This window comes from Novosphingobium sp. CCH12-A3, assembly GCF_001556015.1.
In the GTDB taxonomy this organism is placed as follows: Bacteria; Pseudomonadota; Alphaproteobacteria; order Sphingomonadales; family Sphingomonadaceae; genus Novosphingobium; species Novosphingobium subterraneum.
On record NZ_LSIA01000206.1, the window covers coordinates 1 to 56,184 of the forward strand.

The window sequence follows — 56,184 nt, forward strand, 5'->3', positions numbered from 1 at the left end:
CAAATCCGCTAAAACCCACGCATTCCCAAAGGCTTCAGAGTTTTTCACGGGCGACGATCTGGGCGGCGCGATTGGCGTGGCACCTCTACACCCGCTGGCGCGGCCATGGGGAAGACCCGCGCTATGCCAGGATGCTGGGCAAGGCCAAGGCACAAGGCAATTTCACGTCGGCTGCGCTGAAGTTCGTCTTCGCCCCGCAGGCGCTGCTGCTGTTCGTTACCTGCCTGCCCGCACAACTCGGCGTGCTCGCCAGCGCAAGGCCTGCACCGCTGGGCGCGCTGGCCTTGGCCGGGGCCGTACTGTGGCTGGTCGGCATCGTGTTCGAGACGGTGGGCGATGCGCAACTGAACGCCTTCCGCGCCGATCCCGCCAACAAGGGCCGCGTGCTCCAGACCGGCCTGTGGCGCTATACCCGCCACCCCAACTACTTCGGCGACGCCTGCGTCTGGTGGGGCATCTGGCTCGCCGCCGCCGAGGCAGGCCTGTGGGTCGCGCTGGCGAGCTTGATCGGCCCGGTGTTCCTGACCTTCACCCTGACCAAGTGGTCAGGCAAGCCGCTGCTGGAAAAGGGCATGGAAGAGCGGCGGCCGGGGTATAGGGAATACGTCGAGCGGACTTCGGGGTTTGTGCCTTGGTGGCCGAAGCGGGGGTGAAATGAGCAAACCACGCTGGGTGAGCAAGCTTTTCGAGCGCAGACTGTTCTGGGTGGCGACCGGCGCGTTTGCTTCAGCCCTCACAATGCTTTCTGCGCAGGTGATCGACAGGTTCTATTTCAACCAACCGGAAGAGTTGGTGATACGAGGAGCAAACCTGAGTGATGAACTGAAAACTGAACTGATTGAGACAGTTGGAACGTGTTTGGGGCGTTTTGATCTCGATACTGGCCCGCATGACTACAGCGTGCATATTCCAACGAACCGCCTCGGGAAAAAGGACTATGAGTGTCTCCTGAGAAAGGGCACCGGGATCGGGGAATTCGTTAAGGCTGAAGAGTACTATCAAGTCGTTCCGGGTACCGTCTGGGAAGGATCGGGCTGGACCATTGAGAGGCCGCTCCCGTCACCCTGAACTTGTTTCAGGGTCCATCTTTCAGCACGAGCGGCGGCTTGATCGGCGAAATGGATCCTGAAACAAGTTCAGGATGACGGAAGACAGACGTCGGGCATCAATGAGGAACAGGCTATTCGACTGCCTCGCTCTTTCGCCACTCCCCAACCGTCGCCCCGGCGCAGGCCGGGGTCCATTCCGGTTAGGTCCGGCCTTGCTGACAGCGAGGTTTCGCAACGTTGACAGGTCATGGGCCCCGGCCTGCGCCGGGGTGACGGACGTTGGAGCGGGTACGGCGGTTACCTCACCACCCCAGCCCGCACCTCCTGCGGCACCGTGCGCACGGGCACGGCCTTGATCCAGCTTTCCAGCGCATCGATGTCGGTCGGGCCGGTGACCGTATCGGGCTTACCGACGAAGCCCGAAAAGCCATCGCCGCCCAGCCCGAGGAAGCCATTCACCGTCACGCGGTAGGTCTTCGCCATGTCCAGCGGCTTGCCGTCGAGCGTGATCGTCACGATGCGGTTCCCTGAAGGCCGCGCCGGGTCATAGCGGAACTCGAAACCCACGGACGGCGCCAGCGCTTGTTTCGGCCCGGTATCGTCCAGCCCCTCTTCCAGCACGGCCTTGATCTGCGCGCCGGTCATGCTCTCGGTCACCACGTTGTTGCCGAAGGGCTGGCACAGGTAGATGTCGCCGAAGGTCAGCGTTCCATCTGCTGCCGGGACCAGCGGGGCGCGGATGCCGAAGGGGTTCATGAAGGCGATCTCAGCGCCCTTGTCCCGCGTCGCACCGAGTTGCGCATCGGCGATGAGATTGCCCAGTGGACCGCCCGCGCCGCCTTCTGCGCCCTCGTTCTTGGGCGCTGCGCGATCAATCCTGCCGATCGGGCGCTGGGTGTATTCCTTCGAGGCCTCGACGTATTTCGCCACGTATTGCGCGATGTCGGCCCTCGGCTGGAACTGTGGGAACAGCGGCGTGTTGCCGAGCGGCCCCCGCGTCGAGGTGTAGGGCACCGACTGCACGATCACGTTTTCGGCCCGCTTCGAAACCACGCGCCCTGCCACCGGATCGATCTGCAGCGTGATGTCAGTGACGAGTTCGCCATAGACACCCGCGCTGGTCAGCAGGAACGGCTTGGCCGGATTGAGCTGCGCGTAATCACAGACGTAGGCCCAGTGCGTATGGCCCGAGACGACCACGTCCACGCGGCTATCCAGCCGGTCGAGGATCGGGCGGATGTCTCCGGCGAAATCATTGCAGCCTTGCGGGTTCGGATCGCCCTTGGTCCGCCCGCCTTCGTGGATCAGCACGACGATGGCGTCCGCCCCTTGCGCCTTCAGTTGCGGTACGGCGGCGTTGATCGTGTCAGCCTCATCCTCGAAGGTCAGGCCCTGGATGCCGGTCGGGTTCACCAGATTGGGGGTACCTTTCAGCGTCAGCCCGATCACGCCCACGGTCACCGCCTGGTTGCCCGAACCGAAGGTCTTGAGCCCGGTTGCCGGAAACAGCGTCGAGCCATCGGCGCGCTTCGTGCTGGCGGCGAGGTACTTGAAGGTTGCGCCGGTGAATTTCTCGAGTGCGCAAGGTTCCTTGGCGGTGAACTTTTCGCAACCTCCATTCTGCATGCGCTGCAGTTCCTGCTGGCCACGGTCGAATTCGTGATTGCCGACCGCGTTGAAGTCCACGCCGATGCGGTTCATCACGCCGATCGTGGGCTCGTCCAGATAGAGCGAGGAGGCCAGCTGCGAGGCCGAAATCATGTCTCCGGCCGAAACCGTCATTGACTGCGGATGCTTCGCCCGGATCGAATCGATTGCCGATGCCAGCCACGCCGCGCCGCCTGCGGGGACTGGCGTGATGCCACCCTTCCCATCGCTGACATTCACCGCCTGGCGCGGTGGTTCGAGGCTGCCGTGAAAGTCGTTGATCCCGACGATGCCGACCTCGACCGGCCCCGAGGCTCCGCCACCGGCCATCGGCGCTGCACAGGCGCCGAGAAGTCCGGACAGGGCAAAGGGCAGGACAAGACGAACGCGCTGATGCATCGGGAAAGCGACCTTATCGTAACGGGTGCAACCGGTTGAGGGCGACCTAGCCCATTGGTGTTGCGCTTTGAAGGCCGATTATGCGGGGCAGGCCGATCAGCCTTCGTATGCGCAACCATTGTCTCGGGCGCCATGCCTCCCTACAATGCGCAAGAGGCCCAAGACTGAGGACGCACAGGGAACCATGGCTCCATCCGCAGCAGAGCAAGACGCCATGCGCGCCCGGCTTGTCGAACTGGCGCAATCCATGGTCGAGGAGCGCGGCGGGGCCGGGCTCAACCTCTCGGAACTTGCCGCACGCGCCGGGATCAGCCAGGCCAACCTCTCGCGCTATTTCGAAAGCCGTGAAGAGCTGATGGAGGCGATTGCCGATCACTGGTTCAAGCCGATGGTCGACATCATGGAAGACGTTCTGGCGAGCGACCTGCCGCCGCGCCGCAAGATGTACGAATTCTTCGCCCGACGCTTTCTGGTGATGAAGAAGAAGTGGGAAGCCGACCCGGCAAAGCTCCAGACCTACATCGAGGTCGGGAACGAGAACTTCGAACAGATCCGCAGCTACATCGACCTTGCCGATCACTACCTCGGCGAAATCATTGGCGAGGGGATGAGCGACGGGCATTTTGCCGGGCTCGAAGTCGACGAGACGATCAGCCTCGTCAACCAGATGTGTGCCCCCTACTGCGCGCTGAATACCATGACCACGTTCATGGAACGCCTGAACGAGGACAAGCTGGCGCGCATCGTCGACGCGGTGTTCGACGGACTTTCCGCCCAGGATCGCGGTGCAAAGGCGCTCACGGGCCTGCGCGCGGCCTGAAACCCCGGGTCAGGCGTGACCGATTACCGGGCCGTTTGCCGGAGCCGTAGCTTGGATCAGGCCTCGCACCAACTGCTGCGCCGGCCCTTCCAAAGTTCGGCGAGGCCTTCGGCCTCGAGAATTGCGCCAAGGCTGCGCCCGTTTCGCGTGACGACCCGCAGCGCACGGCCATAGCGGTCAGTGCCGCGCCCCTGCACTTCCAGTTCGAACGGTCCGGCATTGAGTAATTCGACCAGCCGGTGTGTCGCCCGCATGCCGAGCCTGGCTTCCGCCACGCATGCAGGCTGGGAAGTTTCGGGCGTGTTGATGTCTGCGATCCGGATCTTGAGGCCGTTGAGCCAGAAGGTGTCGCCATCCACGACGCAGGTCACGCGCGGGCCCGGTGCGCACAATTCGAACCGGGCTTGCGCCGTGTCCGGCGGGGCCGCGCTGGCAAGGGCGTTATCGGCGGGCGACAGTGCGGCCAGCGACGTGAGGCCGAGAGCCGTGGCGAGGAGGACTGTGATCTTGTGCATGGACGGGTTCTGGAAGGTCCGGCTCCGTCCCGCGCCTCCGTATGCCTTCGCTCAGTGATGAGGCTAAGGGGAGGGACTCAGGGCTTCCAGCTCAGGTATTTCTCTCAGTGGTAACCACTGGATAACCGGCTCGTGCCATGGTCGTTCCTGTTCGGACCACGGCTCACCACGATATTTGCAAGCCGCTGGAAAGCGCTGTGGTGGGCAGGCTCGATCCTGCTTCTCACCTGGTCGCTGGTGCCTGCTGCCGAGGACCGCGACTCTTCCGGGAGCGCAAGGCCCGCACACGTTGATCCCTGGGCGAAGGACGCGAAATAGCGCCCGCTATTTGCCGCCAAACAGGAACGCCACGGCGGCCATGATGCAGGCGAACGCGGCGAAGTGCCGCCAGTGCAGCGGCTCCTTCAGAAACACGACCATGAACACCCCGAACACGATCAGCGCGATCGCCTCCTGCGTGATCTTGAGCTGACCGGCGCTCCATCCGCTCAATGCGCCGATGCGATTGGCCGGCACGGCCAGGCAATATTCCAGCAAGGCAATGCCCCAGCTGATCAGGATGACCAGAAGCACCGGTCGCTGGGCGACAGCTGCGGGGCCGCCCTGGATGTGCCAGTACCACGCAATCGTCATGAACAGGTTGGACAGGACAAGCAGGACGATCGTGGTCATTGGTCGGGACGATTCCGATGGGCAGGGGGCCGATGGGAAGGGCATGCGAAAGTTGTGCGAATCTTAACGGTTGAGCCCGCAATAATGCGTAGCCACACACCAGAGGTAGCCGATGTCCGATGCCAGATCGACTTATCGCTATGCCGTATTTCTGCTGGGCGGAAGCGTGCTGGTCGTGGGTGCGCTGATCGCCAGCGGTCTCAGCAGCAAGGCAAGCGCTCCCGCACAGGCAGACGTCGCCACTGCCGAGAATGCCGCAGCGCTTCAAAGACAGTCCGCTTTTGAAAAGTGGGCTGATGAAGGCGAGATGGCAGAGGGGAAAGGGCGACTGATCGGCGAGGTCGAACTGGACGGAAAGATGGTCGAACTTCGCCAGCTTCCTGACGGTGTCGAGCCTGGAGATCCAGATCACGACTTGCCCGCCGACGAGGTCGCGGCAGGGCGGGGTGAACCCGCGCCCTGATTTCGGCTTCAGGCTCCGCGCGGAGTCTCATCGTCTTCGGGCACGCCCTCGCCGTAGATCCCTGCCTCATCGTCGTCGTTGCGCTCGCCGCGATAGGCGCTCATGTCGATCCGGCCGGAGCTGACCATCTGCTTCATGTGGTCAACGAGGTCGGGCACGTCGGCGTCGTCACCACCAAGCCCCTGGCCGGTTACCTTCTCGCCCAGATCCTGCTCGCCCAGCACGCTGGTCGCCCGTGAAAGAGCCTCGTCGGCAACGGTCTGCGCCTGGGCGTCGCCGTCTTCCTGCTCGGTATTCACCGCTTCGGGCGCTGGCGTCTTGTCGTCGATCATGGGCGTATCTCCTTTGCCGAAGACTACGCCCTGATCGCCTGCCTGTTCCTCAGAGCGATCCGTTCCGATTGCATCGTACGGATCGCTCTGGATTCTTGTTTTGCCGCGTTTTCCGAGTCACCAGATGATTCCATCTGGTTCGAAAACGCTCTAGCGCGTGGGGACCGGCACTTCGCCGGAATAGTCGTAGAAGCCGCGCCCGCTCTTGCGGCCGAGCCAGCCTGCCTCGACGTACTTCTGCAGCAATGGCGCCGGGCGGTACTTCGGGTCGCCGGTCGAGGCGAGGTAGATCTTCATGATCTCGAGCAGCGTGTCGAGGCCAATGAAGTCCGCCAGCTCCAGCGGGCCCATCGGATGGTTGAGGCCAAGCTTGACGCCCTTGTCGATGTCGACGATCGAACCCGTGCCGCTGCCCAGCACGAAGGCCGCCTCGTTGATGAACGGCACGAATATGCGGTTGACGATGAAGCCCGGCTCGTCCTGCGAGAGCACGATTTCCTTGCCGATGTTCGCCACGTAATCACGCACCGCCTCGATTGTGGAAACCGAAGTGGCAAGGCCAGGGATGACCTCCACCAGCTTCATCAGCGGTACGGGATTGAAGAAGTGGATTCCGATGAAGCGCTCCGGATCCGGCGAGGATACTGCCATGCGCGTGATCGGGATCGACGAGGTGTTCGACGCCATGATTGCATGGGGAGCAAGGTGCTTTCCGGCGGATTCGAAGATCTTGTGCTTGATGTCCTCGCGCTCGGTCGCCGCTTCGATCACCAGGTCGGCTTCAGCGAGGGCGGCGTGATCAGAGAAGGTGTGCAGGTTGGCGACGGTCGTTGCAGCGAGGGCGGCATCGACCTTGCCCTTCTCGACCAGCTTGGAGAGGCCCTTGGCGATCTTGTCCCTGGCCTTGTCAGCCAGTTCGATCGACACGTCGCCGAGCAGGACCTTGAGCCCCGCCTGCGCCGATACCTGGGCGATGCCCGAACCCATCTGGCCCGCACCGATCACTGCAACCGTCTTGATCATGAGGATGTCCCGCTCTGAATGAAATGCGGGAATGGCGGTTAGCGAGCGGCGGGACGTTAGTCCACCTGATGCTAGCGCGAGGCGCGTTCAGGGTTGGCGCGAGGCGCCAGGAACCCACAGCGGGTCGCTGCCCGCATTCGTCGCCCGGGCCAGCACGAACAGATAGTCCGAAAGCCGATTGAGATAGGCGAGCGCCTGCGGGTTCACCGGCTCTGCATCGGCCAGTGCGACCGCGCTACGCTCTGCCCGGCGCACGGTAGCGCGGGCGACGTGAATCCGCGCCGCGGCCTCCGCTCCGCCTGGCAGGATGAAGCTGGTCAGCGGCGGCAAGCCTTCGTTCAGCGTATCGATCGCCGTCTCCAGCCACGCGACCTGGCTCTCGACCACGCGCAGGACCATCTCGGAAGGGGTGAAGTCATCACCGGGCGTGGCGAGATCCGCGCCCAGATCGAACAGGTCGTTCTGGATGCGTTGCAGGTTCCGCGCCGTGGTTTCCGACGCGACGACTGCGGCAAGGCCGATCAGGCTGTTGGCCTCGTCCACCTCGCCGATGGCCTGCATGCGGACATCGTGCTTGGCGCGGCGGGAACCGTCGACAAGGCCGGTGGTGCCGTCATCACCGGTGCGCGTGTAGATCTTGTTGAGCTTGACCATTGCTGTGGTGTGCGCGCCTCAGCGCGAGAAGGCGAGCAGGATGGCGACCGTAACCACGGCGAGTCCCTGAAACTTGATGCGATTGAACATCATCTTGTTCTGCAGCAACTGGTTTGCCGTCGCGCCCGAGGCGGGATCGCGGTTGAGATCTTCCTTGGTGCTGTTCAGGAAGGCGATGATCCCGCGCACGAGCGAGACGACCGTCAGCGCGACGAAGATGATGATCAGCGGGATCAGGACGTAGTTCATGGACACTGATCTATGGCGTCGGACAGCGAAATACCAGTGTCAAATAGGGTAGCGCGGACCTCGGCTGCGACCGCGCGCCCGTCCTCGCCCGCCCGCCGCCGGTCCGCCAGGGCCGGGGCGTCGCGGCGCTTCGCCAGCTTGCGCCCATCGGCCTCCACCAGCAAGGGATGATGATGCCACACCGGCACCGGCAGGCCGAGCAGATGCTGGAGCAGGCGGTGGATGTGGGTCGCACGGAAAAGGTCCATGCCTCGCGTCACGTGCGTCACGCCGTCGGTTGCATCGTCAAGCGTTGCGGCAAGGTGGTAGCTGGCCGGCGCATCCTTGCGCCACAGGATCACATCGCCGAAGATTTCAGGCGTGGCGATCTGAACGCCGTGGCGCTCGTCAGTCCACTCGAGTTCGCCCGCGAGCAGCGTCGCCTGCTCCATGTCCAGCCGCCATGCGACTTGCGGGCCGAGCGTAGGCCCGCGGCGCAGGCAGGTGCCGGGGTAGAGCGGACCGTCAGGCCCATGCGCCACGGCGGCGGCGGCAACCTCGGCGCGAGTGCAGGTGCACGGGTACAGAATGCCCATCGCGCGCAGTTCGTTGGCGGCGGTGCGATAATCTCCAACTCTCGAGGACTGGGGGGCAACTTCCCGGTAACTCAGCCGCAACCAGTCGAGGTCTTCGCGGAACTCTGCGGCAAGTTCGGGGCGCGAGCGGGCGCCGTCGATGTCCTCGATCCGCAAAAGGAACTCGCCTTGATCGCGAATGGCTCGGTCATGAGCGACGATTGCGGAAAACGCATGCCCGAGATGGAGCGGTCCGTTGGGACTGGGGGCAAAGCGGGTGACTGTCATGGCGCGAGCCTAGCGCGGTGCGACGGAGGCCGGAAGTCTGTCAGAAAGGGCGCTGGATAAACAAAACGGCTGCCCCGCCGGGGCAGCCGCTTTTGTCGTTTATCGCATTTCCCTGCCTGCTCAGGCGAGCGTGGCAGTCCACATCAGGCTGCTGAGGCCAGCAGCGAGGATGATCGGGAATGCAAAAGCCGTGATGGCGCGCATGGTGTTCCTCCTGTTGAGATCACCTTGCAGGACATCCTCCCAGTTCGTGTTCATCCGGCAGGGTGGGCTGGAAGCATCGGAACTGCGGCCCAAATACGCCGAATGACGTATGCTGCAAGTGCGAACAGGGCACTTGCAGTTGCATGTAACGCAACTGCCACATTTCGCCCGCCATCTGGACAGAAAAGCCCGCTGCCACTATCGGCCAGCCATGAGCATCCAGCCTTCAGAATCGATCCTGATCGTCGACTTCGGCAGCCAGGTAACGCAGCTTATCGCCCGCCGCGTGCGCGAAGCGGGGGTCTATTCCGAAATCGCACCGTTCACGCAGGCCGAGGCCGCGTTCCACCGGATGAAGCCCAAGGGCATCATCCTCTCGGGATCGCCGGCCAGCGTGCCCGCCGATGGATCCCCTCGCGCTCCGCAAGTGCTGTTCGACAGCGGCCTGCCGATCCTCGGCATCTGCTACGGCCAGCAGGTGATGAGCCATCAGCTTGGCGGCAAGGTCGAGCCGGGCGATTCGGGCGAGTTCGGCCGTGCGTTCCTGACGGTGACCGAACCCTGCGTCCTGTTCGACGGGCTGTGGAAGGAAGGCGAACGTCACCAGGTGTGGATGAGCCACGGCGACAAGGTGACCCAGTTCGCTCCGGGCTTCCGCATCGTCGCGGTATCCGATGGCGCGCCCTTCGCGGTCATCGCCAACGACGAGAAGAAGTACTACGGTACCCAGTTCCACCCCGAAGTGGTCCACACGCCCGACGGGGGCAAGCTGATCGCCAACTTCGTGCGCCACGTCTGCGGCTGCACCGGCGATTGGACCATGGCGGAGTTCCGCAAGACCAAGATCGCCGAAATCCGCGAGCAGGTGGGAAGCAGCCGCGTGATCTGCGGCCTTTCCGGCGGTGTCGATTCGGCGGTGGCCGCAGTCCTGATCCACGAAGCCATCGGCGACCAGCTGACCTGCGTCTTTGTTGACCATGGCCTGATGCGCATGGGCGAGGCCGAGCAGGTCGTGTCGCTCTTCCGCAACCACTACAACATCCCGCTGGTCCACAAGGACGTATCGGCGCTGTTCCTTGGCGGCCTTGCCGGCGTGACCGATCCGGAAGCCAAGCGCAAGTTCATCGGCAAGACCTTCATCGACGTGTTCGAGGCCGAGGCCAAGCAGGTCGGCGGCGCCGACTTCCTGGCGCAAGGCACGCTTTACCCCGACGTGATCGAATCGGTCTCTTTCACCGGCGGCCCTTCGGTGACGATCAAGAGCCACCACAATGTCGGCGGCCTGCCAGAACGCATGAACATGAAGCTGGTCGAGCCGCTTCGCGAACTGTTCAAGGACGAAGTGCGCGCGCTGGGACGCGAACTGGGCCTGCCCGAGATCTTCGTCGGCCGGCACCCCTTCCCGGGCCCGGGCCTCGCCATCCGCATTCCCGGCGAGGTCACGCGCGAACGCTGCGACATCCTGCGCAAGGCCGACGCGATCTACCTCGAGGAAATCCGCAACGCCGGGCTCTACGATGCGATCTGGCAGGCCTTCGCCGTGCTGCTCCCGGTCAAGACCGTGGGTGTCATGGGCGATTTCCGCACCTACGACAGCGTCTGCGCCCTGCGCGCGGTGACCAGCACCGATGGCATGACCGCCGACATCTACCCGTTCGATGCAGGCTTCCTGTCGCGCGTGGCGACCCGCATCGTCAACGAGGTCAAGGGCATCAACCGCGTCGTCTATGACTACACCAGCAAGCCGCCGGGCACGATCGAGTGGGAGTGAGCGTCCGCGCAGCCACTGCGGCGGACCGTGAAGCCACGGTCGCGCTGTGGGAGGTTGCGGGGCTTACACGGCCGTGGAACGACCCCGGCGCCGACTTTGACCTCGCCATGGCGACGCCGACATCGACGATACTGCTGGCCGAAACCGGGGCAGAATTAGGCGGCAGCGTGATGGTCGGCTTCGACGGTCATCGCGGCTGGGTCTATTACCTCGCCACCGCGCCAGACCGCCGCGGGCAAGGCATCGGCCGCGCGCTGATGGGCGCCGCAGAGGACTGGCTAAAGGCGCTTGGTAGCCCGAAGATCCAACTCATGGTGCGCGGCGATAACAGCGCCGCGCGCGGCTTCTATGACACCTTGGGTTACGAGCTGCAGGACGTCGTAGTTATCGACAGGCGCATCTAGCGGAGCCTTATCTGCCGGAAGCGCGCCCTCCCTGCGCTCCGCTGGAACACACTGTTGGCTATCAGCCAGACACGCACGATCCGCTTCGGCATTGCCCCGCCCAACGCCGCCGCATAGTCTTCAGCGACGCGCCGTCGTTCCCGATGCCAATGACCCAAGCCTTGCGACCCGCTGCGCAAGGTCCAGTGCGTTTCTCGTTCACACCACCAGCCGAGCGGGCATCGGAAGACGTGCCCTTCAGGCAGGCCCGCGCTCCACATATACGTGAGATCCCGCCCATTATCGAACTCCACGGCTATGCTCAGGTAATCGTGGGTGAATGCGAGGTCTTCCGGCAGGGACGAAGGAAGTTGCTCCACAAGCCATTCCCAGCTCAGTTCCGTTTGGTCCGTCAGGGCGATGCCGACTTCTCTCTGAAGAATACCCACGTCACCCTCGGTCGAGACCGTGATGTCATCCGGATCGCCCATGTAGATGCGCCCATCGCCGATGCGCCATAGGTACTCCCACCCTGCGGGCTGGCCCGTAGCCGTCGCCTTCTCGTTCGATGGGATGACCCGCAGTCCGACGCCGGGGGCCTGGCGCGGCCGCTTCCCGGGCAAAAGCCCGCCACTCGTGTCAGCGAACTCGGACAGTCCCTTTGTCAGGAACGACAGTTCGCCGGTGCTCCATGCGGCGTAGACCGCGTCGTGGGATATCAGCTTGCGCACGGGGCCGTCGCCGATCCGCATGTAAACCGTCGAGCGCGGTTCGACCACAAGCCCCAGCGGCTTGGAGAGCCATTGATGGCCGGTGGCGATCACCTGGAAATGTTCGCCCATGACAAAGCTGTAGCCACTTGGCGTCCATCGTTGTTCAGAGCCATCGAGCAGGATGGTGGCCGAAGGGTCGGGACCGCCCAGGGCCGATCTGCGGGCGGCGGAATTGCGGCGCTGCTGCCTCAAGAAGGCGAGAAAGGTCGCGCTTCTCGCCAGAAGTGATCGCTTGGTCTCGCCCATTGCTCCAATCCCCTCTTGCCTTGGCCGGAAGTGTGGACCTTTTTCCGAAGTGGACAATCCCTGCCTTAGAACAATACGCCCGACCTTCAGCACGCTGGCTGGGCCAGTTGGCCATACTTCTTTGATAGCTTGAGCCGGGAATGCCCCGTTTATCGGCTTACGCATCGGGGAATTGCGCGATAGAGCTTTGCTTATGATGCTTCCCCGGATTGCCAACCAGCGCGCCATCATTGACCGTCGGCAGCTTGCCGATGCCATCGCGGCGGCGTTCGCCGAGAACGGCGAGAAATCGCGGCAGGCCGTGGTGGAGCTGCTGCGTACCGCGCTGGAAGACGGCCGCGCCGAGATCGCCCGCAGGCTGGAAGCCAAGCCTTCCTCGGGCACGGAAAGCGCGCAGGCGCAGGCCTTTCTTGTCGATCAGCTGGTCCGCATCATCTACGACCATGTCGTCGGGCGCATCTATCGCGCGAGCAATCGCTCGATGGGCGAGCGTATCGCGGTGATCGCGGTTGGCGGCTACGGGCGCGGAGAAATGGCGCCGCATTCGGACGTCGACATCGCGTTCGTCACGCCGATCAAGCCGACATCGTGGTGCGAGCAGGTGATAGAGGCGCTGCTCTATTTCCTGTGGGACCTAGGCCTCAAGGTCGGCCATTCCAGCCGCTCGCTCGACGAGGTCGTGCGCATGGCCAAGAGTGACCTGACCATCCGCACCGCGCTGCTCGAAGGGCGCTATGTCTGGGGTGATCGTGACCTTTTCGACAGCGCGTCGGCCCGTTTCTGGGCGGAAGTCGTCAATGGCACCGAAAAGCAGTTCGTCGCCGAGAAACTGCAGGAGCGGAACGACCGGCACAAGCGGCTGGGCGACAGCCGCTATGTCGTCGAACCCAACGTGAAGGAGGGCAAGGGCGGCCTGCGCGACCTGCACACGCTCTACTGGATAGGCAAGTACATCCACAAGGTGCGCGACGCCTCGGAGCTGGTCGACGTCGGCCTGCTCACGGCAGAGGAATATCGCGCCTTCCGCCGTGCCGAGAACTTCTTCTGGGCGGTGCGATGCCATCTGCACACCATCACCAGGCGTGCGGAAGACCGGCTGACCTTCGACCTGCAGCGCGAAGTCGCCACCCGCATGAATTTCGCCGATCGCCCCGGCAAGAGCGCGGTCGAGCGGTTCATGCAGTACTTCTTCCTGCAGGCGAAACAGGTCGGCTCGTTGACCGGGGTGTTCCTGGCACAGCTCGACGGGCAGTTCGCCAAGGAAAAGCGCGGCTTCCTCGCCGCCTTGCGCAGCCGCCGTCGCAAGAAGGTGGGGCCGTTCGTGATCGAGGCGGGCAAGCTGGCCGCGCCATCCGACACGACCTTCCAGGAAGATCCGGTCAGGCTGCTGGAGCTGTTTTCCTGTGCTGCATCGGAACAGGTCGAGATCCATCCGGAAACCATGCGCATCGCCCGGCGGGATTCCGGCCTGATCGACGCCGCGCTGCGCAAGGATCCGCGCGCCAATGCGCTGTTCATGGAGACGCTGACCAGCCGCAACGATCCCGAGACGGTGCTGCGCTGGATGAACGAGGCGGGCGTGTTCGGCCGTTTCGTGCCCGACTTCGGCCGGGTCGTCGCGCAGATGCAGTTCGACATGTATCATCACTACACGGTCGACGAGCATACCATCCGCGCGATCGGCCTGCTGGCGCGCATCGAGAAGGGTGAGGTCAAGGACGATCACCCGCTGGCCAGCGAAGTGGTCAGCAAGGTCGCCTCGCGCCGCGTGCTCTATGTCGCAACGCTGCTGCACGACATCGCCAAGGGTCGTCAGGGTGACCATTCGGTGCTTGGCGCGGAAGTGGCGATGAAGCTGTGCCCACGTCTCGGCCTGTCGGCTGCCGAGACCGAAGCGGTGGCTTGGCTGGTGCGCTGGCACCTCTTGATGAGCGCAACGGCGTTCAAGCGCGATCTGGCCGATTACAAGACCATCGCCGATTTCGTGAACACGGTGCAGAGCCAGGAACGCCTGCGCCTGCTGCTGATCCTGACCGTGGTCGACATTCGCGCAGTGGGGCCGGGCGTGTGGAATTCGTGGAAGCGGCAGTTGCTGGGCGACCTGTTCGTATCGGCAGAGGAAATGCTGCGGCTGGGCCACAAGACCCATGGCCGTGCCGAACGCATCGCCGCCAAGAAGAAGGCCGTCGCCACGATCCTGCGCGAGCGCGATGCGCTGATCGGGACGGTCGGCAAGCAGCTTGGCGATGCATACTGGATTGCCGAGCCGGAAGACATCATCGCGCTCAACCTCCAGCAGATGGACACCGCGCTGGGTGAGCCGCTTTCGGTGGAGGCGCACTGGTATCCGGCACGCGGGGCCACGCTAGTCACGGTGCTGGCGGCGGACCACCCCGGCCTGTTCTACCGCATCGCCGGGGGCATCCACCTTGCCGGTGGCAACATCATCGATGCGCGCATCCACACCGCCCGGAACGGCACTGCGGTCGACAATTTCCTCGTGCAGGACCCCTTGGGCCGCCCGCTCAACGAAGCCAGCCAGATCGCGCGGCTGAAGAATGCGATTGCCGATGCTCTGGCCAACCGGGTGAAGCTGGTGCCACAACTGGCTGCACGTCCGCTGGCGCGGCCACGTGCGGATGCGTTTGACGTGCGCCCGATCGTGATCTTCGATAACAAGGCCTCGAACCGCTTCACCGTGATCGAGGTGGGCGCGCGGGATCGCCCGGCGCTGCTCAACCAGCTTGCCCGCGCGCTTTTTGAGGCGCGGCTGGTGGTCCATTCGGCACACATCGCCACCTATGGCGAACGCGCGGTCGACACGTTCTACGTTACCGACGTGCTGGGCGAGAAGATCGACAGCGAGAGCCGGATGAAGACCGTCGAGAAGCGACTGCTCGAAGCGGCCGAGGATCGCAAGGTCAAGGCGGCGGCGTGATTGCCTGAGGCGATGACCGCACTCGCAATCGACAAGCCGCGTCCCTATGTCATCAGGGATGAGTGAAGCCGAATATCTTTCCGGACGTCTGCTGCTGGCCATGCCGGGCATGGGCGATGCGCGATTCGATCATGCCGTGGTGGCGATGTGCGTGCATGACGAGCACGGGGCGCTGGGCATCGGCATCGGCCACGTGCGCGATGGGATCACCTTGCACGGGCTGCTGGAAGACGTTGGCATCGATCCCGGCGTCGCGCCCGATGTGCCCATTCTCAACGGCGGCCCGGTAGAGACGGCGCGCGGCTTCGTGCTGCATTCGAACGACTGGGGCGGCGAGGGCAGCGTCACGGTCAATTCGCTGTGCGACCTCTCGGCTTCGATGGATGTGCTGCGTGCGATTGCCGAAGGGCGCGGGCCGAGCCGCTATCTTGTGGCCTTGGGCTACGCCGGATGGGGTGCAGGGCAGCTCGAAGGCGAAATGCGGCGCCATGGCTGGTACGCGGCGCAAGGGCGCCCGGAGATCCTGTTCGAGACGCCGACCGGGCGGCGCTGGCAGCAGGCGTGGAAGCGCGAGGGCATCGATCCTTCGCACCTCGTGGCGCAGACCGGCAGCGCCTGAACTCCGGCCAAACAAAAGAGCCGCCCCATCGCTGGAGCGGCTCTTCCGATTCTTGCTTCTGACTGCGATCAGCGCACGCGCACGGGCACGTATTGCGCTGGCGCGCCACGGCGTTGGATGCGCAGGAGAACGGCTTCGCGGCCTTCTGCCTTGGCCTGGCGGACGATACGTTCGAGGTCCGCAATCGAGGCGACGTTGACGTAGTTTGCCGAAAGCACGATGTCGCCGCGCTGCAGGCCCTTGGCTCCGGCATCGGATGACGCATCGACGGCTGTGATGACCACGCCCTTTGCGTCCTCTCCCGCGCCCAACTGGCGGGCGATCTGCGGCGTGAGCGGAATTGCCGCCACGCCAAGTGAGCTCTGCAGGACGCTTCCGCTCTGCTGCTGCTGCTTGCCGCCGAAGCCGCCATCTTCCTGCGCGTCGGGGTCGAAGCTCTGCTGGGCGAGTTCTTCCTCGGTCGGGCGCTTGCCGACCACGGTCTGGATGGTCAGGCGCTGCCCATTGCGGAGCAGTTCGATCGGGATACGCTTGCCGGGGGTGGTGTTGGCGACAATGAACGACAGGGTCTGGTCAGGCGTAACGTCCTTCCCATCGACCTTCACCACCACGTCACCGGCCTGCATGCCAGCCTTGGCAGCAGCTTGGCCTGGCTCTACCGCCTGAATGAACTCGCCACGGTTCTTCGGCAGACCGAGCGAGGCGGCAAGGTCTTCCGAAAGGGGCTGGATACGCACGCCGAGATAGCCGCGATCGATTGCCTGGCCTGCGCGCAGCTTGTCGACGATGGGCGCGGCGATCTCTGCCGGAATGGCAAAGCCGATGCCGACCGAGCCGCCGGTGGGCGAGAAAATAGCGTTGTTGATGCCGATGACGTTGCCGGCCATGTCGAACATCGGGCCACCCGAGTTGCCCCGGTTGATCGAGGCATCGGTCTGCAGATAGCGGTCATAGGCCGAGCCGGAACCGGTGTTGCGATAGACCGCCGAGATGATGCCCTGCGTGACCGTGCCGCCGAGGCCGAAGGGGTTGCCGATGGCGATCACCCAGTCACCCACGCGCGCCTTTCGCGAATCGCCGAACTTGACGAAGGGAAAGGGCGTCGGCCGGCTGATCTTGAGCACGGCGAGGTCCGATGCGGCATCCTTGCCGATCAGCTTGGCCGGGTATTCAGTACCGTCGGGAGTGGTCACGGTGATCGATTCGACTTCGCCCTGCCCATCTGCGGTTATGACGTGGTTGTTGGTCACCACGTAGCCATCGGCCGAAATGATGAAGCCCGAGCCCAGCGACCGGGCTTCGCGCGTCTGCGGGCCACCCTGACCGCCACCGAACAGGTCGCCAAAGGGCGTTCCGGCAAACGGGTTGTTGTTCTGCACCTTCACGCGCTGGCGGGTGGAGATGTTCACCACCGCCGGCTGGAGCTGCTGCGTGAGGTCGGCAAAGCTCGACGGCGCGCCAGCGCGGGGAACGACGCTGCGCATTTCCGACTGGTCGTTCTGCGCGACCTGCGCGCCTGCCGGGAAGCCTGTCACCAGGGTCAGTGCGCTGCCTGCGAGCAGCAGCGCCGAAGTCACACCATAAGCGTATCGCACGTGGCCTGGTCCTCTTTGTCTATCATGCGCCGGGGGCGGCGCGGCTGACTTGTGCCAAAGTCGATTCACCCCCCTTGCGATGAACGGACTTTGAATGACGATGTTCCGTACCGTTCAGCTTGGGGATTACTTGCCCTTGAACTGCTTGAGGTACTCGTTGTCGGGCGAAAGCACGATCGAGGTGCTTGATCCCTTCTGCGCAAAGGTTGCGTCGTAGCTCTGCATCGCGCGGTAGAAATCGTAGAACGCCGGGTCCTTGTTGAAGGCATCGGCATAGGTCTTGGCCGCGGTCGCTTCGGCCGTGGCGCGGATGATCTGCGCCTGCTTCTGGCCTTGCGCGCGGATCGTGGCGGCTTCCTGCTGGCGCGCGGTGGCCATCCGGGTGAACGCGGATTCGAGCGGGGTGCCTTCGGGAAGGTCGGCCCGCTTGATGCGCACGTCGATCACCTGTGCGCCATACTCGCGCGCCTCGCGGTCGAGCCCCTCGCGGATCTGCTCCATCGCGCGGCCACGGTCGGCAGTGAGCAGCGAGCCGAACGTGCGCTTGCCCAGTTCCTGACGCAAGGCGGAGTTCAGGATCGGCTGGAGCTGTTCGGCGACGCGTTCGGTCGTCCCGGCGGTCTGTACCATGCGCACCGGATCGATGATGCGGAAGCGGGCAAACGCGTCCACTTCGAGGCGGCGCTGGTCGGCCGAGAGCACCTGCTGGCGCTCCATGTCGAGATCAAGGATCCGCTTGTCGACATTGACCACCTTTTCCATGAACGGAATCCGCAGAACGATACCCGCGCCGGTCTGGCCGAAATCGGTCTTGGGTTCGAACCTGTTGACCACGCGGTTGGGCTGGCCGAGGCGGATGATCACCGCCTGGGTTTTCTCATCGACCACGGTGAGGCAGCTGGCGGCCGCCAGCAGGGCAACGCCTGCGGCGATGACGACGGCCTTGCGTTCGGCCCAAAAGGTCTGGATCGCGCTCATCTTACTGACCCCCTTCCTGCGGCTTCTGGCTGCGCTTCATTTCGGGTAGCGGCAGGTAGGCTTGGGTATTGGGCGTCTCGACGATCACCTTGTCGGTCTGGCTCAGCACACGCTCCATTGTTTCGTAGTACATGCGGCGGCGGGTGACTTCGGGGGCGAGCTTGTATTGCTCGTAGACCTTGTCGAATGCGGTTGCCTCACCGCCGGCGCGGGCGGTGAGCTGTTGCGCCCAGGCTTGCGCCCGGTTGATCTCGCTCTGCGCGTCCTGCTGGGCGGCGAGCACTTCCTTGAAGGCATCGACGACCTTGGCCGGCGGATCGGTCTTCTTGATGTCGACACCCTGGATGACGACCCCCGAGCGATAGGCATCGAGCACGCGCTGCATGCGCTCGCGCACGTTGAGTTCGATCTGCGCGCGGCCGGATCCCATCACGTCGTTGAGGTTAACCTCAGCGATGGACTGGCGCATCGCAGCCTCGGCCACTTCGCGCACGGTCTGGTCAGGGTCGGCCAGCTGGAACATGTAGAGCTTCAGGTCCTTGATGTTCCAGCGGACGAGATAGGTGAGGTCAACCAGGTTCTGGTCGGCGGTGAGCATCAGCTTCTCGCCATCGCCCTCGGGGATCGATTCGCGGCGGATCGAGGTCACGTCCTCGACCTTGACCGACTGGATCGGCCAGGGAAGCGTGACCGCAGTGCCGGAATCCAGCGTGCGCGAATAGGAACCGAAAGTGGTGACCACGCCCTTTTCCTGCGGGGCGATCAGGTGGATCATCGAGGTGCCGAGGAATGCCAGCACGATGAGGCCGACCACGACCGGAGCCCACGACTTGCCATCGGGGCGCTGCGGCAGGCGCGGGATGTTGGGGCCACGGCCGCCGCCACCGCCATTGCCGCCACCCTTGCGGTTGCGGAAGATGTCTTCGATGTTCGGGCCACGCCGTCCGCTGTCTTTCTGGCCATCGCCGGATTGCGGCGGGAGCCAGGGATTGCGCGGGCCTTCGGCACCCGGCGCCGCTGGCGGTGGTGTGGTTTCAGGAGCTTCACCGGAGGACCCGGCGCCCGATGTCGGCGCGTCGTTGCCGCCGCCCGAACCCCAGGGGCTTTTCTTGCCTGTCATGAAAAGGCCCGTCTCCCGGCCAAAGCGCGCGATCATTCCGCCCAAGTCTGTCATGCCTTAGGTTATAGGAACCCTTGATGCGAAAAACAGTGTCCATTCCCGAAAATTCATCTGCTAGGGCCGAACGGACAGCTCCGGGATGGAGCGGAACACGGGAAATGGCGTGAGCATCGACGAACAGGCACTGCGCAATGCGCTCGGGGAAGTGGCAGGGGACCGCCTGCAGACGGTGAAAGTGGCGGGCGACACTGCGACTGTCATGCTTGAAGTCGGCGGGCTGGAGCGGCTCGATCGCGACAAGCTGGAAATGGCGGTGCGCGATGCGGCGCGCAAGGCAGGCGTTGGCGATTTGCGCCTTGGCATGACGGCAGAGCGCAAGTCGCGCGTGATCATCGCCGTGGGATCGGGCAAGGGCGGGGTCGGCAAGTCCACCCTTTCGGCCAACCTTGCCGTGGCCATGCACCGGCTCGGGCGCAAGGTCGGTCTGGTCGATGCCGACATCTATGGCCCGTCGCAGCCGCGCCTGCTGCTGACCGAAGGCCGCAAGCCAGAGGCCGAGGACAACAAGATCCATCCGATCCCTTCGCCCTATGGCGTGCCGATGCTGTCGATGGGGCATCTGGTGCAGCCGGGGCAAGCAATCGCGTGGCGCGGGCCGATGGCGGGCAATGCGCTGGGCCAGCTGATCGACGCGCACTGGGGCGATACCGAAATCATCGTCGTCGACCTGCCGCCCGGCACCGGCGACGTGCAGCTGACCATGCTTTCGAAGCACAAGCCGGCGGGCGCAGTGATCGTCTCGACCCCGCAGGATCTGGCGCTGATGGATGCGACCCGCGCGATCGGCCTGTTCGAGCAGGGCAAGGTGCCGATCATCGGCATGGTCGAGAACATGGCGGGCTACATCTGCCCCCATTGCGGCGAAGAGAGCGATCCGTTCGGCGTGGGCGGAGCAGAAGCGGCAGCAAAGACGATGGGCCTGCCGTTCCTCGGCCGTGTCCCGCTCGACATGGCGATCCGGCGCGAGAGCGATGCAGGCAATCCCCCTGCCGCAGGTGACAGCCCGCAGGCCGAGGCATTCCTGTCGATCGCGCGCTCGGTCCTCGCCTGGCTCGACGGGAAGCGCTGAGCTTCATGCGCCTGACGCGGCGAGGGATGCTGGTGGGAGCAGGAGTGGGCGGCGCCCTGCTCATCGCCTTCCCGCTGATCCCGCGCCGCCATCCCGTGCCGCTGCAGGCGGGCAAGGGCGAGCATGTCGTCGATGCTTTCCTGAAGGTTGGCAGGGTCAAGGGTGGAAAGGACTGCGTGCTGACCGTAGCCGTGCCATTTTGCGAAATGGGGCAGGGCATCACCACGCTGGTCGCGCAGATCGTGGCGGACGAGGCCGGAGCCGACTGGCGCAAGGTGGCGGTGGAAGCCGCGCCGATCAGCCCCGCCTATGCCGATCCGGTCCTTTCGGCAAAGTGGGCACCGTTGTGGATGCCCGCCTTTGCCTCGCTGGGACAGGACGCCGACGGGATGCTGGCGCGTCTCCATGCCGAGCGCGGGCCTTTGATGATCACGGCCGACGGTACGGCGCTGGCGGCTTTCGAAACGCCCTTGCGCGAGGCTGGTGCGGCGCTGCGGGCGATGATGGCACAGGCGGCGGCAGACAAGTGGGGCGTCGGCTGGGAGGAGTGCGAGACGAAAGGCAGCTTCGTTTCGCATCAGAACAAGCGCCTGTCGTTTGCCGAACTGCTTGATGCAGCAGTGGACTACAATCCCCCGGACGTGCCCGTGCTGCGCGCCGAACCCCCGCGCGAGAAGCCCGGGCAGTTTCCTGAAGGATCGCCGCCCAGCCATCCGCGGCTCGACCTGCCTGCCAAGGTCGATGGCAGCTTCACCTTCGCGGGGGACGTTCGCCTGCCCGGGATGGTTTACGCGGCGATCGCGCATGGACCGCAAGGGGCGAGCGTGCTGTCGAGCTATGACAAGCAGGCGGCGGCGGCAGTTCGCGGCCTTGTCGGCGTGGTCCATGCCAAGCGCTGGCTGGCAGCGGTCGCAACCGACTGGTTCAGTGCCGACAAGGCAGTGCGGGCGATGGAGCCGCGCTTCAAGGCTGACGGCCCGATTGCCGATGCCGAAAAGGTGCTGGTCGCGCTCGACAAGGCGCTGACCAAGGGGGAGCCGCAGCGGCTCCTTGCAGATGGTGATCCGGACGCGTTGCTGGCCAAGCCTTCACTGACCGCGCGCTACGATGTCGAACCGGCGTTCCACGCGCCGCTGGAGACCGCCAGCGCCACGGCGCGGATGCGGCATGGGTCGCTTGAGCTGTGGATCGCGACGCAGGCCCCGGAACGGGCAAGACGTGCGGCGGCCCGGGCGGCAGGGCTCTCGCGCCGGGACGTGATCGTCTATCCGATGCACGCCGGCGGCAGTTTCGATGCGCGGCTCGACGTACGCATCGCCGCAGAAGTGGCGGCGATCTGCAAGGTCATCGGCAAGCCGGTGCAGCTGACGTACTCGCGCTGGCAGGAAGCGTTGGCGGGCATCCCGCGCACGCCGGTTTCAGCGCAGCTCGATGGGGCGTTGAGTCCGGACAAGACGCGGGTGCTGGGCTGGCGGGCGCGGCTTGCGGTGCCAGCGACAGCAGTTGAATCCGGCGCGCGTCTGCTTGATGGCTGGGGGGTGGGCCAAGCGCTCGAGCTGCAGGATCGGGTTGATCCGATGGCCTGCGAAGGCGCGATGCCACTCTATCGCATTCCGGAAAAGGCGGTGGAGCAGGTGCCGCTGGCGCTGCGGCAGCCGACGGCGCGCTTTCGCGGGCAGGCGCACGGCTATACCGCGTTCTTCACCGAGAGCTTCGTTGACGAGCTGGCCCATGCCGCAGGCAAGGAACCGCTGTCGTTCCGGGTCGGCATGCTCGAGGGTGAGCCGCGGCTGGTGGCCTGCCTGCAGGGGGCGGGGCGGCTGGCGCAGTGGGGCGGCGGGATCGAGGCTTCGGGACAGGGCATTGCCTGTCACCAGATGGAACTGGCCACGGGCGGCGGGGCCGTGCGAAAGGGACTGATCGCGGTCGTCGCCACGGCGCGCAGCGAGGCGGGCGTGGTGCGGGGCCAGCAGATCGAGGGCGGGCTGATGTTCGGCTTGGCCCACGCGGTCGGCGGGGCGAGCGGCTATGCCAAGGGGCGGCCTCTGGCAGGCAGACTCTCGCAATTGGGGCTACCCCTGCTTGCCGATTGCCCCAAGGTTGATATTGCCTTTGCCGACAGCAACGAAGACCCGTTCGACCCCGGCGAGCTGGGCATGGTCGCGGTGGCTCCTGCCATTGCCAATGCCCTGTTCTCCGCAACGGGCGTGCGCTTCCGCCGCCTGCCCCTGATTTCCGAAGGCCTTTGAGCCTCTTCCCAAGGATTGCAATGGAACGTCCGGCCGATCACCCCAATGTGCTGACCGGCAAGGTCGGCGTGCTTGTCGTCAACCTCGGCACGCCCGACGCGCCCGATGTCGATTCGGTCAAGCGCTACCTCAAGGAGTTCCTGTCCGATCCGCGCGTGGTGGAGATCCCCAGGCTGATCTGGCAGCCGATCCTGCGCGGCATCATCCTCAACACGCGGCCAAAGAAGTCGGCACACGCCTATTCGCAGGTGTGGAGCGAGGACGGATCGCCGCTGGCTGCGATCACCAAGGCGCAGGCCCGCGCATTGCAGGAGCGGCTGGGCGATGCGGCGATCGTGCGCCATGCGATGCGCTATCAATCGCCGTCGATGGCCAAGGAGCTCGATGCGCTGGTGGCAGCAGGGTGCGAGCGCATTCTGGTGGCCCCGCTCTATCCGCACTATTCGGGCGCGACGACGGCATCTGCGCTCGACGCCCTGGCCGACTGGATCAAGCTGCGTCGTCGCGTGCCTGCGCTGCGCACGCTGCCGCCCTATCACGATGATCCGGCCTATATCGGTGCGCTTCATGCCGACATGACGCGGCAGATGGCTGCGCTGGACTTTGCGCCGGAACTGCTGCTGCTGAGCTATCACGGCATGCCGGAGCGGACGCTCTACCTTGGCGATCCCTACCACTGCCACTGCCAGAAGACTTCGCGCCTGCTGGCCGAGCGGTTCGCGCAGAGCCATCCTGGCTTGCGGCTGGTCACGACGTTCCAATCACGCTTCGGGCGGGCCAAGTGGCTCGAGCCTGCGACCGATGCCGTGCTGGCGGTTGAGGCCGAGAAGGGAACGAAGCGCGTTGTGATCGCGGCGCCGGGCTTTTCGGCGGACTGTCTGGAGACACTGGAAGAGCTGGCGATTCGCGGCAAGGAAGACTTCGAGGCGGCGGGCGGTACGCACTTCGCCGCGCTCGAGTGCCTCAACGCCGGGCCAGTCGGAATGGATATGCTGGAGACGATGGCACGGCGCGAACTGGCGGGCTGGATCGAATAAGGCTCTTGGCCGCTGCTGACAGGCGTGTTAATTGACCGGTTAAACCAGAACACCGGGAGACACCATGGCCAGCATCGCACCCGAGGCTGCTGCTAACCTGCATACAGAACGCGCCAATCCGCACTGGGTGCGGCTGGGCGGTGATCACAAGCTTGACCACATTCCCGGCGAGGACGGCTGGCCCGTGCTCGGCACCACGCTGATGCAGCTGGCCGATCCGCTGGGCTTCCAGAAGCGCATGGTCGAAACATATGGCCCGGTGTTCCGAACGCGCAGCTTCGGGCGGCGCGGGGTCAACCTGATCGGGGCCGATGCCAACGAACTGGTGCTGTTCGATCGCGACAAGCTGTTTTCGAACGAGCAGGGCTGGGGGCCGGTGCTGAACCTGCTGTTCCCGCGCGGGCTGATGCTTATGGATTTCGAGGCACACCGGGTTGACCGGCGGGCCTTGTCGATCGCGTTCAAGCCCGAGCCGATGCGGGCCTATTGCGGGGTACTGAATACCGGGATTGCCTCGGCGATGGAGCAGTGGGCCAAGAACACTGGGAATGGCTCGATGCGCTTCTACGACGCGATCAAGGCGCTCACGCTGGACACGGCGGCATCGAGCTTCCTCGGCCTGCCGCTGGGGCCTGAGGCAGACCGGCTGAACAAGGCCTTCGTCGACATGGTGCAGGCCTCGGTCGGCGTGGTGCGCAAGCCGCTGCCCTTCACCAAGATGGGCAAGGGCGTGGCCGGGCGACGGCTGATGGTCGACTACTTCGGGCGGCTGGTGCGCGAGCGTCGGGCCAATCCGGGGCAGGACATGTTCAGCCAGTTCGCGCTCGCGACCCGAGACGACGGCTCGTTGCTGCCGGAGGACGTGGTGGTCGATCACATGATCTTCCTGATGATGGCGGCGCACGACACGATCACCTCTTCAGCAACGGTGCTGTTCTGGCAGCTGGCCAAGAACCCCCGGTGGCAGGACCGCCTGCGGGCCGAGGCGCGCGCGGTGACGGGAGGGGACGGCCTGCCCTTGGCCTACGAGGACCTTGGGCGGATGGAACTGACCGAGATGGCCTTCAAGGAAGCGCTGCGCTTCATGCCGCCGGTGCCGAACATGCCGCGCCGGGCGCTGCGGGACTTCCGCTTTGGCGGCTATGACATTCCGGCCGGGACCCCGATCGGGATCAGTCCGGCAGCGGTTCATGCCGATCCGGCTCACTGGGAATCGCCCGAGATCTTCGATCCCATGCGCTTTACCGCGGACAAGGTGGCGGCGCGGCACAAGTATGCCTGGGTGCCGTTCGGCGGCGGCGCGCACATGTGCCTGGGGCTGCATTTCGCCTATATGCAGGTCAAGCTTCTGGCCAATCACATCCTCACGCGATTCGAGGTGCGGATGGCCGCCGGTGCCGAGCCGCTGTGGCAGGCCTGGCCGATCCCGAAGCCGCGTGACGGCCTGAGGGTGGAGATGCGCCGAATCTGTTGACGATTCGGGTGTCCACAGTTATGGGGCGCGCTTTCCGGCGGGACATCCCGCCACTGGATGAGATTCACGCGGTCGCTCCTGGCGCCCGCCAAGGCACGAGAAACAGGAAGACCATGGCCAACACGCCGCAAGCCCGCAAGCGTATCCGTCGCAATGAACGTCGCGCCGAAATCAACGGCAACCGCCTTTCGCGCATCCGCACCTTCGTGAAGAAGGTCGAGACTGCACTGGCTGGCGGCGACAAGACGGCTGCTGCTGCGGCGCTGAAGGAAGCCCAGCCCGAGCTGGCGCGTGGCGTTGCCCGTGGCGTGCTCCACAAGAACACCGTCGCGCGCAAGATGTCGCGCCTGTCGAAGCGCGTCGCCGCGCTCTGACTTTGGCAGGATGATTCGCTGCTCGAAGCGGCGGACATTCTTCCAGAACGGCACAAATAAAGAACATGGTCGGCGATGATTTCGCCGGCCATTTTCATTTGTGTGCCTACTGATCCGCAGTCTTCCGCATTGTTACATTGTGCAGTCGCAACAAGTCACGGAATCTACGCGATTCGCATGACCGTGCATGACTGCATAAGTAAAAAGCCTTAGTTTTCAGCTATTTGATGCATCTCTGCGGGTTAGGGCGAGTCAAGGGCATTTATTTCAGTTTTTTTGCTCCCTGCCCGCTTGCGCGAAGGGGGCGAACCCCAATAGACAATGCGGACCGGGGGCGGGAATCACTGCCACTTGGTGTCACTTGAAATTTCATCGAACAGGGTCTGCTGCGCCTTGTGCGGCAGAGCAGGGGCATTTTGTGTCTGCGTGCCGGGGAAGCGCGCGGGCCAATTCAGTCGAGGCAGCGAAGCGTGAAAGTAGACGATTTCGCAGGGGGAAGCGCGGTCAGCGCCATGGCGACCACCGCCAAGGGCGAAGGCGAGCGTAGCATGACGGGCAAGAAGGGACGTGACAGCACAATGATCGAGGACCAGGAAGCGCTGGATCTGGCAGCAGACTGGGCCGACATCAGCCAGGGTCTGAAGAAGGACCTTGGGCCGCAACTCCACGCGCAGTGGATCAAGCCGATCCAGCTCGGTTCGTTCTGCAAGGAAACCGGCACGCTCGACCTGTTCCTGCCGACCGAATTCTCGGCGAACTGGGTGGCCGATCGGTTCGCCGATCGCCTCAGCCTTGCCTGGAAGATCGCACGCTCTGAAGTGCGCCAGGTGCGCATCACCGTCCACCCGCGCCGCCGCTCGATGCCGGAGCTGCGTGTCGGTGGCGAAGCGCCGATCGCGCCGCGCGCTCCGGTTCACGCTGCTCCGGCGATGCTCGATTCAGCGCTGTCCGGTCTCGACCCTTCGCTGACTTTCGCCGAGTTCGTCTCCGGCTCCGCCAACGTGCTGGCGGTCAACGCGGCGCAGCGCATGGCCGCGGTCGAGACCCCGCAGTTCTCGCCGCTCTACCTCAAGGGCTCGACCGGACAGGGCAAGACCCACCTGCTCCACGCCATCGGCCACGCCTTTGCCGCCAACAAGCCGGGCGCGCGCATCTTCTACTGCTCGGCAGAGCGGTTCATGATCGAATTCGTCCAGGCCATGCGCTCGAACGAGATGATCGAGTTCAAGGCCCGTCTGCGCGGCTTCGACATGCTGCTGGTGGACGACATCCAGTTCATCATCGGTAAGGCTAGCACGCAGGAGGAATTCCTCCACACGATCGATGCGCTGATGAGCGCAGGCAAGCGCCTCGTCGTCGCCGCTGACCGTGCGCCCCAGGCGCTGGACGGCGTCGAGCAGCGCCTGCTCTCGCGCCTGTCCATGGGTCTGGTGGCGGACATCCAGCCGGCCGACATCGAACTGCGCCGCAAGATTCTCGAGCATCGCCTGGGCCGGTTCGGCAACACGCAAGTGCCGGCGGACGTGATCGAGTTCCTCGCTCGCACCATCAACCGCAACGTGCGCGAGCTTGTCGGTGGCCTCAACAAGCTGATCGCCTATGCCCAGCTCACCGGCCAGCCGGTGTCGCTGCAGCTCGCTGAAGAGCAGCTGACCGACATCCTCTCGGCCAACCGCCGCCGCATCACCATTGACGAGATCCAGCGCACGGTCTGCCAGTTCTACCGCGTCGACCGCACGGAAATGGCCTCGAAGCGTCGTGCCCGTGCCGTGGTGCGTCCGCGCCAGGTTGCGATGTACCTAGCCAAGGTGCTGACGCCCCGCTCCTACCCGGAAATCGGCCGCAAGTTCGGCGGACGCGATCACTCGACCGTGATCCACGCTGTGCGCCTGATCGAGGAACTGCGCACCCGCGACGCCGACATGGACGGCGACGTGCGCACGCTGCTGCGGCAGCTGGAGGACTAAGAGAAAGGGAAATGCGAGGCTGATGACCCTCGCATTTCCCCTTCTTCTTCCCTAATTGCGTCGCATGACGCCAGACCGCTTAGACCGCTTCGCCCGCCATATCGTCCTGCCCGAAGTGGGTGCGATGGGGCAGGCGAAACTGGCGCAGAGCCATGCCGTGCTGATCGGCATGGGCGGCATTGGCTCGCCTGCGCTGCAGTACCTCGCGGGAGCAGGAGTTGGCCGCTTGACGCTGGTGGATGACGACGTGGTCGAGGCGAGCAACCTGCAGCGGCAGACCATCTATACCGAAGCCGACATCGGCAAGGCCAAGGCCGAGGCGGCAGCAGCGTGGGTCAACGCCTTCGATCCAGCGCTGGAGGTTTCGGTCCATGTCCTGCGCATCAATCGCGACAACGCTGTAAGCCTGATCGCCGGGGCGGATGTGGTGCTCGACGGCTGCGACAACTTCGCCACGCGGCTTGCCGTTTCGGACGCCTGCGTCAAGGCGGGTGTGCCGCTGACCAGTGCTGCGCTCGGGCGGTTCCAGGGGCAGGTGGCGAACTTTGCTGGTCATCGAGAGGACCATGCCTGCTACCGCTGTTTCGTTGGCGATGCCTTCGATGCCGAGGATTGCGATAGCTGCGCCGATCTTGGCGTGCTGGGCGCGATGGTCGGCATGGTCGGCGCGTTTGGCGCGATGGCGGCGATGCGGGTGCTGCTCGAGGGCGTATCGGCGCTCGGCGATCCCCAGTGGGGGCAACTGCACGTCATGGACGGCCTGAAGCCCTCGCTGCGCACGATGCGCATTGCGCGGGACCCCGAGTGCAAAGGCTGCGGCGTGCCCGCCTGAACGCCTCCTGAGGGCAAAGAAAAGGGCGCGAGGACCGAAGTCCCCGCGCCCTTTCTGTCTGGCTTGAAGCCGCGTCTTACGAAGCGAGCTTGCGCAGCACGTAGTGCAGGATGCCACCGTTCATGAAGTACTCGACTTCGTTGGCGGTATCGATGCGGCACAGCGCCGTGAAGGTCAGCTTGGTGCCGTCCTTGCGCGTGACTTCGACTTCCACATCCTGGCGCGGCTGCAGGTTGGCAACGCCCTTGATGGTGAAGGTATCGTCGCCCGAGAGCGCCAGCGAGGTGCGGTTCTGGCCTTCCTTGAACTGCAGCGGGAGCACACCCATGCCGACGAGGTTCGAGCGGTGGATACGCTCGAAGCTCTCGACGATGACGGCGCGGACGCCGAGCAGGTTGGTGCCCTTGGCCGCCCAGTCGCGGCTGGAGCCAGTGCCGTATTCCTTGCCGGCGATGACCACGGTCGGCACGCCATCGGCCTTGTGCTTCATGGCCACGTCGTAGACCGAGCCGACCTCGTCGCCGTAGCGCGAGAAGCCGCCTTCGACGCCGGGGACCATCTCGTTCTTGATGCGGATGTTGGCGAAAGTGCCGCGCATCATGACTTCGTGGTGGCCACGGCGCGCGCCGTAGGAGTTGAAGTCCGCCTTCGAGACCTGATGCTCCATCAGCCACTGGCCGGCGGGGCTGTCAGCCTTGATCGAACCGGCCGGCGAGATGTGGTCGGTGGTGATCGAATCGCCAAGGATCAGCAGCGGCTTGGCCTCGATGATGTCGCTGACCGGAGCCGGCGTCATCGACATGCCTTCGAAGTACGGCGGATTGGCGACATAGGTCGACCCGGCGCGCCACGAGTAGGTTTCCGAGCCGGTGACGTTGATCGCCTGCCAGTGCGCATCGCCCTTGTAGACGTCGGCATAGCGGGCCTGGAACATGGCGCGGTCCATGCAGCCGGCCATGGTGGTGGCGACTTCGCTGTTCGAGGGCCAGATGTCCTTGAGATAGACATCAACGCCGTCCTTGCTCTTGCCGATCGGGGTGGTGGTGAAGTCTTCGACCACGGTGCCCTTGAGCGCATAGGCAACAACCAGCGGCGGCGAGGCGAGGAAGTTGGCGCGCACGTCGGGGCTGACGCGGCCTTCGAAGTTGCGGTTGCCAGAGATCACGGCAGCGGCAACCAGGCCGTTGTCGTTGATCGCCTTGCTGATCGGTTCGGCGAGCGGACCCGAGTTGCCGATGCAGGTGGTGCAGCCATAGCCGACGAGGTTGAAGCCAACCGCGTCGAGGTGTTCCTGCAGGCCAGCCTTGTTGAGGTAGTCGGTGACCACCTGCGAGCCGGGTGCCAGCGAGGTCTTGACCCAGGGCTTCGGCTTGAGGCCGAGTTCGTTGGCCTTCTTGGCGACGAGACCGGCAGCCACCAGCACGCCCGGGTTCGAGGTGTTGGTGCACGAGGTGATCGCGGCGATGGTCACGTCACCGTCGCCGATGTCGAAGTCCTTGCCTTCGACGGGGACGCGGGCCGGGGTCTTCTTGTAGGTGTTGGCCATGTCGGCATTGAACACGTCGTCGACTTCGGGAAGCGACACGCGGTCCTGCGGACGCTTGGGGCCGGCGAGCGAGGGCACGACGGTGCCGAGGTCGAGTTCGAGGGTCGAGGAGAAGATTGGCTCGACGGCAGGATCGATCCAGAAGCCCTGCTCCTTGGCATAGGCTTCGACGAGCGCGATCTGCGCTTCCTCGCGGCCGGTCAGGCGCATGTAGTCGAGCGTCTTGTCGTCAATGCCGAAGAAGCCGCAGGTGGCGCCGTATTCCGGAGCCATGTTCGCGAGCGTCGCGCGATCAGCCAGCGACAGGGCGGCAAGGCCGGGGCCGTAGTATTCGACGAAACGGCCGACCACGCCATGCTTGCGCAGCATGTTGGTGCAGGTCAGTACGAGGTCGGTCGCGGTGACGCCTTCCTTGAGCTCGCCGGTGAACTTGAAGCCCACGACTTCGGGGATGAGCATCGAGACCGGCTGGCCGAGCATCGCGGCTTCTGCCTCGATACCGCCCACGCCCCAGCCGAGCACGCCGAGGCCGTTGACCATGGTGGTGTGGCTGTCGGTGCCGACGCAGGTATCAGGGTAGGCAACCGTGACGCCGTTCTGGTCGGTCGAGGTCCACACGGTCTGGGCGATGTTCTCGAGGTTGACCTGATGGCAGATCCCGGTGCCGGGAGGCACGGCGTAGAAGTTGTTAAGGCTCTTCGAACCCCACTTGAGGAAATCGTAGCGCTCCATGTTGCGCTGGTATTCAATTTCCATGTTCTCTTCGAAGGCCTTGGGGTGGCCGAATTCGTCCACCATGACCGAGTGGTCGATGACGAGGTTGACCGGCACCAGCGGGTTGATCTTGCTGGTGTCACCGCCGAGCGTGGCGATGGCATCGCGCATCGCGGCAAGGTCGACCACGCAGGGCACGCCGGTAAAGTCCTGCAGCAGCACGCGCGCCGGGCGGTACTGGATCTCGCTGTTCGATTCGGTTGGGCTCTTCTGCCAGTCGACGATTGCCTTCACGTCGTCGGTGGAGACGGTAAAGCCGCCATCCTCGAAGCGGAGAAGGTTTTCGAGAAGGACCTTCATCGAGAAGGGCAGGCGCGAAACGTCGCCGAACTTCTCCGAAGCCTTCTTGAGCGAATAATAGGCATAGTCCTTGCCGCCCACGTTCATCGTGCTGCGGGTGCCGAGCGTATCCTGTCCGACCTGGGTCATGGCTGTGCGTCTTCCCTCCTGTCGCGGCCGTTGCTGTACGGTGCCACGCGGGGAATCGCTCTTGGACCAAAGGCCCGTGGCGGCGCGGCGAGTTACGGCCTGAAAGCGAGAGGGCGATGCGCGCAAAGCGCGGGCACGTCAAGGGCGAGAGGGGCGCAAATCTCGCATGTGCAGCGCGATTTATTCTGGAGGAACACTTATTGATTTGCAATTGCAAGAACGGCCTGCATTGCGCCCGCTTCAGGTGTGCGCGATCGCCTCGGCCGGGGCCTTTTTGGTGGCATAGAGGCACCCTGCGACAATCAGAGTGACCCCGGCGAGCATAGGCACTGTCACCGGTTCCGAGAACGCAATCCATCCGACAATCGCAGCCCAGATGAACGCCGTATATTCCAGGGGCACCAGAAACTGCGCTTCTGCTCGGCCATAGGCCCAGCTCAAAAGCATGATCGATGCGGCCGACAGGATCGCCGACCCGACGATCAGCCACCAGACCTCACCAGTGGGAAATGGCGCGAACCACCATGCTCCCATACCCAGAAAGCCGAATTGGACGAGAGCCTGGAAGAAGGCCACTTCCTCGGGCTTGGCGAGAAGCGCCTGTTGACGCTGCAGGACCAGATTCCATGCGTAGAGCACCGCGGACACCAGTGTGGCGATAAGGCCCTTCATGGCTTCGGCGTCCGAGGGGCCATCGAACTTGCCCCCAGCAATGACGACCACCCCTGCAAGCGCCAGAAGCGAGCCGCCGATGGCTGCGGGCCTTACCTTCTCTCCCAGCATGATTGCTGCGAGATAGAGCGCGATAAGCGGAGCGATGAAGGACAGCGCAATGCCCTCTGCCAGTGGAAGCCGCACGATACCATAGAAGAACAGCGTGGCCATGACAGAGGCAACCGACCCGCGCAGGAGGTGTACCTTGAGTACGGTCCAGGCAGGCCAGCCCTGCCCACGCCAGAGCCACAGCGGAAACGTCAGCAACGATCCGGCAAGGCCTCGCCAGCACATCGCAGCATAGGCGCCGATTGCCAGTGAAGCGGCCTTCATCACCCCGTCCATCACCGAGAACAACGCAAGCCCGAGCATCGTGGCAAGGACAGGGAGCAGTAGCGGGCGATGAGCGTTCATCGCTCAGGCCATAGGCAAACTGGTTGCGATTTGAAACGATCATCTCGCCGCCGGGCGCGATTCAGGCTCCAGACAGGCGCGATACTTGATAGTCCCCCGCTTGATAGTCCAGTGGCCTTGGGGCAGGACATTGGCGGTGGTGCGGCCGCCCGCGACGGCGCAATTGAACAGGGAAGTGCGGAACGTGAAGCTTGCGAAATTCGGTATCGGGACCTCGGGCAAGTTTGGCGTGGCCCTTGTGGCGCTGACGTTCGCGGCACAGCCGCTTGTTGCCCAGACGGCGCCAGCATCCGGTCCGATCGACCTGACCAAGCAAGCCAAGCCGCCAGTGGTCGCGCCAACCGTCGCAGCTCCGGTCGTAACCGCGGCCCCGTCGGCGCCCGTCGCTGCGCCGCATTGGACACAAGCGGATGCTCAGGCCCTACTGGCAGCAATAAAGGGGATCGGAGCAGAAGGGCTGTTCCCCAAAGACTACCAGCCGGAAGCGTTGTCTGCGGCAATCGTCAAGGGCGAAGGTCCGGAGCTCGATGAAACGGCGACGAAGCTCTTCACATGGCTGGCCGAGGACCTGCGCGATGGCCGCACGCCGATGACGGCGCGCGTGCAGTGGTTCGCGGTTGATCCCGACCAGGACCTCAATCCAACCTCGTTGATCCTCGCCGAAGCGCTCGACAAGCATGACGTCAAGGGGGCGCTGATGGCCCTCCTGCCGACGGTGCCGGATTACGCTGCGCTGAAGGCGGCTTTGCCCAAGGCGCAGACCCAGAAGCAGGCGGCGCTGATTCGGGCGAACATGGACCGCTGGCGCTGGCTCGCCCGCGATCTCGGTTCGCAGTACCTGCTGACCAATGTGCCCGAGCAGATGCTGCGCCTGACGGTCAAGAACAAGATCATCAGCACCTATAAGGTCATCGTCGGCAAGCCCGGCAAGACTGCGACGCCCCAGCTTGCCGAGACGGTCGAAGGCGTCATCTTCAACCCGACTTGGACCGTGCCGCAGTCGATCGTCGTCGGCGAAGGGCTGGGAGCACGTCTGGTGAACAATCCCAGGCAGGCCGAGCGCGAAGGCTACAAGGTGACCAAGGCGGCTGATGGCACGATCTATGTCGTCCAGCAGCCCGGAGACAACAATTCGCTGGGCCGCATGAAGCTCGATATGCCCAACGAGCATGCGATCTTCCTGCATGATACGCCGAACCGGAACCTGTTCAATCTGACAGCGCGCGCGCTGAGCCACGGCTGCGTGCGCGTCGAACGGGCGACGGAGCTGGCCATGACGATGGCGATCCTCGGCGCGAGCATGACGCCGGACGATGCGGTCGCCGCCCATACTTCGAAGGTCTACACCAAGGTGCCGATGACCAAGACCTTCCCGGTCTATCTCACCTATTTCACCGTCGCGCGCGACGTGAACGGCATGCTGCGGTCATTCCCCGACATCTATAACCGAGACGCGCCGGTGCTGGCGAGCTTTGCCCAGCCGCGCCAGCAGCATACCACGCAGCGCAAGAGCAACGAGGAAGTGATCAAGCTCGACAATCCGCTGTAATTCGACGGTGGCGAGGACAAGGCTCAGCGTCTGCCAGCGCAAGCGGCGGTTCGGTGGCGCGGATGAAGCGGCCGCTGCTGCGCAGGCAAGCGAGCTTGTCCTGCATCCCTACCATTGCGACCGGTGTTTTGGCTGGCACTTGACGAGCAGGACGAAGGGGCGGCGCGTCCCTCGTCCCCGATCCGGTATTCAGCCCAGGCCCAACCTGTCGGCGTAGAGCAGGCGCCCGCCGGAAAGGTGCCACAAGGCTTCGTTGAAGTCCGCCTCGCTCATGGCAAAGCAGCCGTCAGAGCGGCCCAGCTTGCCCCACTTCTCGAGCATTGCGGGATTGGCGTACCACGCGGAATGCAGCACGATTGCGCGGTCAAGCACGTTGGAGTTGTCCGGTTCCAGGCCGCCCAGGCGAATCGAGGTTCCGTACTTGCCCTTGTACCACTCCCAGGTGACGTAGGCGCCACGCGAGGTGGCAAGGCTGCCGACTTCGTTGGAAAAGGTCTTCAGGAAGCCATCGTGCTCAGGGTCGGAACCGCGGCCGTGCGCGACGAGGAAAGACCTGACCTCGCCGCGTTCCAGATTGGCAAAGTGGAAGCGGGGCAAGGACGAGGGCATCGCAAAGTCCGCAATGCCGACGATATCGGTCCGCCACAGCGACGCGCGGTGCTTCTCCACTTGCTCGGCGGCAATGCGCAGGACTTCGCGGTGCTGCTGGTTGGGATAGTAAGTTGCTGCCGCCACGCGCGGCGGGAACACGGCAGCGACGGCGCTTGCCGCAGCGCCTGCCAGTACCGTTCGCCTGTCGACTTTGTCTGTCATGTCCGGTCCCGTAACACGCTTTCGCCTTATCAAGCGTGAACGGCGAGCATTCTATGCATTTGCGACCGGATTTCCAGCATCTGAGCCAGGATGTGCCGCGAACTGGCTTCCCAACTGGCTCAGGGCGTCGCCGTCCACGCGCATGACCGTCCATTCGTCCATGAACCTGGCGCCGAGCGACTTGTAGAAACCGATCGCCGGTTCGTTCCAGTCGAGCACCGACCATTCCAGACGCGCGCAGTCCCGCTCGACGGCCAAGGCGGCCAGATGCGAGAGCAGCGCCTTGCCGAGGCCGGAGCCGCGAGCCTCAGGTTGCACGAACAGGTCTTCGAGGTAGATCCCCGGCTTGCCTTCGAACGTCGAGAAATTGTGGAAGAACAAGGCAAACCCTTGCGGCTCGCCATCCAGCTCTCCGATGACGACTTCGGCATAAGGGCGCGGGCCGAAGAGCTTGGCTGCCAGCACCGCCTCGTCGAAGCGGACTTCGTGCGCCAGCTTTTCATACTCGGCGAGAGCGCGGATGAGTTCGGCGATCAGGGGTGTATCGGCATGGGTCGCCGCGCGGATGGAGATGGTCATGAACGACGACTAGCGATTCGCCAGGAACCTTGCCAGCCCCGCAGAATTGCGAAAGGCATGAACACCATGATCCGCGCCGCGCTTGCCTCGGTACCAGTGCTTCTGGCGCTTGCCGGCTGTTCGCCCGACGGTGGGAGGCCGACGGCTTCGCTACCCGCTCCCGCATCGCAAGCTTCAACGCCGCCAGTTCCGACGCCTTCGGCAGCCGTTACGCGGATCCTTGATCGGGTTGCGGCGGATCAGTTGCTGCGTAATTCCGGCGTGACCTTGCAATGGATCAACTGGAATACGCGCGGCACTGCCAATGCGCGGGACGATGCCGGGGTGATAAGGCTCACGGCAAGTCAGGCTTCGTCGAATGGCCCCGGCCGCCTGTGGCTCGATGGCCGTGTGACGGAGATCGGCGCAGATTACTTCGTCTTTTCAGGCACGATCCGCATTACAGACACGCCCGATGCGGGCCGCAGATGCGAGGCGACCCGTGAAGACTGGCGCTTTGCCGTGACGCAGAATCGCCCATATTGGCGCTTGCGCACCTTCGAATGGTGTGATGAACTCACCGACTACATAGACATCTACAAACCCGCCGCAGGGCGCTGACGGGTCATTCAGCCGCTTCGGTGACGTTCCCCGCGTCGGTCGTCGCCGCTTCGATCTCGGCGGCTTTCTTCTCTACCAGCGATACAATGTGGTCCAGCATCTCTTCGGACTGGATAGTGTGGTCGGTCACGCCCGAGAGGTAGACCATGTGCTTGCCGTTGCCGCCGCCGGTGAGGCCGATATCGGTCTCGCGCGCTTCGCCGGGGCCGTTCACGACGCAGCCGAGCACTGACAGCGAGATCGGCGTCTTGATGTGGGAAAGGCGGCTCTCCAGCGCCTCTACCGTGCGGATCACATCAAAGCCCTGACGCGCACAGGATGGGCACGAGACCACGCGGACACCGCGTGTGCGCAGGCCGAGGCTCTTGAGGATCTCGAAGCCGACGCGGACTTCCTCTTCCGGTTCCGCCGAAAGCGATACGCGCAAGGTATCTCCAATTCCCGCCCAGAGCAGGTTGCCAATGCCGATCGAGGACTTGACCGTGCCGCCGATCAACCCGCCAGCCTCGGTAATGCCAAGGTGCAGCGGGCAATCGACCGCTTCGGCAAGTCCCATGTAGGCAGCGACCGCGAGGAATACGTCAGAGGCCTTCACCGCCACTTTGTATTCGTGAAAATCGTGGTCCTGCAGCAGCTTGATATGATCGAGCGCGCTTTCGACGAGAGCCTCGGGGCAGGGCTCGCCGTACTTCTCCAGCAGGTCCTTCTCGAGGCTGCCGGCGTTGACGCCGATACGGATCGCGCAGCCATTGGCCTTGGCGGCCCGGACCACTTCCGCCACGCGATCGTTGCTGCCGATGTTGCCGGGATTGATGCGCAGGCAGGCAGCGCCAGCATCGGCAGCTTCAAGCGCGCGCTTGTAGTGAAAGTGGATATCCGCAACGATCGGGACGCGGGCGGCTTTGGTGATCTGGCGCAGCGCCGTGGTGCTTTCGACGTCCGGGCACGAGACGCGGATGATGTCGGCACCGGCATCCTCGCAGCGGCGGATCTGGTTGATCGTGGCCACGGCATCGGACGTCAGGGTGTTGGTCATCGTTTGCACGGTGATCGGAGCGTCCCCGCCAACGGGAACACTGCCGACCATGATCTGGCGGCTCTTGCGACGCGCGATATCGCGCCAGGGACGGATCGAGGACATGGGCCCTCTATAGGGATTAAGGAGCCGGTCCGGAAGGCGTCTAAACCGGCCCGGCAAACATGAATTCGGGATCGCAGTGGTCACCCACCCAGAATTCGATGTCGGCCACCTTGTCGAGGCCATAGCGCCGGTAGAAGCGCTGCGCATCGGGATTGTGAGCATAGACCGAAAGCTGCATCTCGTCCGCGCCCCAGGCCCGCGCTTCGGCCAGGGCCCAGTCCATCAGCCGCGCACCGTGGCCACGCCCGATCAGGTCAGGGTCGGTGTAAAGCTGCTTGAGTTCCATCGGCGAGCTTGCTGGTGTCTTCTGCGGAAGCGAACTCTTGCGGACGATCTTGCAGAAGCTGGTCAGAACGCCCTCTTCCTCGATCACCGCAATCTTCATCTCGGGATCTGCCAGCTGCGACGAAACCGTCGCTTCCGAATGTGATTCCTCAAGGAAGCGTGAGAGGTTTTCGGGGCTGTAAAGGTTGCCGAACTTGGCAATGAAGGCGCGGCGGCCGAGATCGGCAAGGGCGGGCGCATCTGCGGTCTTGGCAAGGCGGAGCGTCATGCTCCGCCTTTAGCGCCATGGCGCTGCCAATTCCAACCCGGTCAGCCGGTCTTTTCAGCCTTCACCTTCGTGTAGGGCACGAACTTGCCGAGACCGATCGAGCCGCGCCAGAAGCCTGCGTTGCGATCAACCATTCGCACGATATCGACACTGCACAGCTGCGAGTTCCACGGCGTGGTGACCATGATGTCGTTGTCGTCAAGCGAGCTGGCGCCCGAGTCCGGCCGGTTGACCCAGATCGTTGTGCCAGTGTCGTAGATGATCGCGGTCTTGTCATAGACCCGCGTGTTCACCACGCGTGGCAGGTAGATGCAGTCCTTCGGCTCACCCGCCACGCGCCCTTCGAGCGCCTTGGCGAGTTCCTGCTCGGAAGTAAGACGCGGCTTTGCGTCGGCGGCGGCCCCGGCAAGGAGCAGCGATCCGGCAGCCACTGCCGCAGCGAGCTTGCTGACGGTGTTCTTCATGACTGGCAGTTCCTTTCGACTCGATCCCATGCGGATAGCGCGAAACGGCTTAACCCGCGCTGACCACATAACGCCGCAGCGCCAGCAATCCTTCCATCAGGCCGTGCCGCCGACGGTGAGGCCTTCGACCAGCAAGGTTGGCTGCCCAACGCCTGCCGGAACGCTCTGCCCGCCCTTGCCGCAGACGCCCACGCCCTCATCCAGCGCGAGATCGTTGCCGATGCCGATGACCTTGGTGAGGCAGGTCGGCCCGTCGCCGATCAACGTCGCACCCTTGATCGGCGCGCCAAGCTTTCCGTTCTCGATGCGGTAGGCTTCGGTGCATGAGAACACGAACTTGCCGCTGGTGATGTCGACCTGTCCGCCGCCAAAGGACTTGGCGAAGATGCCATTCTTCACGCGGGAGAGCAGTTCGGCCGGATCGTCCTTGCCGCCGCGCATGAAAGTGTTGGTCATGCGCGGCATCGGCGCGTGAGCGAAGCTTTCGCGGCGACCGTTGCCGGTAGGGGCCACGCCCATCAGGCGGGCGTTGAGCCGGTCCTGGATGTAGCCCTTGAGAATGCCGTCCTCGATCAGGATGTTCTCCTGAGTCGGCGTGCCTTCGTCGTCAATCGAAAGCGAGCCGCGACGGCCCTGGCCATTGACGCCGAGCAGAGTGCCATCGTCGATCACGGTAACGCCGGGCGCAGCGACGCGTTCGCCGATCCGACCGGAGAAGGCACTGGTGCCCTTGCGGTTGAAATCGCCTTCGAGACCATGGCCGACCGCTTCGTGCAGCAGCACGCCGGGCCAGCCGGGGCCGAGCAGCACGGTCATTTCACCAGCCGGCGCGGCCACCGACTCGAGATTTACCAGCGCCTGGTTCAGCGCTTTGTCGATCGCGCGATTCCACGTGTCGGCCGAGAACAGATCGTCGTAAAGGCGACGGCCGCCGATGCCGAACGAACCCGTTTCACGGCGGCCGTTCTGTTCCGCGACGATCGAGACGTTCAGGCGGACCAGCGGGCGGACGTCATGGGCGACGAATCCATCGGCGCGGACGATCTCCACCACCGACCACGAACCCGAAAGCGAAGCCGAAACCTGCGCCACGCGAGGATCGCGAGCCCGGGCCGCCGCATTGATGGCTTCCAGCAGCTTGACCTTTGCCTCGAACGGAACGGCATCGAGCGGGGAGGCTTCGGTGTAGAGGTGGCGGTTGTTGTTGCGGGGCGGCGGGGCAGGTTGGCCCTTCGCCGGATCGAGCAGATTCAGCGTCTCGCCGGCACGGGCAATGGCAGCCGCCGAAATTTCGTTGGCGTGGGCGAAACCGGTCATCTCGCCGGAGACGCCGCGCAAGCCGAAGCCGGCATCGCGCGAATAGTCTGCCGTCTTCAGGCGACCGTCATCGAAACCGAAGCTCTCACTGGCGATGAACTGGAGATAGAGTTCGCCGTCGTCGCAGGATTTCAGCGCATTCGCGGTGAGGTTTTGCGCCTCTTCAGGCGACAGAAGGCCAGAGCGATAGAGCAGCGAGCGGGTGTCAAGATCGGTCATGCTGACCGATATAGGCGCTCAAGACACAAAGGCCATAGAGCGAAGCTGCTTAAGCGGCTTGGGCGTTATCCGCTGGGCCACCCTTGAGGACGAAGCGCTTGTCGCAATAGCCGCACTCGACATAGCCCTTCTCGTCGATCTCAAGCCAGACGCGCGGATGGCCAAGGGCAACGCCGCCGCGAATGTCGGACGCGCCGTCGCACTTTACGCGATGATGGTCGGTGTAAACGGTTTCGGGTGCCTGAATCATGGGCTGCGGCTAGCAAATCGGCGGGCTTCAGACAATTGCGTTTTCGCTGGCGCTGGTGCAGGCAGCGGCCATGGCAAGCACCAATGAAACTCCCCCCGCAATCCGCATTCGCGATCTGGTGAAACGCTATGCGCCGACGGGCAAGGCGCCCGGCAAGCTGGCGCTGGACGGGGTCAGCTTCGACGTGCCGCAAGGCCAGATTTTCGGACTCCTCGGGCCGAACGGCGCCGGCAAGTCAACCTTGATCAATACATTGGCCGGGTTGGTAATGAAGACGTCGGGCAGCGTCGAGATCTGGGGGCATGACATCGATCACGATGTGCGCAATGCCAAGGCCTCGATCGGGATCGTGCCTCAGGAAATCGTATTCGATCCCTTCTTCACGCCGGCCGAAGTGCTCGACAACCAGGCCGGACTCTACGGCGTGCCCAAGACGATGCGGCGCACCATGGAACTTCTCCGCGCGGTCCACCTGGCCGACAAGGCGGACGCATATGCGCGATCGCTGTCTGGCGGTATGAAGCGGCGCCTGCTTATCGCCAAGGCGATGGTCCACGCGCCGCCCGTGCTGGTGCTCGACGAGCCGACCGCCGGCGTCGACGTCGAACTGCGTCGCCAACTGTGGGAGCTGGTCGGCGAACTCAATCGCGATGGTGTGACCGTAGTGCTGACGACTCACTACCTCGAGGAGGCCGAAGAGCTTTGCGATCGCATCGCGATCATCAATCATGGCAAGCTGATCGCCAACAAGCCGACGCGCGAACTTGTCGACATGGCACGGGAAAAGATTGTCGTGCTCACGCTGGATCGTGATCTCGATGCTGCGCCGCAGCATCCTGCATTCCTCAAAAGTCATGTATCTGGCGAGCGTCAGGTCGAGATCAATTACGACAAGGATCGCACGACCGCCGGCGAAGTCATGTCCCTTGTGCAGGGGCAGGGTTATGCGATCGTCGATGTTTCGACTCGGGAAGCGGATCTGGAGGACGTGTTCGTCAGCTTGACCAGCATGCCGAAAGAAACAGCCTGACGCGCTGTCCGGGCCGGCTAGGTAGATTCGATATCCTTCACGGCGCGCCAACCTCCGCGCTCCAGCCGGCGGATCGGCGCATTGCAGTGCCGGCACGTGCCAACGAACGTCCGGCCGTCCCATTCCACGCCTGAGCGTTTGGGACGATGGCGATTGAGCATGCAAAGGAGCTTGGTCTCAAGCATAAGCGATCAATCTGCGCGAGGGCTCTACGCAAGAACACCTATCATGCTGCACTTGCGAAGCAAGTGACCAAGGTGGTTAACGACATTAAAAGCTGGTGACACGTTTCAGGCGCAAGCCTTTGCGCGCTTTCGCATCATGACATGAGCCGTTACGGCAAGGCCAAGGCAAGGATTGGGAGTTAACCGCTTGATCGGCAATGCAGCAGCAAACGACGGCGCGCCAGACCAGACCATTCACGACGTGCTGGTGGTCGGTTCAGGTGCCGCGGGATTGACGGCCGCCCTGGTTCTTGCCGAGACTTGCCGCGTGCTGGTGCTGGCGAAGGGATCGCTGGACGGCGGGTCCACGAACTGGGCGCAGGGCGGCATCGCAGCGGTTCTCGATGAAGGCGACACGTTCGAGGACCACATTCGCGACACGATGATCGCTGGAGCCGGTCTCAATCGTCGCGAGACGGTCGAGTTCGTCGTCGAGAATGCACCAGCAGCGATCCGGCGCCTTGTTGAACTCGGCGTGCCTTTCAACGCGGCACAAGGCGCCTTGCACCTGACACGCGAGGGCGGCCATTCGCACCGTCGTATCGTCCATGTCGACGACGCGACTGGTGCCGCCGTGCAGAAGGCATTGCTCGATGCTGCGCGGGCGCATTCGAATATCACGCTCCTGCCTGGGCGGACCTGCATCGACCTGATAACCGGTCGCCACGAAGCGGCCCGTTACTCGGGCTCCGGCAGGGTCTGGGGCGTCTATGCGCTCGATGAGGCCAGCGGGAAGGTCGAGGCGCATACGGCCAGTGCAACGATCCTGGCAACCGGCGGCGCAGGGCGCGTCTACCAGTTCAGCACGGCTCCGCGCGGGGCGACCGGCGATGGCATCGCCATGGCGTGGCGGGCTGGGGCGCGTGTTTCCAACATGGAAATGATGCAGTTCCATCCCACCTGTCTCTATAACCTCGAGGTCAAGAACTTCCTCATTACCGAAGCTGTGCGTGGCGAGGGTGGTCGCCTGGTGAACCCGCGGACGGGCAAGCGCTTCATGGAGTTCTATGACGCCGAGCGGCTCGAACTTGCGCCCCGCGATGTCGTGGCCCGCGCGATCGACGCCGAAATCAAGAAGTTCGGTCTCGATTATGTCCATCTCGATATCAGCCACATGCCGGCTGATTTCGTCCGCGAACACTTCCCCAACATCTACGAAAAGCTGATGGGACTGGGCATCGACATGACCACCAGTCCCATTCCGGTCGTGCCGGCCCAGCATTACACCTGCGGCGGCATTCTCATCGATCTTGACGGGCGGACGGATCTGCCCGGCCTCTACGCTGCGGGCGAGTGCACCGAAAGCGGCTTGCATGGGGCCAATCGCCTGGCGTCGAACTCGCTGCTGGAATGCTTCGTGTTCGGCGATGCCGCCGCGCGCGATATCCTGCGCCGGCGCGACAGCTTCGACGCACCTCCCGAAGTGCGCGCGTGGGACGAAAGCCGCGTGACCGATTCTGACGAAGAAGTCGTGATCAAGCAGAACTGGACCGAAATCCGCCGGTTCATGTGGAACTATGTCGGCATCGTGCGCACCAACAAGCGGCTTGAACGCGCGGCCCATCGCATCCAGATGCTCAGCGGTGAGGTCAACGACTATTACGGGCACTTCCGCGTGACCACAGACCTTATCGAGTTGCGCAACCTGTTGCAGAGCGCCGAACTTATCGTCCGCTCGGCTAGGGCGAGGCACGAAAGCCGGGGCCTGCATTACACGCTGGATTATCCCCAGACAGACGCCGTTGCGCGCGATACCGTGCTCGTGCCTTAGAAACCGCTCTAGGCGGCTTCGGCTTCGACGAACTCAGGATAAAACACCGGTTCGCGCAGCGACCAGCCGTGCGCCGTTGCGGCAGCCTCGCTGATCGATTGCAGCAGCGCGCGACGGCGGTCGGGACGGATGACCGGCAGGGCTGCCGCTCCGCAGAAGGCCCCGGGAAGCCAGGGGCGGGCCGCGGCGCCAAGAAGTCGCTCGTACAGGAAGCGATAGGCTGAGAAGCCGGTGATCCTGTTCTGCGCCAGGTCAAAAGTCGTCAACCGTACCAGCGGGCCCATGAACGGCTCGAGTGCGTCGATCCCGTCAACATGTGGGAGCATCTGGCGCAGCAGCGGCAATTCGCGATAGAGATCCGCCTGTTCCTGGATCGAGGCGGTTTCATCAGTACTGCGGCCCCATCGGCGAACGGTTTCGTTACGGCCGCGGGCAACATCGAGACTGCGGCGGATATAGCGCTGCTCAGCAGCAGTGAAACTGGCGAACTCTCTCATCTCGGCAATGGTGATGCCACTTGCGCCCAAGCTCGCCATGAAGACCTGCCCTCCAGCCGTGGCGGAGTCGCGCTCGACCCGCCCGGCTCTTATTGCATGTCATGGTTAATACGGAGTGATCTTCAGGCACGGACGGGCCCGCACATCAAGATGCGCTAGCCCGCAACGCCTCAGGAAAATGCCTTGTACGCGCCGTAGAGGCTGGTCAGGGTGAGGACGGTGCCGACCATGATCAGCATCGTCTTGGCCGGAATGTGCTTGGCCGCCCAAGCGCCGAACGGCGCCGCTGCAAGCCCCCCGATCAGGAACCCGAGCGTTGCACCGGCAACATCGGCCACGCCGAGGTGCCAGATGAACGCCGCAGATACCGTCAGCGTCAGGAAGAACTCGACGGTATTCACCGTGCCGATCACCTTGCGCGGATCGGCACCCTGGATCAGCAGGTTGGACGTGACGACAGGCCCCCACCCGCCACCGCCTGCGGCATCAAGGAAGCCACCGACGAGCCCGAGCGGCGCGACCCACCCGGCCTCCTTGATCTTGGGCGGATACAGAATCCCCCGCACCAGCAGGTAGATGCCGATCGCCGAAAGATAGAGCAGCACCCACGGCTTCACCAGCGATGCGTCGATCGACGACAGGACGTAGGCACCGAGTATGCCGCCGGCCATCCCGGGCAGCAGCAGGCGGAAGAACAGCTTCTTGTCGACATTGCCGTGCAGGAGATGGCTGATGCCCGAAGTAGCAGTGGTGAAGCATTCGACGATGTGCACCCGCTGCGACGCCAGGGCGGGGGGAATGCCCAGCACGCCAACCATCAGGGTATTCGAGATCACACCGAATGCCATGCCGAGCGCGCCATCGACCATCTGCGCGGCGAAGCCGACGGCGATGAACGGCAGCAACGCGGCAAAATCGATGCCTGCGAGAAAGTCCATGTGATTCGGTCCCCCATCTGCCGTTGTCGGCCGGGACGAACCGCTACTCCGGATTAATCTCTACCAAAATGCAAGAAATTATACTCTACCGTAAAGGGAGAGTTTTTTGCGACGAAGCGTTAACCGCGTCTGCGGTAGCGGAAATACCACACCTCATGGCCATATACCGTCCGCGCCTTGTGCTCATAGCGCGTTTCAGGCCAGCCGCCGGGGCGGATCTGGAAATCCTTCGCTTCGCTCGCCAGCCATTCGAACTGGTGCTTGTGGCGGCGCATGACCATCAAGGCGTGGCGCAGATAGATCGCGTGGTCCGTGCCGAATCGGAATTCCCCGCCGGGCTTGAGCTTTGCCGCGAACATATCGACGGGTCCGTCGTTCATCATGCGCCGCTTGGCATGGCGTGCCTTTGGCCAAGGGTCGGGGTGCAGAAGATAGAGAAATGAAAGCGAGCCGTCCGGAATGCGCCGGAGCACTTCCAACGCATCGCCATGATGAATACGCACGTTGGGGATGGGCGGATGCGCGCCCCCTTTGCCTTCGAGAACGCCGCCCGAGACATGCGTAAGCGCTTGGGCCACGCCATTCAGGAACGGCTCCGCACCGATGAAGCCGTGATCGGGCAGCATGTCGGCGCGGAACGCCATGTGTTCGCCCCCACCGAAGCCGATCTCGAAGTGGAGTGGGCGAGGCTCGCCAAACAGGGCCTCGGCAGTGATCGGACCTTCTGCAGGCATCGAGATCTGCGGCAGCAGTTCATCGACCAGCGCCTGCTGGCCCTGCCGCAAGGGCTTGCCCTTGGCACGGCCATAGAGGCGGTTGATCGTCGTCGGATCGCCGGGTTTGTAGGCTGTCATGGCGGCGGCGTTTGGCAGGGCGGCCCGCAAGGGTCAATATCATCAGCCTCCCGCGTCCGAGTACAAGAAAATTGGATGGACGGTGCGCGCCTGCTGTGGTGATCAAAGAGCCATGTCTGCAACCGATCATGGCTGCCCCGCGATCGCCGAACTTACCGACAAGGAGTTGGAAGTCCTTCGCCTGCTCACCGCTGGGCACACGATAAAGTCGATCGCCACCGTACTCGACCGTAGCGAGGCCTCGATCAACGAGCGCTTGCGCGATGCCAGGCGCAAGACCGGGATCGGTAGCAGTCGCGAACTGGCGCGCCTGGTGGCGGTACAGGAAAACTGTCCCAGAAAAACTGATCTATCTCCGCCCGGCTTCCGGGAAGACGCCGATGAACAGCCCGCACTCGCGGTGCGTCTCTGGCCGAAAGGAAAGATCGCCATGATTACTCTGATACCCCTCGCTGCCGGTCTCATGCTGGTTTCCACTGGCTCGCAACAGGTTGCGCAGGCACCGGCTGCACATTCGGCCGGTGCAATTGCCTCGCCGCTAATCGGCAAGTGGTCGCTCGACACAGCGCGTCTTCCGGCCGACGAGCGGCCTCGCAGCGTCATGATCGCGTTCAGGGTTTCGCCCGATCGGCAGTGGACGACGCAGGTCGAAATCGTCACGCCCGACGGCAGCCGGATGACCGCAGGCTCAACAGCGAAACTCGATGGCGTGGCCGTACCGATCTCCGGCAACATTCCGATCTACGATGCCGCATCGCTGCGTCAGCCGGCACCTAACACGCTGGTGATGACACTCGGCAAGGAGGGCAGGCAGGTCGCAACGCGGGTCTACACCGTTGCCAAGGACGGCAAGTCGATGACCGAGACGATTGTCTGGGCCGACAAGAGCATGCCGGAGATGGAAACGACGTACTTCACCCGGGTCGGGTGACGGGCATTCGCTTGGCCGTCAGTCGCGTCTGAGCGCCCCCGGCTTGTGCGCCGCGCGCTTGCCCTCTTCGGTCTCGACCAGAAACTCGGGGTTGTCCTTTGACGCGGCGACCTTGTGGCCCTTGATCGTGGTTGGCTTCTCCAGTTCGCGCACCACCTTGCCATGGGCTTCGCCGCCATGGCTTTTCCACGAAACCTTGTCGCCTGCTTTCAATCCCTTGGCCATGTCCTGCTCATCCTCGTTGCATGTCGCATAAGGCAGCGGGCGAGGCGCGCGGCGGTTCCACTCCATGCCCGCAAGTGCATGGCCCGAATGCCAAACGGCCCGCCGTTTCCGGCGGGCCGTCTCAGGGATGGCTATGGCAAACACGCGGTCAGGCCGCTTCGATCGCGCTCATGTCATCAGGATCGCGCAGCACGTAGCCACGGCCCCAGACGGTTTCGATGTAATTCTCGCCACCGCAGGCATGTGCCAGCTTCTTGCGGAGCTTGCAGATGAACACGTCGATGATCTTGAGTTCCGGTTCGTCCATGCCGCCATAAAGGTGGTTGAGGAACATTTCCTTGGTCAGCGTGGTGCCCTTGCGCAGCGAAAGCAGCTCGAGCATTGCGTATTCCTTGCCGGTCAGATGCACGCGGGCACCATCGACCTCGACCGTCTTGGCATCGAGGTTGACCGAAAGCTTGCCGGTGCGGATGACCGACTGCGAATGGCCCTTGGAGCGACGCACCACCGCATGGATGCGGGCGATCAGCTCTTCGCGGTGGAAGGGCTTGGTCACGTAATCGTCGGCACCGAAGCCGAACGAGCGGACCTTGCTGTCCATTTCCGAAATGCCCGAAAGGATCAGGACCGGCGTCTGCACCTTGGCGACGCGGAGCTTCTTGAGCACGTCGTAGCCGTGCATGTCAGGCAGGTTGAGGTCGAGCAGGATGATGTCGTAATCATACAGCTTGCCGAGATCGAGGCCTTCTTCGCCAAGGTCGGTAGAGTAGACATTGAAGCCCTCGGTCGTGAGCATGAGCTCGATCGCCTTGGCCGTTGTAGGTTCGTCCTCGATCAGCAGTACGCGCATTGAACCGCCCCTCTATTGCCATGTCCCTGAGGCAATTAACCCGCCTTCAATTCGGGTTGCCCGCCATTAACCATAGGAGGAATGAACATGAAAGGTTAATTTGTTGTAAAGCGACGAAGCGGTTTCGCGCGGGTTAACGCCCAAGTCTCGGAAAAGTGATTCAATTCGGCGCAGCAGTGATTCGATTTGGCACGGAAGGCCTTGATTCCTGGGTGTCCCGAAACGAATCACCGGCGCCGGACCTGAGGCCGCAAGGTTAATGCCGAACGCGCGCCTTTGCCCAATGGCCGGGTTCGCAGGGCCGAATCAGGCCCCGGCTACACCAAGGCTCGAAGCAGCCTCACGCAGTTTGCGTGAGCTAGCACTGTCGTTGCGGAAGGCGGCAAGCCCCCTCTGCAAGGCCTCTGCCGCCTTGCGCGGTTCGCCCAGCTGCATGCGGCTGCGCAGCAGCATGATCCAGCGGTCGACATCGCCGGGATTGGCCTGAAGTTTCGCCTCCAGTCCGTCCACCATGCCGCGAATCATGGCTTCCTGCTGACCCTTGGGCATCCCCTGGGCAGCATTCATCTGCTCGCTGGTGGGGCCGGGAATTCCTGCCGCAGCCTTGTGCGGGCCATCGGTAATCACGCCATTGGCAGGGGCCGCAAACTTTGCTTCGGCAAGGCGCTTCTCGACATCGATCTTGTACTTCTCGCCGACATTGCGAATTACCTCGCGAATGTCTTCGGCGTACGGGGCGTCAGCGGGCGTATCCTCAAGCAGGGCAAACCAGGCGTTGATGGCCTGCCTATGCCGACCGGCCAGGTCCATTGCCACCGCCTGGAAATAGCGCGCACGGGCATCCTTCGGGTCAAGCTTGATCGCCTTGTCGAACGCTGCCTTTGCGTCACGGGGCATCCGCCCCTCTTCCTTGCTGGCAAGCACGAGTGCCTCGCCCAGGAACGACCATGTTTCGGCATGATCTGGGTCGAGCTTCGTCGCCTTCTTCAGCGCGGTGGCAGCTTCGGCGTAGCGTTCGGTCTGGAAATAGGACCAGCCCAGCATCCGCCAGCCCTCGGCATCGTCCGGTTTCTCCGCCAGCTTTGCCTCGAGCTTGGCGATCACGTCATCCACCGAAGGCTGCTGGCTGGGGGCGGCGGGCGGTGGCACGGGCCGCGAAGCATGGCAACACTGCCAGCGCCCAGCGCGATCAGTCCTGCGGCAATCAGGGCATAGCGGCCGACGTGCGACGTCCCTTGCGCCGGATCACGCGGTGCAGGCTCCCGCGGGTCGCTGGCGGGCTGGGGATCGGTCATCGCTCACTCCTGTCGGGCACCATCCTCGGCGTCCGTGTTATGTGGCGCATATCGTGCCGGTAGGGTCGCTTGCAAGCGTCACCGGCGCACAACCCGCCTCCCACGTCCGGATGCGCAAATTGCGGGTGGCAATGCGCGGCGCATCGGCTAATGTCATGCCACAGGGGTCGCAAATCGGTTTTTTGAACAGGCAGGTGCGGGAACAGCGCCGTCGGTTCGCGATGCGGGGGACGCATACCGGTGGGCGAGGTTTTCAAGGTTGCGATCATCGGCTCGGGCCCGGCGGGCATGAGTGCTGCCGGCCGTGCGGCGCAGCTCGGCATGAGCCACGTGCTGCTTGAAAAGACCGATCACCTTTCGGACACGATCTACAAGTACCAGAAAGGCAAGCACGTGATGGCCACGCCATCGCAGCTTGTCCTGCGATCGGATCAGGAGTTCGACGCGGGCAAGAAGGAAGACATCCTCGACAAGTGGAACCGCCGCACCGCCGAGCTCGGCGTGAACGTGAAGTACAATGCCGAGGTGAAATCCATCAAGGGAACCGGCGCCCCGATTCCCGGCTCGGTACAGAAGATTGTCACGAGAGCGCGCGACGGGTCGACCACCACGACCGAGCTCCAGCGCTTCGCACCCCCCTATGCCATCGAGCTGACCAACGGCGAGACGGTCATGGCCGAAACCGTGGTCCTTGCCATCGGCACGCAGGGCAACCCGAACCTCATGCGCTGCCCCGGCGGCGATCTGCCGCATGTGACCTACCAGCTGGACGATCCCTACGCCGTGCTCGACCAGCATATCGTTGTGGTCGGTACCGGTGACGCCGGGATCGAGAACGCGCGTGGCCTCGTCGAGGATCCGGCACAGGGCAACGTCGTCACGGTGCTCAACCGCAGTCCGAAATCGACCAACGTCCGCGAGAGCTTCGCCACCGCCAAGGAGCCCAATGCCAAGGCTCTGGTCGAGGATGACGCGGCAGGCAAGCTGACGATCCGCTACGAGACCGAGACCAAGTCGATCGAGCCCGGCTGGATCACCCTGTCGACCCGCGACGGCGAGGAGCGCATCCGCTGCGACCGCATCATCGCGCGTATCGGTTCGGCGCCACCGCGCGCTTTCGTGGAAGGCTGCGGCATCGAGTTCGCCAGTGCCGACCGCCTCGCCTTCCCGACGCTGTCACCACAGTTCGAATCGACGGCGCCCGGCATTTTCGTGATCGGCGCGCTGGCGGGCTATCCGCTGATCAAGCACTGCATGAACCAGGGCTACGATGTCGTCGAGTTCATCAACGGCAATACCGAACTGAAACCGGCGGACGAGCCACTGCTCGAAGCCAAGTTTGCAGGCTTGCCGGGTAACCGTTCGGTCAATGACTGGCTCGAGTTCCTGCGGACGAATGTCACGATCCTCGATGGCATGACCACGTTGCAGCTGCGCGAATTCATGCTCGATTCGGCCGCGCGCGCCTACGCCAAGGGCGAGACGATCTTCGAGAAGAACGATCCCGGGTCCTCCCTCTTCGCGATTGCCTCGGGCTCGGTTCACGTGCGGCTTGACCCCAACGATCCTTCAAAGGTCGTGCCGATTCCCGCCGGCACGATCTTCGGCGAAGTCGGCCTGATTTCCGGGCGCAAGCGTGGCGCCACGATTGTGGCGGCGGAAGACACCATCTGCGTTGAGATCAGCCGCAACGCCGCGCTCAAGCTGCAAAGCCAGGTGCCGACAGCCAAGCGCGCGATAGAGCGCATCTCGACCGAACGTCAGATCCTCCAGATGTTCGGTTCCGGGCTGACGAGCGCCGACATTGCGGAAGTGGTCGAGACCTCGAAGATCCTGCAGGTGCGCGCCGGTGACGCGATCATCCGGGAAGGCGAGGAAGACAAGGACATCTTTGTCATCCGTGTCGGCTCAATGGTCGTGGAAAAGGAAGTTGGCGGCAAGCCGGTGTTCCTGTCCTACCTGCCGGCCGGTTCCTACGTAGGCGAAATGGCGCTGATCGATGGCGGGCGGCGCACGGCAACGGTGCGCGCTGCAATCAAGAGCGAGGTCATCAGAATCGATGGCGAGGCCTTCAGCCGCGTCCTTGCCGCCAAGCCCGCCCTGCTCGAACGCGCGCGCAAGGACATGGAAGTGCGCCGCGCCACGAATGCCTTCATCGAATCCAAGAAGGACAGCTTCTCGGGCGTGGTCGACCTCTATTCCGAACAGGCCAAGTTCCTCGTCAGTCAGGGGTTGGGCGAAGCGACCGACGTCCTGCTGATCGATGAACGGCTCTGCGTCGGCTGTGACAACTGCGAAAAGGCCTGCGCCGACAGTCATGACGGGCTCTCCCGCCTCGATCGCGAGGCAGGCAAGAGCTTTGCTCATCTCCATGTGCCGACATCGTGCCGCCACTGCGAACATCCGCATTGCATGGCGGATTGCCCGCCCAACGCGATCCATCGCGGACCTGATGGCGAGGTGTTCATCAACGATACCTGCATCGGCTGCGGCAATTGCCAGCGTAACTGCCCCTACGGCGTGATCCGCATGGACAAGGTGCCGCCAAAGAAGCCCTCGCTGCTGTCATGGCTGTTCTTCGGCTCGGGCCCGGGGCCGGGCGAGCCACCTTACAAGTGGTCGAAGAAGAACACCAAGTACACTGGCGACCCTGCAGTCGACGAACTGCTCGACCGCAAGAAAGCGATCAAGTGCGACATGTGCGCCGGGATCGAAGGCGGCCCGAGCTGCGTCCGCGCCTGCCCGACCGGCGCTGCCATCCGCGTATCGCCCGACGAATTCCTGACCGTCGCGCGGCTCGAGAACGAGGGGGTCTGAGCCGATGGCATCCGTTGCACCACGCAAGCGTACCGGCGCCACCCGCCAGCGCACATCCACGCACGAAGGCTTTCTTACGCACCGGAACCTGTTCTGGGGCAAGCTTTCGGCCCTGCTGGCGGTCGCTCTGATCGCCCTTTACATCTTCGTGCCGCTTCCGGGCACGCACTTCGGTTCAAGCTGGCTGGGCTATACGCTCGGCACGATCGGTGCGCTGCTGATCTTGTGGCTGACGATGCTCGGCATGCGCAAGCGCGCAATTACCCCGGGGCGCTGGAGCCTGAAGGGATGGACTTCAGCCCATGTCTACCTTGGCCTGTGCCTGACAGTGATCGGCACGCTCCATTCAGGCTTTCACCTTGGCTGGAACGTCCATACTCTGGCCTGGGCGCTGATGCTGATCGTGATCGGATCGGGCATCTTCGGCATCTGGGTCTATGCCACGCTGCCGCAGGCGCTGTCAGCCAACCGCTATGACGAAGAAGGCGCGATCACCGAAAAGCAGATGATCGAAGCGCTGCGCTCGCTTGATCGCCAGATCCACGATGCTGCCCAGCCGCTCGACCCTGAAACGGCGACGCTCGTCGGCAAGAGCCTTGATGAAGATCCGTTCGCTGGCGGTTTCTGGAACCGCATCACCGGCAAATACCCCCGATGCGCCACGCGTAGCACGGCAGCGGAACTGCGGCGGCTGCGGGCCTATCGCCCGCGCATTGCCAACGATCCGCTCGACAAGATCGATGCCCTGCTGACGCGCAAGGAGGCGATGCTCGGTCGAATGCGACGGCACCTGAAGCTGAAATCCTGGCTGCAGGCATGGCTCTACATTCACGTGCCCGTGACATTTGCGCTGATCGCGGCGCTTTCCGCCCATATCGTCAGCGTCTTCTTCTACTGGTGAGCGCAAGATGAGCTTTCTAGTCCGCCAGATCGCGCTCAAGTCCAGTGGCGAGGAGATCGTCCGGCCGTCCACGGTCGAAGGCGATGTTCTCACCATCGGCCGCGATGCCGCATGCGACATCCACCTGCCCGACCTTGCCGTCGATCCGCGCCATGCACAGGTCACGCGCGCCGCGGACGGCAGCCTGATTATCGCCTCGATCGGAGCGCAGCCGTTCGAGGTCAACGGCCGCAGCACGACGCAATGTCCGCTGGATCCGCTGGCGGGCGCGGAACTGACCTTTGGTGGTCACCGCATTGCCGTTTCGGTCGATCCTGATTCGGGCGCGGCAACCTTCACCGTTCGCCGCGTCGAGGCCGTTTCGGACTCGGCCGAGGACAAGGACATCGCCACCGTCTACACGCTCAAGGGCCTGCTGCCCGGCAAGCGCATGTCGGCGTGGACCTTTGCCATACTGGTCCTGGTTTCGTTCCTCGCCTTCCCGATCTACAGCTACATGACCTACAAGCCGCTGGCGATGCAGGAGAAGGCGCGCCGGCCCGATGGCTTCCATGCCGACCAGACCTGGTCCTCGGGGCCGTTGAGCCTTGCCCACAAGAACCTGGGTGGAGATTGTCAGGCCTGCCACACGCAGGCCTTTGTCGCGGTGACTGACAACGCATGCCTGACCTGCCACACCAAGGACGCGCACGATCACATCGCGGACAAGAGGAGGCTGCTGAAGGCGCGCGGCGAACCAACCGGCATGGCCGCGATCCAGCGTGCGGTGGCCAGTGCCTTCAATCGCCCGGCTGGCAGGTGTGTGGATTGTCACACCGAGCATGAGGGGGCGGATGCTATGCCGGCCACCCAGCAGAAGTTCTGCGCGGACTGCCACAACGGAATGAAGGGTCGCTTGCCGGACACGAAGATCGCCGATGCCGCCGATTTCGGAACGGCCCATCCCCAGTTCAAGCCGATGATCATCAGCGGCATGAACGGCAGGAAGCCCCTTTTCCAGCGTGCCAGCTGGACGCCGGGGCTGACCGAGAACAACGGCCTGAAGTTCACCCATGGCCAGCATCTGTCCAAGACCAACGGCATCGCGCAGATGGTGCGCCGCATGCCAGGACGCTTCGCCGCCGGCGATGCGCTACAGTGCAAGGATTGCCACAAGGCCGATGCCACCGGCATCCGCTTCAAGCCGGTAGTGATGGAAGATTCCTGCCAGTCCTGCCATTCGTTGAGCTTCGACCAGGTCGGCGGCACCTTCCGAACCTTGCGGCATGGCGAGCCTGAACTGGTGGTCGCCGATCTGCGCGCATTCTATCGTGGCGGCGCTCCCGCGCGTCCGGCCAACCTGTCGGGCCTCGCTCGCCGCGTGCCGGGCGACGCTGCGCTGCGTTCCACTGCGGCCGACTATGCCCGCGCGGTGAGGTTCTATCCGACGCGCGCCGAACAGGCGGTGGCGCAAGTCTTCTCAAATGGCGGCATGTGCTACGATTGCCATACCGTCACGCGCGGCGGTTCTGCGGCAAGCGGGGGCTTTGCCGTCCAGCCGGTCGCACAGAACGATCGCTATTACCACAAGGGCTGGTTCGACCATAAGTCGCACAACAAGAGCGATTGCGCCGATTGCCACGTCAACGCCGTCACTTCGAACAAGGCGAGCGATCTGCTCGTCCCTGGGATTGACGGGAAGGGCGGCTGCCGTTCCTGCCATGTCGGCGGCGAGGGAGCGAAGCTTGCATCCGTATCCGTGAAAGACCCGGTCGATTCCTCCTGCGCCATGTGCCACTCCTATCACATGGATGCGGGCGCTCCCTGGGCGCCCAAGAAGGACCGCAAGAAGGACGTGGCGCAAACCGTGGCCGTGGCTGAAAGGCCCCGTTTCCCGGTGAAGCTGCGCTAGCGCGCCGGAACGGGGGGAAGATGCTGATCGCACAGGTCACCGATATTCACCTGGGGTTCGAGCCTGACTCGCCCGGTGAATTCAACCGGCAGCGGCTTGACCGCGTGCTGGGGGAGCTGGCCGCGATGCAGCCGCGCCCGGATTTGCTGCTGGCGACCGGTGACCTGATCGATCGCGGCGACAAGGCCAGCTACGAACGCTTGCGCGAAGCCTTCTCGGGCCTGCCATTCCCGGTCCACTATGCGCTTGGCAACCATGATGAGCGTGCCACTTTCCGCGAGGTTTTCCCCGAGATCACCTTTGACGGTGGCTTTCTCCAATATGTCGTGGAAGCCGGACCGCTACGCCTGATCGTGCTCGATACGCTCGAGGAAGGTCGCCACGGTGGAGCCTTCTGCGAGGCTCGGGCCGATTGGCTCAGAGCGCGGCTCGACGAGGCGCCAGAGGCGCGCACGCTGATCGTCCAGCACCACCCCCCGGTGGAGGTCGGCATTCCCTGGATGAACACAGATCCTGCCGAACCATGGGTCGAACGACTGGCGGCATGCCTGCGCGGCAGAAGCAACATCATCGGTATCGTCTGTGGCCATATCCATCGCGCCATCAGCACGGCATGGGAGGGCACCATTGTCGCCACATGCCCATCGACGGCGCCGCAAGTCGCGCTGGACCTGCGCCCGATCGATCCGGATTGCCCGGATGAGCGCAACCTGATCATTGCCGATCCACCGGGTTATGCGCTGCACTGGTTCAACGGCCGTGAACTGGTGACGCACTGGGACACGGCAGAGGACCATCAGGTTCTCGCACGCTATGATGCCAACCTGCAGGGCATGATCCAGCACATGCTGGCTGAGCGTCCCGGCGCTTGAGCGCCTAGCGGACCGCCGCCAGCGCTTTCTGACGCCGCCGTTGCACCGAACTGCCGAGCCCGATTGCCTCGCGATACTTCGCCACGGTGCGCCGGGCGAGGTCGAACCCCTTGGCTTTCAACAGATCGACAAGGGCATCGTCCGAAAGGATCGCCTTGGGATCTTCGGCATCGATCAATTGCCGGATCGCGGCCTTGACCGCTTCGGCCGACGCGCCTTCGCCGTCCGATGAGCCCACGCCGGATGTGAAGAAATACTTCAGCTCGAAAGTGCCACGCTCGCAATGCAGGTACTTGTTCGAGGTGACCCGGCTGACGGTCGATTCATGCATCGAGATCGCTTCGGCCACGGTCTTGAGCGTGAGCGGGCGCAAGTGCGCCACGCCATGCCGGAAGAAGCCGTCCTGTTGCTTCACCAGTTCCGATGCCACCTTGAGGATCGTCTTCTGCCGCTGGTCGAGCGCCTTCAGCAGCCAGTTGGCATCGGCCAGCTTGTCGCCCAGCCAGGCCTTGGCGTCCTTGCTGATGCAGGCCCCGCGCATCTCGACGTAGTAGCTGCGGTTGACGACCAGGCGCGGCAGAGTCGCCTGGTTGAGCGCGATGTTCCACCCGTCCCTTGTCGCGCGTACCAGGATGTCCGGCACGACCGCTTCTGCAGCGCCACCACCGAAGCGCAGGCCGGGACGGGGATCGTAGCTGCGCAACTCGGCCAGCATGTCGGCAAAATCTTCGTCATCGACCTGGCACAACCGCTTGAGCCGCGCGATCTCGCCGCGCGCGACGAGGTCCAGGTTGTCTATCAGCCGGGCCATGCAGGGATCGTAGCGATCGGCCTCCTTGGCCTGCAACGCGATACACTCGGCAAGGTTGCGTGCGCCGACGCCAGTGGGGTCGAGCGTCTGCACCAGCGTCAATGCGCGTTCGACGACGACGAGTGAAAGCCCGAGCGCATCGGCAATTTCGCCAAGTGGAATGCCGATGTAGCCCGCTTCGTCCAGCTGATCGATCAGCCAGCGTGCAACGAACAGCATCTGCGGGTCCGAAGTGATCGCGCCGATCTGTGCGTGCAGATGCTCGGCCAGCGTCTGCTCAAAGCGGCCATGCTCGTCGATATCCGGGCCTTCGCCGCCTGCCGACAAGTCGCGCGAGGAGGAAAGCTCGAATGCGCCAGCATCGCCGGTGTCACGGTCGCGATCGAGCGCCGAGACGTCGATGTCGAGAGGTCGATCCTCCTCGACCCGACCTTCAGAGACCAGCTGGTCAACCGGCGAGGATTCCAGATGCGTCCGCCGCAGCTCCTCGGGCAGGGCCTCCATCGGCTCTGCCGGAGAAGCCTCGCCGATCTCCAACAGCGGATTGGCTTCGAGCGCCTC

Annotated in this window: 54 protein-coding genes (1 of these 54 only partly in view); 24 read left to right on the forward strand and 30 right to left on the reverse strand. The window is 63.9% G+C overall.

Going from position 1 to position 56,184, the window contains the following annotated elements; all coding sequences use genetic code 11:
• Both AX703_RS15725 and AX703_RS15730 read left to right on the forward strand, forming a co-directional pair.
• The coding region (locus AX703_RS15725) for a DUF1295 domain-containing protein (protein ID WP_062345447.1) at positions 1 to 653 on the forward strand (653 nt) is incomplete at its 5' end.
• Between the two features lie 19 nt (positions 654 to 672).
• Positions 673 to 1,068: a hypothetical protein gene (locus AX703_RS15730; protein ID WP_156452091.1), complete on the forward strand. Its 396-nt coding sequence runs from the start codon at positions 673 to 675 to the stop codon at positions 1,066 to 1,068.
• Positions 1,069 to 1,346: 278 nt separating this feature from the next.
• Here AX703_RS15730 and AX703_RS15735 read toward each other — a convergent pair whose 3' ends face one another.
• A complete protein-coding gene (locus tag AX703_RS15735) occupies positions 1,347 to 3,095 on the reverse strand; it encodes a bifunctional UDP-sugar hydrolase/5'-nucleotidase (RefSeq protein ID WP_062345372.1) in 1,749 nt (582 codons plus the stop codon).
• 184 nt (positions 3,096 to 3,279) lie between these two features.
• Between AX703_RS15735 and AX703_RS15740 the strand changes: the two genes are divergently transcribed.
• A complete protein-coding gene (locus AX703_RS15740; RefSeq protein ID WP_062345449.1) occupies positions 3,280 to 3,915 on the forward strand; it encodes a TetR/AcrR family transcriptional regulator in 636 nt (211 codons plus the stop codon).
• A gap of 56 nt (positions 3,916 to 3,971) precedes the next feature.
• On the opposite strand, the gene AX703_RS15745 is transcribed toward AX703_RS15740, so the two are convergent.
• Positions 3,972 to 4,430 (reverse strand): thermonuclease family protein, encoded by a 459-nt coding sequence (locus AX703_RS15745; RefSeq protein ID WP_062345374.1) that lies wholly within the window; start codon positions 4,428 to 4,430, stop codon positions 3,972 to 3,974.
• Positions 4,431 to 4,754: 324 nt separating this feature from the next.
• Positions 4,755 to 5,102 (reverse strand): DMT family protein, encoded by a 348-nt coding sequence (locus AX703_RS15750; RefSeq protein WP_039333480.1) that lies wholly within the window; start codon positions 5,100 to 5,102, stop codon positions 4,755 to 4,757.
• A gap of 112 nt (positions 5,103 to 5,214) precedes the next feature.
• Between AX703_RS15750 and AX703_RS15755 the strand changes: the two genes are divergently transcribed.
• Complete coding sequence (locus AX703_RS15755; protein WP_062345376.1) at positions 5,215 to 5,565, forward strand: hypothetical protein; 351 nt, start codon at positions 5,215 to 5,217, stop codon at positions 5,563 to 5,565.
• Between the two features lie 8 nt (positions 5,566 to 5,573).
• Here AX703_RS15755 and AX703_RS15760 read toward each other — a convergent pair whose 3' ends face one another.
• The 6 genes from AX703_RS15760 to AX703_RS27460 form a co-directional block, all read right to left on the reverse strand.
• Positions 5,574 to 5,897 carry a hypothetical protein gene (locus AX703_RS15760; protein ID WP_062345379.1) on the reverse strand — a complete coding sequence of 108 codons (324 nt, stop codon included), beginning with the start codon at positions 5,895 to 5,897 and terminating at the stop codon, positions 5,574 to 5,576.
• 150 nt (positions 5,898 to 6,047) lie between these two features.
• On the reverse strand, positions 6,048 to 6,920 hold the full coding sequence (locus tag AX703_RS15765) for a 3-hydroxyacyl-CoA dehydrogenase NAD-binding domain-containing protein (protein ID WP_082734637.1): 873 nt from the start codon (positions 6,918 to 6,920) through the stop codon (positions 6,048 to 6,050).
• Between the two features lie 87 nt (positions 6,921 to 7,007).
• Positions 7,008 to 7,574, reverse strand: coding sequence for a cob(I)yrinic acid a,c-diamide adenosyltransferase (locus AX703_RS15770; RefSeq protein WP_062345380.1), 567 nt, complete (start codon positions 7,572 to 7,574; stop codon positions 7,008 to 7,010).
• Between the two features lie 18 nt (positions 7,575 to 7,592).
• On the reverse strand, positions 7,593 to 7,823 hold the full coding sequence (locus AX703_RS15775; protein WP_039333487.1) for an HIG1 domain-containing protein: 231 nt from the start codon (positions 7,821 to 7,823) through the stop codon (positions 7,593 to 7,595).
• Complete coding sequence (gene gluQRS, locus AX703_RS15780; protein WP_062345382.1) at positions 7,820 to 8,665, reverse strand: tRNA glutamyl-Q(34) synthetase GluQRS; 846 nt, start codon at positions 8,663 to 8,665, stop codon at positions 7,820 to 7,822. The genes AX703_RS15775 and gluQRS overlap by 4 nt, the downstream gene beginning before the upstream one ends.
• Positions 8,666 to 8,785: 120 nt before the next feature.
• Positions 8,786 to 8,923: a hypothetical protein gene (locus AX703_RS27460; RefSeq protein WP_156135743.1), complete on the reverse strand. Its 138-nt coding sequence runs from the start codon at positions 8,921 to 8,923 to the stop codon at positions 8,786 to 8,788.
• A 157-nt stretch (positions 8,924 to 9,080) separates the two neighbouring features.
• On the opposite strand from AX703_RS27460, the gene guaA reads away from it, so the two are divergent.
• The gene (gene guaA / locus AX703_RS15785) at positions 9,081 to 10,640 is read left to right on the forward strand and encodes a glutamine-hydrolyzing GMP synthase (protein WP_039333492.1); all 1,560 of its coding nucleotides are present in this window, start codon (positions 9,081 to 9,083) and stop codon (positions 10,638 to 10,640) included.
• Positions 10,631 to 11,044: a GNAT family acetyltransferase gene (locus AX703_RS15790; RefSeq protein WP_062345384.1), complete on the forward strand. Its 414-nt coding sequence runs from the start codon at positions 10,631 to 10,633 to the stop codon at positions 11,042 to 11,044. The genes guaA and AX703_RS15790 overlap by 10 nt, the downstream gene beginning before the upstream one ends.
• On the opposite strand, the gene AX703_RS15795 is transcribed toward AX703_RS15790, so the two are convergent.
• Positions 11,041 to 12,042 (reverse strand): DUF3047 domain-containing protein, encoded by a 1,002-nt coding sequence (locus AX703_RS15795; protein WP_062345386.1) that lies wholly within the window; start codon positions 12,040 to 12,042, stop codon positions 11,041 to 11,043. The two genes, AX703_RS15790 and AX703_RS15795, sit on opposite strands and share 4 nt — an antisense overlap.
• A 193-nt stretch (positions 12,043 to 12,235) precedes the next feature.
• On the opposite strand from AX703_RS15795, the gene AX703_RS15800 reads away from it, so the two are divergent.
• Together AX703_RS15800 and AX703_RS15805 are read left to right on the forward strand one after the other, a co-directional pair.
• A complete protein-coding gene (locus AX703_RS15800) occupies positions 12,236 to 14,980 on the forward strand; it encodes a [protein-PII] uridylyltransferase (protein ID WP_062345388.1) in 2,745 nt (914 codons plus the stop codon).
• Positions 14,981 to 15,038: 58 nt separating this feature from the next.
• Positions 15,039 to 15,599: a YqgE/AlgH family protein gene (locus AX703_RS15805; RefSeq protein WP_039333498.1), complete on the forward strand. Its 561-nt coding sequence runs from the start codon at positions 15,039 to 15,041 to the stop codon at positions 15,597 to 15,599.
• 68 nt (positions 15,600 to 15,667) lie between these two features.
• On the opposite strand, the gene AX703_RS15810 is transcribed toward AX703_RS15805, so the two are convergent.
• The 3 genes from AX703_RS15810 to hflK form a co-directional block, all read right to left on the reverse strand.
• Positions 15,668 to 17,194: a Do family serine endopeptidase gene (locus AX703_RS15810; RefSeq protein ID WP_197423739.1), complete on the reverse strand. Its 1,527-nt coding sequence runs from the start codon at positions 17,192 to 17,194 to the stop codon at positions 15,668 to 15,670.
• A 126-nt stretch (positions 17,195 to 17,320) separates the two neighbouring features.
• A complete protein-coding gene (gene hflC, locus AX703_RS15815; protein WP_039333500.1) occupies positions 17,321 to 18,172 on the reverse strand; it encodes a protease modulator HflC in 852 nt (283 codons plus the stop codon).
• Between the two features lies 1 nt (position 18,173).
• Entirely contained in the window at positions 18,174 to 19,292 is a 1,119-nt protein-coding gene (hflK, locus tag AX703_RS15820; protein ID WP_062345455.1) for an FtsH protease activity modulator HflK, read from the reverse strand.
• A gap of 139 nt (positions 19,293 to 19,431) precedes the next feature.
• Here hflK and AX703_RS15825 point away from each other — a divergent pair, with 139 nt between their 5' ends.
• From AX703_RS15825 to AX703_RS15855, 7 genes are all read left to right on the forward strand, one after another.
• On the forward strand, positions 19,432 to 20,421 hold the full coding sequence (locus AX703_RS15825) for an Mrp/NBP35 family ATP-binding protein (RefSeq protein WP_082734639.1): 990 nt from the start codon (positions 19,432 to 19,434) through the stop codon (positions 20,419 to 20,421).
• A 5-nt stretch (positions 20,422 to 20,426) separates the two neighbouring features.
• Positions 20,427 to 22,670: a molybdopterin cofactor-binding domain-containing protein gene (locus tag AX703_RS15830; protein WP_062345390.1), complete on the forward strand. Its 2,244-nt coding sequence runs from the start codon at positions 20,427 to 20,429 to the stop codon at positions 22,668 to 22,670.
• Positions 22,671 to 22,690: 20 nt separating this feature from the next.
• On the forward strand, positions 22,691 to 23,707 hold the full coding sequence (gene hemH / locus AX703_RS15835) for a ferrochelatase (RefSeq protein WP_156452092.1): 1,017 nt from the start codon (positions 22,691 to 22,693) through the stop codon (positions 23,705 to 23,707).
• A gap of 64 nt (positions 23,708 to 23,771) precedes the next feature.
• Positions 23,772 to 25,181: a cytochrome P450 gene (locus tag AX703_RS15840; RefSeq protein ID WP_062345394.1), complete on the forward strand. Its 1,410-nt coding sequence runs from the start codon at positions 23,772 to 23,774 to the stop codon at positions 25,179 to 25,181.
• Between the two features lie 113 nt (positions 25,182 to 25,294).
• Positions 25,295 to 25,555 carry a 30S ribosomal protein S20 gene (gene rpsT, locus AX703_RS15845; RefSeq protein ID WP_039333732.1) on the forward strand — a complete coding sequence of 87 codons (261 nt, stop codon included), beginning with the start codon at positions 25,295 to 25,297 and terminating at the stop codon, positions 25,553 to 25,555.
• 548 nt (positions 25,556 to 26,103) lie between these two features.
• Complete coding sequence (dnaA, locus tag AX703_RS15850; RefSeq protein ID WP_369821032.1) at positions 26,104 to 27,522, forward strand: chromosomal replication initiator protein DnaA; 1,419 nt, start codon at positions 26,104 to 26,106, stop codon at positions 27,520 to 27,522.
• Positions 27,523 to 27,586: 64 nt separating this feature from the next.
• Positions 27,587 to 28,354 carry a HesA/MoeB/ThiF family protein gene (locus tag AX703_RS15855; protein WP_062345396.1) on the forward strand — a complete coding sequence of 256 codons (768 nt, stop codon included), beginning with the start codon at positions 27,587 to 27,589 and terminating at the stop codon, positions 28,352 to 28,354.
• Between the two features lie 76 nt (positions 28,355 to 28,430).
• Here AX703_RS15855 and acnA read toward each other — a convergent pair whose 3' ends face one another.
• Both acnA and AX703_RS15865 read right to left on the reverse strand, forming a co-directional pair.
• Entirely contained in the window at positions 28,431 to 31,103 is a 2,673-nt protein-coding gene (gene acnA / locus AX703_RS15860; protein ID WP_062345398.1) for an aconitate hydratase AcnA, read from the reverse strand.
• A gap of 240 nt (positions 31,104 to 31,343) precedes the next feature.
• A complete protein-coding gene (locus AX703_RS15865) occupies positions 31,344 to 32,231 on the reverse strand; it encodes a DMT family transporter (protein ID WP_062345400.1) in 888 nt (295 codons plus the stop codon).
• Positions 32,232 to 32,469: 238 nt separating this feature from the next.
• On the opposite strand from AX703_RS15865, the gene AX703_RS15870 reads away from it, so the two are divergent.
• Positions 32,470 to 33,780, forward strand: a complete 1,311-nt coding sequence (locus AX703_RS15870) for a L,D-transpeptidase family protein (protein WP_369821033.1) — start codon at positions 32,470 to 32,472, stop codon at positions 33,778 to 33,780.
• A gap of 189 nt (positions 33,781 to 33,969) precedes the next feature.
• Here AX703_RS15870 and AX703_RS15875 read toward each other — a convergent pair whose 3' ends face one another.
• Positions 33,970 to 34,593 (reverse strand): murein L,D-transpeptidase catalytic domain-containing protein, encoded by a 624-nt coding sequence (locus tag AX703_RS15875; protein WP_039333517.1) that lies wholly within the window; start codon positions 34,591 to 34,593, stop codon positions 33,970 to 33,972.
• A 51-nt stretch (positions 34,594 to 34,644) separates the two neighbouring features.
• Positions 34,645 to 35,172 carry a GNAT family N-acetyltransferase gene (locus AX703_RS15880; RefSeq protein WP_062345404.1) on the reverse strand — a complete coding sequence of 176 codons (528 nt, stop codon included), beginning with the start codon at positions 35,170 to 35,172 and terminating at the stop codon, positions 34,645 to 34,647.
• Between the two features lie 57 nt (positions 35,173 to 35,229).
• Here AX703_RS15880 and AX703_RS15885 point away from each other — a divergent pair, with 57 nt between their 5' ends.
• On the forward strand, positions 35,230 to 35,772 hold the full coding sequence (locus AX703_RS15885) for a hypothetical protein (protein WP_156135745.1): 543 nt from the start codon (positions 35,230 to 35,232) through the stop codon (positions 35,770 to 35,772).
• Positions 35,773 to 35,776: 4 nt separating this feature from the next.
• Here AX703_RS15885 and ispG read toward each other — a convergent pair whose 3' ends face one another.
• The 5 genes from ispG to AX703_RS15910 all read right to left on the reverse strand — a co-directional run bounded on the left by ispG (position 35,777) and on the right by AX703_RS15910 (position 39,716).
• On the reverse strand, positions 35,777 to 36,913 hold the full coding sequence (gene ispG, locus AX703_RS15890) for a flavodoxin-dependent (E)-4-hydroxy-3-methylbut-2-enyl-diphosphate synthase (protein WP_039333520.1): 1,137 nt from the start codon (positions 36,911 to 36,913) through the stop codon (positions 35,777 to 35,779).
• Between the two features lie 40 nt (positions 36,914 to 36,953).
• Positions 36,954 to 37,466 carry a GNAT family N-acetyltransferase gene (locus AX703_RS15895; protein ID WP_062345406.1) on the reverse strand — a complete coding sequence of 171 codons (513 nt, stop codon included), beginning with the start codon at positions 37,464 to 37,466 and terminating at the stop codon, positions 36,954 to 36,956.
• Between the two features lie 41 nt (positions 37,467 to 37,507).
• Positions 37,508 to 37,930: a hypothetical protein gene (locus AX703_RS15900; RefSeq protein WP_062345408.1), complete on the reverse strand. Its 423-nt coding sequence runs from the start codon at positions 37,928 to 37,930 to the stop codon at positions 37,508 to 37,510.
• A 96-nt stretch (positions 37,931 to 38,026) separates the two neighbouring features.
• Positions 38,027 to 39,466 carry a metalloprotease TldD gene (gene tldD / locus AX703_RS15905; RefSeq protein ID WP_062345410.1) on the reverse strand — a complete coding sequence of 480 codons (1,440 nt, stop codon included), beginning with the start codon at positions 39,464 to 39,466 and terminating at the stop codon, positions 38,027 to 38,029.
• Positions 39,467 to 39,515: 49 nt separating this feature from the next.
• Positions 39,516 to 39,716 (reverse strand): zinc-finger domain-containing protein, encoded by a 201-nt coding sequence (locus AX703_RS15910; RefSeq protein ID WP_039333527.1) that lies wholly within the window; start codon positions 39,714 to 39,716, stop codon positions 39,516 to 39,518.
• 70 nt (positions 39,717 to 39,786) lie between these two features.
• On the opposite strand from AX703_RS15910, the gene AX703_RS15915 reads away from it, so the two are divergent.
• Positions 39,787 to 40,746 (forward strand): ABC transporter ATP-binding protein, encoded by a 960-nt coding sequence (locus AX703_RS15915; RefSeq protein WP_062345412.1) that lies wholly within the window; start codon positions 39,787 to 39,789, stop codon positions 40,744 to 40,746.
• Between the two features lie 372 nt (positions 40,747 to 41,118).
• Complete coding sequence (nadB, locus tag AX703_RS15920) at positions 41,119 to 42,741, forward strand: L-aspartate oxidase (protein WP_231735564.1); 1,623 nt, start codon at positions 41,119 to 41,121, stop codon at positions 42,739 to 42,741.
• An 8-nt stretch (positions 42,742 to 42,749) separates the two neighbouring features.
• On the opposite strand, the gene AX703_RS15925 is transcribed toward nadB, so the two are convergent.
• The 3 genes from AX703_RS15925 to AX703_RS15935 form a co-directional block, all read right to left on the reverse strand.
• Positions 42,750 to 43,277: a hypothetical protein gene (locus AX703_RS15925; protein ID WP_062345414.1), complete on the reverse strand. Its 528-nt coding sequence runs from the start codon at positions 43,275 to 43,277 to the stop codon at positions 42,750 to 42,752.
• 131 nt (positions 43,278 to 43,408) lie between these two features.
• Positions 43,409 to 44,176 carry a sulfite exporter TauE/SafE family protein gene (locus AX703_RS15930; RefSeq protein ID WP_062345416.1) on the reverse strand — a complete coding sequence of 256 codons (768 nt, stop codon included), beginning with the start codon at positions 44,174 to 44,176 and terminating at the stop codon, positions 43,409 to 43,411.
• A gap of 119 nt (positions 44,177 to 44,295) precedes the next feature.
• On the reverse strand, positions 44,296 to 45,030 hold the full coding sequence (locus tag AX703_RS15935) for a tRNA (guanosine(46)-N(7))-methyltransferase TrmB (RefSeq protein ID WP_062345418.1): 735 nt from the start codon (positions 45,028 to 45,030) through the stop codon (positions 44,296 to 44,298).
• A 112-nt stretch (positions 45,031 to 45,142) separates the two neighbouring features.
• Here AX703_RS15935 and AX703_RS15940 point away from each other — a divergent pair, with 112 nt between their 5' ends.
• Complete coding sequence (locus AX703_RS15940; protein WP_231735565.1) at positions 45,143 to 45,961, forward strand: helix-turn-helix transcriptional regulator; 819 nt, start codon at positions 45,143 to 45,145, stop codon at positions 45,959 to 45,961.
• An 18-nt stretch (positions 45,962 to 45,979) separates the two neighbouring features.
• Here the strand turns inward: AX703_RS15940 and AX703_RS15945 are convergent, their stop codons facing one another.
• The 4 genes from AX703_RS15945 to AX703_RS28410 all read right to left on the reverse strand — a co-directional run bounded on the left by AX703_RS15945 (position 45,980) and on the right by AX703_RS28410 (position 48,331).
• Complete coding sequence (locus AX703_RS15945) at positions 45,980 to 46,252, reverse strand: DUF2945 domain-containing protein (protein ID WP_231735566.1); 273 nt, start codon at positions 46,250 to 46,252, stop codon at positions 45,980 to 45,982.
• Between the two features lie 82 nt (positions 46,253 to 46,334).
• Positions 46,335 to 47,036, reverse strand: coding sequence for a response regulator transcription factor CtrA (ctrA, locus tag AX703_RS15950; protein WP_011443965.1), 702 nt, complete (start codon positions 47,034 to 47,036; stop codon positions 46,335 to 46,337).
• Between the two features lie 306 nt (positions 47,037 to 47,342).
• On the reverse strand, positions 47,343 to 48,185 hold the full coding sequence (locus tag AX703_RS15955) for a tetratricopeptide repeat protein (protein WP_231735567.1): 843 nt from the start codon (positions 48,183 to 48,185) through the stop codon (positions 47,343 to 47,345).
• A complete protein-coding gene (locus AX703_RS28410; RefSeq protein ID WP_062345422.1) occupies positions 48,137 to 48,331 on the reverse strand; it encodes a hypothetical protein in 195 nt (64 codons plus the stop codon). Before AX703_RS28410 ends, AX703_RS15955 begins: the two co-directional genes overlap by 49 nt.
• 240 nt (positions 48,332 to 48,571) lie before the next feature.
• On the opposite strand from AX703_RS28410, the gene AX703_RS15965 reads away from it, so the two are divergent.
• The 4 genes from AX703_RS15965 to AX703_RS15980 are packed head-to-tail and all read left to right on the forward strand — an operon-like array spanning position 48,572 to position 54,812.
• The gene (locus AX703_RS15965; protein ID WP_082734641.1) at positions 48,572 to 51,148 is read left to right on the forward strand and encodes a cyclic nucleotide-binding domain-containing protein; all 2,577 of its coding nucleotides are present in this window, start codon (positions 48,572 to 48,574) and stop codon (positions 51,146 to 51,148) included.
• Positions 51,149 to 51,152: 4 nt separating this feature from the next.
• Positions 51,153 to 52,049, forward strand: a complete 897-nt coding sequence (locus tag AX703_RS15970; RefSeq protein ID WP_062345424.1) for a hypothetical protein — start codon at positions 51,153 to 51,155, stop codon at positions 52,047 to 52,049.
• Between the two features lie 7 nt (positions 52,050 to 52,056).
• Positions 52,057 to 53,940 (forward strand): cytochrome c3 family protein, encoded by a 1,884-nt coding sequence (locus AX703_RS15975; RefSeq protein WP_062345426.1) that lies wholly within the window; start codon positions 52,057 to 52,059, stop codon positions 53,938 to 53,940.
• Between the two features lie 20 nt (positions 53,941 to 53,960).
• Positions 53,961 to 54,812: a phosphodiesterase gene (locus tag AX703_RS15980; protein ID WP_039333542.1), complete on the forward strand. Its 852-nt coding sequence runs from the start codon at positions 53,961 to 53,963 to the stop codon at positions 54,810 to 54,812.
• Between the two features lie 4 nt (positions 54,813 to 54,816).
• Here AX703_RS15980 and rpoN read toward each other — a convergent pair whose 3' ends face one another.
• Positions 54,817 to 56,184, reverse strand: the 3' portion of a protein-coding gene (gene rpoN / locus AX703_RS15985) for an RNA polymerase factor sigma-54 (RefSeq protein WP_062345429.1). The gene runs 120 nt beyond the window's last position; 1,368 of the gene's 1,488 nt are visible here — the last part of the coding sequence; the start codon falls outside the window, past its right edge; the stop codon is at positions 54,817 to 54,819.

Bases quoted from the DNA above. Each gene is read 5' to 3' on its own strand.
- AX703_RS15735 (WP_062345372.1), bottom strand. From the start codon at position 3,095: ATGCATCAGCGCGTTCGTCTTGTCCTGCCCTTTGCCCTGTCCGGACTT.
- AX703_RS15740 (WP_062345449.1), top strand. From the start codon at position 3,280: ATGGCTCCATCCGCAGCAGAGCAAGACGCCATGCGCGCCCGGCTTGTC.
- AX703_RS15745 (WP_062345374.1), bottom strand. From the start codon at position 4,430: ATGCACAAGATCACAGTCCTCCTCGCCACGGCTCTCGGCCTCACGTCG.
- AX703_RS15750 (WP_039333480.1), bottom strand. From the start codon at position 5,102: ATGACCACGATCGTCCTGCTTGTCCTGTCCAACCTGTTCATGACGATT.
- AX703_RS15755 (WP_062345376.1), top strand. From the start codon at position 5,215: ATGTCCGATGCCAGATCGACTTATCGCTATGCCGTATTTCTGCTGGGC.
- AX703_RS15760 (WP_062345379.1), bottom strand. From the start codon at position 5,897: ATGATCGACGACAAGACGCCAGCGCCCGAAGCGGTGAATACCGAGCAG.
- AX703_RS15765 (WP_082734637.1), bottom strand. From the start codon at position 6,920: ATGATCAAGACGGTTGCAGTGATCGGTGCGGGCCAGATGGGTTCGGGC.
- AX703_RS15770 (WP_062345380.1), bottom strand. From the start codon at position 7,574: ATGGTCAAGCTCAACAAGATCTACACGCGCACCGGTGATGACGGCACC.
- AX703_RS15775 (WP_039333487.1), bottom strand. From the start codon at position 7,823: ATGAACTACGTCCTGATCCCGCTGATCATCATCTTCGTCGCGCTGACG.
- gluQRS (WP_062345382.1), bottom strand. From the start codon at position 8,665: ATGACAGTCACCCGCTTTGCCCCCAGTCCCAACGGACCGCTCCATCTC.
- AX703_RS27460 (WP_156135743.1), bottom strand. From the start codon at position 8,923: ATGAACACGAACTGGGAGGATGTCCTGCAAGGTGATCTCAACAGGAGG.
- guaA (WP_039333492.1), top strand. From the start codon at position 9,081: ATGAGCATCCAGCCTTCAGAATCGATCCTGATCGTCGACTTCGGCAGC.
- AX703_RS15795 (WP_062345386.1), bottom strand. From the start codon at position 12,042: ATGGGCGAGACCAAGCGATCACTTCTGGCGAGAAGCGCGACCTTTCTC.
- AX703_RS15800 (WP_062345388.1), top strand. From the start codon at position 12,236: ATGATGCTTCCCCGGATTGCCAACCAGCGCGCCATCATTGACCGTCGG.
- AX703_RS15805 (WP_039333498.1), top strand. From the start codon at position 15,039: ATGAGTGAAGCCGAATATCTTTCCGGACGTCTGCTGCTGGCCATGCCG.
- hflC (WP_039333500.1), bottom strand. From the start codon at position 18,172: ATGAGCGCGATCCAGACCTTTTGGGCCGAACGCAAGGCCGTCGTCATC.
- hflK (WP_062345455.1), bottom strand. From the start codon at position 19,292: ATGACAGGCAAGAAAAGCCCCTGGGGTTCGGGCGGCGGCAACGACGCG.
- AX703_RS15825 (WP_082734639.1), top strand. From the start codon at position 19,432: ATGGAGCGGAACACGGGAAATGGCGTGAGCATCGACGAACAGGCACTG.
- AX703_RS15830 (WP_062345390.1), top strand. From the start codon at position 20,427: ATGCGCCTGACGCGGCGAGGGATGCTGGTGGGAGCAGGAGTGGGCGGC.
- hemH (WP_156452092.1), top strand. From the start codon at position 22,691: ATGGAACGTCCGGCCGATCACCCCAATGTGCTGACCGGCAAGGTCGGC.
- AX703_RS15840 (WP_062345394.1), top strand. From the start codon at position 23,772: ATGGCCAGCATCGCACCCGAGGCTGCTGCTAACCTGCATACAGAACGC.
- rpsT (WP_039333732.1), top strand. From the start codon at position 25,295: ATGGCCAACACGCCGCAAGCCCGCAAGCGTATCCGTCGCAATGAACGT.
- dnaA (WP_369821032.1), top strand. From the start codon at position 26,104: ATGACGGGCAAGAAGGGACGTGACAGCACAATGATCGAGGACCAGGAA.
- AX703_RS15855 (WP_062345396.1), top strand. From the start codon at position 27,587: ATGACGCCAGACCGCTTAGACCGCTTCGCCCGCCATATCGTCCTGCCC.
- acnA (WP_062345398.1), bottom strand. From the start codon at position 31,103: ATGACCCAGGTCGGACAGGATACGCTCGGCACCCGCAGCACGATGAAC.
- AX703_RS15865 (WP_062345400.1), bottom strand. From the start codon at position 32,231: ATGAACGCTCATCGCCCGCTACTGCTCCCTGTCCTTGCCACGATGCTC.
- AX703_RS15875 (WP_039333517.1), bottom strand. From the start codon at position 34,593: ATGACAGACAAAGTCGACAGGCGAACGGTACTGGCAGGCGCTGCGGCA.
- AX703_RS15880 (WP_062345404.1), bottom strand. From the start codon at position 35,172: ATGACCATCTCCATCCGCGCGGCGACCCATGCCGATACACCCCTGATC.
- AX703_RS15885 (WP_156135745.1), top strand. From the start codon at position 35,230: ATGAACACCATGATCCGCGCCGCGCTTGCCTCGGTACCAGTGCTTCTG.
- ispG (WP_039333520.1), bottom strand. From the start codon at position 36,913: ATGTCCTCGATCCGTCCCTGGCGCGATATCGCGCGTCGCAAGAGCCGC.
- AX703_RS15895 (WP_062345406.1), bottom strand. From the start codon at position 37,466: ATGACGCTCCGCCTTGCCAAGACCGCAGATGCGCCCGCCCTTGCCGAT.
- AX703_RS15900 (WP_062345408.1), bottom strand. From the start codon at position 37,930: ATGAAGAACACCGTCAGCAAGCTCGCTGCGGCAGTGGCTGCCGGATCG.
- tldD (WP_062345410.1), bottom strand. From the start codon at position 39,466: ATGACCGATCTTGACACCCGCTCGCTGCTCTATCGCTCTGGCCTTCTG.
- AX703_RS15910 (WP_039333527.1), bottom strand. From the start codon at position 39,716: ATGATTCAGGCACCCGAAACCGTTTACACCGACCATCATCGCGTAAAG.
- AX703_RS15915 (WP_062345412.1), top strand. From the start codon at position 39,787: ATGGCAAGCACCAATGAAACTCCCCCCGCAATCCGCATTCGCGATCTG.
- AX703_RS15925 (WP_062345414.1), bottom strand. From the start codon at position 43,277: ATGGCGAGCTTGGGCGCAAGTGGCATCACCATTGCCGAGATGAGAGAG.
- AX703_RS15930 (WP_062345416.1), bottom strand. From the start codon at position 44,176: ATGGACTTTCTCGCAGGCATCGATTTTGCCGCGTTGCTGCCGTTCATC.
- AX703_RS15935 (WP_062345418.1), bottom strand. From the start codon at position 45,030: ATGACAGCCTACAAACCCGGCGATCCGACGACGATCAACCGCCTCTAT.
- AX703_RS15940 (WP_231735565.1), top strand. From the start codon at position 45,143: ATGTCTGCAACCGATCATGGCTGCCCCGCGATCGCCGAACTTACCGAC.
- AX703_RS15945 (WP_231735566.1), bottom strand. From the start codon at position 46,252: ATGGAGTGGAACCGCCGCGCGCCTCGCCCGCTGCCTTATGCGACATGC.
- ctrA (WP_011443965.1), bottom strand. From the start codon at position 47,036: ATGCGCGTACTGCTGATCGAGGACGAACCTACAACGGCCAAGGCGATC.
- AX703_RS28410 (WP_062345422.1), bottom strand. From the start codon at position 48,331: ATGACCGATCCCCAGCCCGCCAGCGACCCGCGGGAGCCTGCACCGCGT.
- AX703_RS15970 (WP_062345424.1), top strand. From the start codon at position 51,153: ATGGCATCCGTTGCACCACGCAAGCGTACCGGCGCCACCCGCCAGCGC.
- AX703_RS15975 (WP_062345426.1), top strand. From the start codon at position 52,057: ATGAGCTTTCTAGTCCGCCAGATCGCGCTCAAGTCCAGTGGCGAGGAG.
- AX703_RS15980 (WP_039333542.1), top strand. From the start codon at position 53,961: ATGCTGATCGCACAGGTCACCGATATTCACCTGGGGTTCGAGCCTGAC.